Origin of the sequence: Bifidobacterium favimelis (genome assembly GCF_037963085.1) — a bacterium.
Classification (GTDB): Bacteria; Actinomycetota; Actinomycetes; order Actinomycetales; family Bifidobacteriaceae; genus Bombiscardovia; species Bombiscardovia favimelis.
In genome coordinates, this window is sequence record NZ_JBANDZ010000001.1 from 961,104 (window position 1) to 1,008,130 (window position 47,027).

Here is a 47,027-nt window from a genome sequence, read left to right on the forward strand (position 1 = left end):
GTTGTAAAATCCTGTCAATCGCAGATGACCGCCCCCTGGCGGCACCGGAAGAAGGGGCTTATGCCAGAACAATCCCACCACGATCCATCATTCCTCGACAGGGAGGCGGAGGCATTCACCGTCCTGCCCGACGACCATCCGGCCTCTGACGAGCGCCGGGCCCAACTGATCGACAAGCCCGCCTTCGGTCAGGTTTTTTCGGACAACATGGCCCATATGTCGTGGACCAAGGGGGAGGGGTGGTCCGACAGGCGGATCGAACCATACGGACCGCTGAAACTGGATCCGGGCGCCTCCGTCCTCCACTATGCCCAGGAAATCTTCGAAGGGCTCAAGGCCTACCGCCGGGAGGACGGGAGCATATGGCTCTTCAGGCCGGACGCCAATGCGGAGCGTTTCGCGAACTCGGCCCGCAGGCTCTACCTCCCGCCCCTGTCGACAGAGGACTTCCTCGGGTCCGTGGCCGCGTTGGTCAGGCGGGATGCGGCCTGGGTCCCGTCCAGGCGGGAGTACACCCTCTACATGCGTCCCTTCATGTTCGCCTCCGAGGCCTTCCTAGGGGTCCGTGCCCCCAAGGAGGTCGACTACTGCGTCATCGCCTCCCCGTCCGGCCCTTACTTCCCCGGCGGGGTCAAGCCGGTGAGCATCTGGGTCGAGGACAAGTGGTTCCGCACCGGTCCGGGCGGAACAGGGTTCGCCAAGTGCGGAGGCAACTATGCAGCCTCCCTCCTCGGTGAATACCGGGGCATCGACCATGGCTGCGAGCAGGTCTGCTTCGTCGATGCCGCCACCAGGACCTACCTGGAGGAACTGGGCGGGATGAACATGTTCGCCGTCCATAAGGACGGGCACCTGGAGACCCCCAGCCTGACGGGGACCATCTTGCCCGGCGTGACCCGACGGTCGCTCATCCAGCTGGCCCAGGATGAGGGCAGGGACGTCGTCGAGACCATGATCGCCCTGGACGAACTCCTGGCTGACATCCGCTCGGGTGAGGTGACCGAGGTCTTCGCCTGCGGCACCGCCGCCATCATCACCCCCATAGGCCGCTTCAAGTCCGAGGGGTTCGACGTCCCGGTGGCCGACGGCGGTTCCGGCCGGGTGACGCTGGCCCTGAGGGACCGCCTTCTGGGCATACAGCTGGGCGAGGTCGAAGACCCCCACGACTGGATGTGGCGGGTCTGCTGAAGGACCCGCCCGCAGGTGGCACGTGCACTCCCCGGATCGCGGGCCCGTGGGGCCCGGGCCCCACGGGCACAGACCGGATGCCGGGGATGAGGAAGGGAGATCCGAGTGAAGATCGCGCTGGAAGGCAATATGGTCTTCATGTCGATAGAGTACCTGGGCATCTTCTCCTGTGGCCTTTCCGGTGGTCTGGCGGCCGTCCGCAAAAGGTATGACATAATCTCCATCCTCCTTGTGGCCTGGATAGCCGCCCTGGGAGGGGGAATCGTCCGTGACGCCCTCCTGGGGGCGGTTCCGCCCGCTGGGATCACCGACCGGGGATCCGTACTGGTGACCCTCCTGTCCGGTCTGGTTGTGGCCGTGGCCCACCCGGAGATCGACCGGATGACCTGGCCGATGACCGTGACCGATGCCATGGCCCTGGGATCGTTCGCAGTCGTAGGGACCATCAAGTCCCTGACCTTCGGGACCAGCGGAATGACGGCCATCTTCCTGGGCATGTCCACCGCCCTGGCCGGTGGCCTCCTGCGGGACATCCTCCTGAATGTGGTCCCGGCCGTCATACGCGACCAGCACTGGTACGCCCTCCCCTCCCTGATCGGCTGCATCCTGACCGTATTCACAACCAGGGCCACCCAGAAGGGGATGATAGGCGTTTCGGCCGAGACCTCCATCGACGTGGGCATAGTGGCCCTGGTGGTCGTCCTGCGTCTCCTCTCGGTCAGATTCGACCTCAAGGTGCCGGGGGCCATGCACCGGCGCAGGGCCTACCTGCCTTTGAACGACGATCAGATCAAAGAGGGGGTCGAGCGCCTGATCAGGGGCAGGAAGGGGATGAGCGTCACCATCACCGATCCCGGCGTCCCTGAGGAACAGCCCCCGGAGGCTCAGCCCGGCGGTGAAGGCTCAGGGGACCAGGCCGGTGATGGGGATCCGACTGGAGAAGGGGACCAGGCCGTTGATGGGGACCCGGCCGATCTGTGATTCGCTGAGGTTTCCCAGGTTTCGCCTTTGGATCCGCCCCAATCACCGGAAGAGGACAGGACCCTTCCGGCGGGTGAGGGGCCAAACGGCATGAAAAAACCGCCACCCCTGCAGGAGGTGGCGGTCATCGTTCAGGCGTCCCCGGACGATCAGATCGCGTTCACTGCCCTGGCAAGCCCGGACTTGCGGTTGGCTGCCTGGTTGCGGTGGATGACACCCTTGCCGGCCGCCTTGTCCAGGTTGCGCGAGGCCACCTGGAAGGCCGCCTGAGCGGTCTCCTTGTCACCCTTTTCAATGGCCTGGCGGACGGACCTGATGGAGGTCTTGACCGAGCTCTTGACGGCCTTGTTGCGCATATGCGCCTTCTCGTTGGTGATGACGCGCTTCTTCTGCGACTTGATGTTTGCCAATGTTGCTCCAAACGATGTGTGTTATCTGTACAGACAGACTTGAATTGTAGCATGTCGGTGGGAAAAGGGTGAGCAGGACCCAGGCAGGCCCACCGCCAAAGCCCATGCCTGCGGCTAGAATCGTTGAATCCAGACAGAGTGAGGAGAACAGCCCGGTGGAGCATGTCAACAATCAGCCAGGATTCACCGACCAGTCGCTGATTAGGAATTTCTGCATCATCGCCCACATAGACCATGGCAAGTCGACGGTGGCCGACCGCATCCTCCAGTTGAGCGGCATCGTCCCCCAAAGGGAGATGCACGACCGCTTCCTGGACAGGATGGACATAGAGCAGGAGAGGGGGATCACGATCAAGTCCCAGGCCGTCAGGGTCCCCTGGGTCAAGGAGGGGACCGAGTACACCCTGGGCATGATCGACACCCCCGGCCATGTGGACTTCACCTACGAGGTCTCCCGTGCCCTCGAAGCCTGTGAGGGTGCCGTCCTCCTGGTCGACGCCACCCAGGGGATAGAGGCCCAGACCCTGTCCAACCTTTACATGGCCCTGGACGACGACCTGACCATCATCCCGGTCCTCAACAAGATCGATCTGCCCTCGGCGGAGCCCGACAAGCATGCAGAGGAGATAGGCAACCTGATCGGCTGCGACCCGGACGGCATCCTGAGGGTCTCGGGCAAGACGGGCGAAGGGGTCAGAGAGCTCCTGGACAGGATCGTGGACCAGGTCCCGGCCCCAAGCGGGGATCCGAAGGCACCGGCCCGCGCCCTCATCTTCGACTCGGTGTACGACTCCTACCGGGGGATCGTCACCTACATCCGCATGGTCGACGGCGAGCTCAGAAGCAGGCAGCGGATCCGCATGATGGGCCGCAAGACCGTGCACGACCCCATCGAACTAGGGGTCATCAGCCCGGATATGACCCCGACGAAGGCCCTGGGGGCCGGCGAGGTGGGATACGTGATCACCGGGGTGAAGGACGTCAGCCAGTCCAAGGTGGGCGACACGATCACCGGGGACTCCCGTCCGGCCGAGCAGCCCCTGCCGGGTTACCGGGACCCGCAGCCCATGGTCTATTCCGGCCTCTTCCCCATAGACAACGCCCAATTCCCCGAGTTGCGCGACGCCCTTGACAAGCTCAAGCTCAACGATGCCGCCCTGGTCTACGAACCAGAGACCTCTGTGGCCCTGGGCTTCGGCTTCCGCTGCGGCTTTCTGGGCCTGCTCCACATGGAGATCGTCACCGAGCGCCTGAGCCGTGAATTCGGTCTTGACCTGATCGCAACGGCCCCCAACGTGACCTACCAGGTGACCATGGAGGACGGGACGGTCCATACGGTCAAGAACCCCAGCGAGTTTCCCGACGGGAAGGTCCGCAGGATCGTGGAGCCCCTCGTCGCCGCGGACATCATCACCCCCAAGGAGTTCATCGGCCCGGTCATGGAACTCTGCCAGGAGCACAGGGGGCAGATGGGGACCATGGAGTACCTGAGTCCGGAGCGGGTGGAGCTCCACTACAAGATGCCCCTGGCCGAGATCGTCTTCGACTTCTTCGACCAGCTCAAGAGCAAGACCAAGGGCTATGCCAGTCTGGACTACCACGAGGCGGGGGAGCAGTCCGCGGATCTGGTCAAGGTCGACATCCTGATCCAGGGGGAGAAGATAGACGCCTTCTCGGCCGTGGTCCACAGGGACAAGGCCTATGCTTACGGGGTCATGATGACCAAGAAGCTCAGGGGGCTGATCCCCCGCCAGCAGTTCGAGATCCCCATCCAGGCCGCCATCGGCTCCAGGATCATAGCCCGCGAGACGATAAGCGCACTGCGCAAGGACGTGCTGGCCAAGTGCTACGGGGGCGACATAACCCGCAAGCGCAAGCTGCTGGAGAAGCAGAAGGCCGGCAAGAAGAGGATGAAGATGCTGGGCCACGTGGAGGTCCCCCAGGAGGCCTTCATCGCTGCCCTCAGCACGGGGGAGCCCACGGACCGCGACACCAAGGACAAGATCCGGGCGGCCGCGAAGAAAGAGGGCTGATGGGCGAGAACACCGTCGGCAGGCCGAGGGCGGACGGGGTGGCCGCATTCGAGGTCTACGTACATGTGCCCTTCTGCCTGAGGCGTTGCGGTTACTGCGATTTCAACACGTATACGGCCACCGACCTGGGGGGAGGGGCCAGCCGTGAACACTACGCCGACCTGGCCATAGGGGAGATGGAGACTGTGGCCCGCTGGCAGGAAGCCCACGGCGTCCGAGAGCCCGCAGCCTCCACGGTCTTCTTCGGGGGCGGAACTCCCACCATCCTGCCCGCAGACGACCTGATACGGATGGTCCGGTCTGTGGACCGCATCTGGGGGCTGGCCCCCGGCGCGGAAATCACGACCGAAGCCAACCCGGACACGGTCGACCCAGCCTACCTGGCCCGTCTCAAGGAGGGGGGGATCACCAGGGTCTCCTTCGGAATGCAGTCGGCGGTCCCCAAGGTCCTGAAGACCTTGGACCGCACCCATACCCCGGCAAACGTGGCCTCAAACGTGGCGGCGGCCCGGAAGGTGGGCCTGGAGTGCAGCGTGGACCTGATCTACGGGACCCCTGGCGAGGGTCTGGAGGACTGGAGGACCAGCCTCCAGGCGGCCCTTGACCTGGGCGTGGGCCACGTCTCCGCCTATGCCCTCACCCTGGAACCGACCACAAAGATGGGAAGGGCCGTACGGGCCGGTCGGTTGGCCGGGCCCGATGACGACGACGAGGCTGCAAAGTACGAATTGGCCGACGACATGTTGACGGCGGCCGGCCTGCACTGGTATGAGATATCGAACTGGGCAAGGCCGGGTCACGAGAGCCGGCACAACCTGGGCTACTGGCGGAATGTGGACTGGGCGGGAATCGGTCCCGGAGCCCATTCCCACTACAACCTGGCCACCCTGTCAGGCCACCTTCACCAGAGAGGCGGACCGTCCAGGGCGGGGCAAGACAGGGACTCCTTCCGCAGGACAAGGGGGGAGGACCGCCATGCCGGTGGGGCCGGCGACCTAGGTGTCGCCATTGAAGAAGACCGCCTTGACACGGCCCCTGACCCATCAACCCTCCCCGGCGGGGGGACGGACCCTTCCCGGGGCCTTCCGTCGGCGCCAATGAGAGCGTGGGACCTGGCCCATCCCAGGAAGTGGGCCGAAGCCCTGACGTCGGGCCGGGTCCCGTGGGCGGGTTCCGAGGTCATCGGTCCCGCAGAGGCCATCGAAGAGGCCGTCATGCTGGGCCTGCGCCTGAGCGAGGGACTGGACCTGGCCTCCGTCGAAGGGCGTTGTGGCCGCCGGGCGGACCCCGATCGGATCGGGGGGCTGATCAGCCAGGGACTGGTCTGCGAACGGTCCGGCCGCCTGATCCCCACCCGGAGGGGGAGGCTGGTCAACGACCTGGTCGTCCAGGGGGTGCTGGAGGCGGTGGGGGTGTGGTGAGTCCAGGGCCGGGCGGCCCCGACCGTCTCCCCTCCGCATCAGACGGCGGTTTCGTGGGGCCGCTGGGTGGTATGGTGGCGTTCATGGCGGTACCGGCATGAGACGGCATCGGCCGACATGGAGCATGATGGAACATGATGAGGCACGAGGGATCGAGCAAAAGGGAGGCATCCGATGACGAACCGCGCTGAACGCAGGGCCCAGGCCAAGCGCAACCGCAGGGGAGAGGCAGACCGTTACAGCGGGGGCGAGCGCGGACGCGCAGGCCTCCTGGACGAGGCGGCCCTCCAGGCCCGCTCCCGCAGACTCTCCTCCGGACAGGACGGGGAGTGGAAGCCCAGCGGGCACAGCGAAGCCGAGGAACTCACCGCCGAGGATGACCCCGGCCTGCGCAACCCCAAGGCGGCCCAGGCGCCCCATACGCTCAAGCAGTGGCTGAGACTGGTCTGCTGGGTCTTCCTTGGACTCTCGGCCCTGGCCTTCGTGGTCTGCATGTGGTTCCCCAGGGTGCCCATGTGGGCCATCATCACCATGGTCGTCGTCTTCGGCCTGGGCGTGATCGGTCTCTTCTTCACAGGCCGCCCCTTCCAGGAGAACCCCAATCTGGATTCCTACGGGACGGCCGTCTGACTGGACCGGCCCCGAAAAGCGCGGTGTTTTCAAACCCATCCTGAAGGTATCAAGGCCCCCGGGAGTGGCCGGTCCAGACCTCGGGAGGGGGCCTGGCACGCGGGTCCGGCGAGTTCCGGACAGCTGATATGGCGAGCCCGGGGGGGGGGATTGACGCCCGTGGGGCGGAGAGGGGCGGGAGGAACCGGTGACATCGGCCTTTCGGCTTTCGGTATGGATGGACCTGCGGGGGCTTGCCTTGGGGTAGACTGAGACGGTTTATCGCCCCCAGAACCGTCCGGGACATATGGCGACCTTGCCGTGCATGAAGGATGTTGAATGATCAGGATTTGGACCCACTACTTGAGACCTTACTGGCCGCAGGCGCTGGTCTTGGTGCTCTTCCAGATAGCGCAGACGGTGCTCAACCTCTACCTGCCCAACCTCCAGGCCGACATCATCGACAAGGGCGTGGCCGCGGGAGACCAGGGGGCCATATACAGGATCGGCTTCGAGATGATGGGGATAACGGCCATCCAGGTCCTGGCCAACGTGGTAGCCGTGTACTGCGCCACCAGGCTGGCCATGCGGATGGGCTACGAGCTCAGGCGGGACCTGTTCTCCTCCGTGGAGGGGTTCAGCCTCAATGAGATGGAACGTTTCTCGGCCGGGTCCCTGATCACCCGCACCACCAATGACGTCCAGCAGGTCCAGATGACCACGATGGAGACCCTGATGATCATCCTCCAGGCCCCTGTCATGTTGATCGGAGGCCTGATCCTGGCCCTCAGACAGGACGGGCCGCTGACCTGGTCCCTGGCCGTCATCGTCCCGATCATCCTGGTGATCGCCATCTTCCTCATGTCCCTCATGGGGCCCCTTTTCACGAAGATGCAGAACCTTCTGGACGGAATCAACCGCCTGGTGCGCGAGCAGATTTCCGGCGTCAGGGTCATCCGGGCCTTCGTCCGCGAGAAGACCGAGGCCAAACGCTTCGACCAGGCCAACACGGACGTCTACAAGGTCCTGATCTCCACCGGCCGCCTGATGAGCATGCTGACGCCCCTCCTCTGGTTCCTCCTCAACCTGTCGAACATCGCCATCATGTGGTTCGGCGGCAAGAGGATCGAGTCGGGCGGAATGCAGATAGGCTCCCTCCAGGCCTTCATCCAATACCTGATGATCATCCTTTCGGGCCTGATGATGGCCGCCATGATGTCCGTCATGCTCCCCAGGGCCTCCGTGGCCGCCAGGCGCATCAACGAGGTGCTGGACACCACCACCGACATCACCGCCCCGGAGCATCCCTACCGCCCCAGCGACCCCAAGGGCGTCCTGGAGTTCCGCCATGTCGATTTCAGCTATCCCGGGGCCCAGGACCCCGTCCTGAGCGACGTGAGCTTCAAGGCCACGCCGGGGACCACCACGGCCATCATCGGGGCCACCGGGTCGGGAAAGTCAACCATCGTCCGCCTGGCCAGCCGCATGTTCGACGTGACGGGTGGAGCCATCTACGTGGACGGACACGACGTACGCGAATACGACCCCGCCCAGCTGGCCGGCCTGTTCGGCCAGGTCCCCCAACAGGCCACCCTTTTCACCGGGACCATACGCAGCAACATGCTCTACGGGGATCCCCGCGCCGATGACGAGACCATCTGGCAGGCCCTCAAGGTGGCCCAGGCCGAGGACTTCGTCAAAGAGATCCCGGAGGGTCTGGACGCCCCCGTCGCCGAGGGGGGCACCAACTTCTCAGGAGGGCAGAAACAGCGGCTCTGCATGGCCAGGGCCATCCTGCGCCACCCCCTCATATACGCCTTCGACGACTCCTTCTCGGCCCTGGACATGACAACCGACCGGGCCCTGCACAGGGCCCTGGTCCCGGTGACCAGACAGGCCACCCAGTTGGTCGTCGCCCAGAGGGCCGCCTCCATCAGGGACGCAGACCGGATACTGGTCCTGGACCAGGGGCGGATCGTGGGGGAGGGGACCCATGACCAGCTCATGGGAGACTGCCCCACCTACCAGGAGATCGTGGAATCACAGGGGGGCATGGGCCCGGACGTGGAAGAACTCAGCATCGATGAGGGGAGGATGAACTGATGGCGAATGAAGTTGCCGCGAGGAATGTCCCCGTCGTCCCCAAGGGCCAACGCAGGCATACGATCAAGAGGCTGGTCCGCTACCTCCTCGCCAGCCCCTGGAGGGTGATCGTCATGATCCTGGCCGGCATCACCGCCGTGGCCATGATCGTCATCGGCCCCAAGGTGATGGGCCAGGCCACCAACGTCCTCTTCGAGGGGATCCTGGGTGCCATGCTGGTCAGGATGGGAGCCAAACCGGGCACCCCCAAGGAGGCTGTCGTGGCCTACCTCCAGTCCAAGGGGCAGGACAAGATCGCCCAGATGATCTCCACCATGAACGTCCAGGTGGGCAAGGGGATCGACTGGTCCGCCTTCGCCAGGGTCCTGATCTTCCTGGCCGCCATCTACGTCATCTCCATCACCGTGCGTGTGGTCCAGAACTTCCTGATGACACGTTTGGTCTCGGACGCCGTATACACCATGCGCCGTCAGATAGAGGACAAGCTGGACCGTCTCCCCCTCCAGTATTTCGACCGTACCCCGCGCGGGGAGGTGATGAGCAGGACCACCAACGACATCGACAACATATCGGGGACCCTCCAGCAGATCCTGGGCGAGCTCCTCTTCTCGGTCTTCTCCTTCATCGGGGCCATCATCATGATGTTGGCCATCTCCCCCATGCTGACCCTGATAGCCCTGATCATCATCCCCCTTATGGCGCTGGGGGCCGGAATCATCCTGAAAAAGACCCAGCCCCAGTTCACCAGGCAGTGGATTCAGACCGGCCAGGTCAACAGCCACGTGGAGGAGATGTTCTCCGGACACACGGTGGTCAGGGCCTTCGGCCACCAGGCGGTGGCCAAAGAGGAGTTCGAGGCCAAGAACAAGGAACTGTACGAATCCTCCTTCAAGGCCACCTTCTTCTCCTCCCTGGTCAACCCCCTGTCCACCTTCTTCGGCAACCTCAGCTTCGTCCTGGTGGCCATCGTCGGCGGGGTGAGGGTCCTGTCAGGGACCATGACCCTGGGCGACCTCCAGGCCTTCACCCAGTACACCCGCCAGTCCTCCCAGCCCATAGGCCAGCTGGCCTCCATGGGCACCATGCTCCAGAGCTCCCTGGCCTCCTGCCAGAGGGTCTTCGAATTCCTGGACGAACCCGAGGAGGAACCCGACCCCAGCGACCCCGAGGTCCTGGGTGAACTGACCGGCGGCCGGGTGGAGGGCCATGTCCGCTTCGACCACGTCCGCTTCTCCTACAAGCCCGAGGAGCCGTTGATCGAGGACCTCTCCATCGAGGCCAAGCCGGGTCAGACCATCGCCATAGTCGGGCCCACCGGAGCCGGCAAGACGACCCTGGTCAACCTCCTCATGCGGTTCTACGAGATACAGGGCGGACAGATAACCATCGACGGGGTCGACACATCCAAGGTGACCAGACACGACCTGCGCAGCCACTTCGGCATGGTCCTGCAGGACACCTGGCTCTTCGACGGGACCGTCCGCGACAACCTCCTCTACGGTCTGGACGAGGGGGAGACCATCAGCGACGAGAAGATGATAGAAGGCGCAAGGGCCACCCACGTTGACGAGTTCATCCGCCGTCTCCCCCACGGCTACGACACCGTTCTCAACGAGGACAGCAGCGAGTTGAGCCAGGGGGAGCGCCAGCTGATGACCATCTGCCGGGCCTTCCTTTCGGACCCCGACATCCTGATTCTGGACGAGGCCACCTCCTCGGTGGACACCAGGACCGAACTGCTGGTGCAGCAGGCCATGAACACCCTGCGCAAGGGGAGGACCAGCTTCGTCATCGCCCACCGCCTGTCGACCATCCGCGATGCCGACCTGATACTGGTGGTCAACCATGGTTCCGTGATCGAACAGGGCACCCACGACCAACTCCTGACCGCGGGCGGGGCCTACGCCAGCCTCTACAACTCCCAATTCACCAAGGGCGCGGAGGAGGATTGATGGGCCAGTCACGGAGGCCGGTGGCCTACGGGGAACGGGTGCAGTTGACCGATCGCAGGGGCCGCCGGCTGACCGTCATGCTGGAACCGGAAGGGGTGACGCAGACCGACCGGGGCTTCCTCCTGCACGACAGATTGGTGGGACTGCCGGAGGGATCGGTTGTCACCTCCCTGTCCGCCGCCCAGTTGAGGGCCGCCCGGCAGGACACCGGGCAGGATGCCAGGCCTGTGGACCCGGCCGATGAGGAGGAAGACGGGGGCCGGCGCAAGCCCTGGAAGGCCTCCCGTGCCATAGGGGGGTGGCAGTATACGATGATGCGTCCCCGCCTGGCCGATTTCGTCCTCTCCATGCCCCGTGGTGCCCAGATCATGTACCCCAAGGACATCGCCCAGGCAGTCAGCCTGGGCGACATCCGCCGGGGGATGAGGGTCCTGGAGTCGGGTGCAGGTTCCGGGGCCATGAGCCTGAGCCTCCTCGATGCCGTGGGACCGGAGGGGGGTCTGACCTCCATCGAGTTGAGGCCGGAGTTCGCCAGGGTGGCCATGGGCAATGCCACCGTCTACTTCGGGGGCCGGCCTGCCTGGTGGGACCTGCGGGTGGGGGACTTCGACCATGTCGCGGCCGACCTGCCCGAAGCCTCCTACGACAGGATATTCCTGGACATGCTGGACCCCTGGAACCGGCTGGATGCCGCCTACAGGGTCATCGCACCGGGCGGGGTCCTGACCGCCTATGTGACCACGACCACCCAGATGAGCCGGCTGGCCGAGCATCTGCGTTCTTCAGGTCACTGGACGGAGCCGGAAATCGACGAGACCCTGCAACGCTCCTGGAAGGCGGACGGTCTGGCGGTCAGACCGGAGCACGAGATGATCGGGCACACGGGTTTCCTGGTTGTTTCCAGGGCCATGGCCCCCGGCCAGGAGGCCCTTCGGAAGAAGACCAGAGCCACCAAGGACTTCTATGGGGATGTAGATGACAGCCATCCCACCCGGGCGGACGGCGGTGAGGACCTGTCGGTGTTGGAGCTGAGGGACATATCCGACCGCAAGCTGCGCAAGGTCCTGCGGGACCTGGACCATGAGGTCGGGGTCATCCCACCCGGCAATGAGCCGGCTGACCGCTGCGACGACCGTGGGACGCATCTGCGATAATGGTGGTGTCAATGCTCGTGCCGGGAACACGGGGGTCGTCTGGGGTCACCGGGCCTGGTCCGGCCGTCGACCCCCTGGCCGCCGTCCCCGGCCCGCCAACCTGGAAGGGGTCGATATGGGTGTCGATGTCTCAAAGATAGCCAAGCATGCCCGCCGGTGCTCCTACACGCTCATCCTTATGAGGCATGCCAAGGCCGAAGTCTCCTCGCCGGATGGCGACCGCGGCCGCCCGCTGACCGAGAAGGGCCTCAAACAGGCCAGGAAGGTGGCGAAGGGCCTGGTCAGGGTGGACCTGATACCGGACAGGATCGTCTGCTCGGGCGCCCTCAGGGCCCGTCAGACCCTGGACAGGATGCTGGCCCCCCTTGGGGACGGACCCCAGGTTGACTACAGGGAGGACCTCTACGAGGGGGGCATCCAGGCCATCCTGGACCAGATGGCACAGACAAGACCGGACCAGCACCTCCTCATGATCATCGGCCACGAGCCCGCCATCTCCGTGACCAGCCAGTGGCTGGCCAAGAAGGAGTCGGATCCCGGCCTCCTGGACCTGCTCAACCTGGGCGTCTCTCCCGCGAACTTGGTCATCTTCGGCTCAGAAAACCCCTTCGACCGGTGGGAACTGCATTCGGCCCGTCTGCACGGGGTTGTGGCCCCGCACGATTTCAAGCACTGAAGTCCCCCAACCGCCGCCACGCCAAGGCCGGCCGGCACCCCGGGGTGGGCCTGCCGTCAAGGCTATAATCTCGGCTTATGACGACACCCAGAGCCGTCCGATTACCGGCCCGCCCGCCGGCGTTGATAGGCTACCCCTAGCCATGAAATAACAATGGAGGTGTCATGTCTGCCATCACATCGGTGATAGGTTTCCCGCGCATCGGAGCCAACAGGGAGCTCAAGAGGGCCATCGAGGGATACTGGAAGGGATCGCTCGACCTGGACGGGATGCGTGCGGTGGCCAGGGACCTCAGGGCCTCCCACTGGCGCCTCCAGAAGGAGGCGGGGATCGACCTGATCCCCAGCAACGACTTCAGCTACTACGACCAGGTCCTGGACACGTCAATGCTCCTGGGCGCCGTCCCCCGCCGCTACCGCGACCTGGGCCTGGGTGCCGAGGACACCCTCTTCGCCATGGGAAGGGGCTACCAGGGGGAGCGGGGCGATGTGACGGCCCTGCCCATGAAAAAATGGTTCACCACCAACTACCACTACCTGGTGCCGGAAATCGACGGGGATACCGAAATCCGCCTGTCCGGGAGCAAACCCTTCGACGAGTACCGCGAAGCCCGCGACATGGGAATCGAAACCAAGCCCGTGCTCATAGGCCCATACACCTTCCTCAAGCTGGCCCGCGGACCCCAGGGCGCCGATCTGACCCTGGAGGGGGGACTGATCAGGGACACGGGTGAGGCCTACAGGCAGATCCTGGCCCGGTTCGCCTCCCTGGGCACCGACTGGGTCCAGCTGGACGAGCCATATCTGGTCATGGACAAGGAGGAGGGTGACCTGGAACTCTTCAGGACCCTCTACCGGACCATCCTGCCTGGTGCAGGGGAGGGTGAGGGGAGGGTCCACGTCCTTCTCCAGACCTACTTCGGCCATGTGGCCGACTGCCTCCGGACCCTTGACGAACTCGGCTTCGACGCGATAGGGCTGGACTTCGTCGAGGGGTGCGACGAGAACCTGGCCGCCCTGAAGGCCCACGGGGTGCCGGATGGCACCACGATCTTCGCCGGCCTGGTCAACGGACGAAACATCTGGCGCAACAACTACGCGGTCAGCCTGGGGATCCTCGACGCCATCCGCCAGGTCACCCCCGACGTGGCCCTGTCAACGGGCTGCTCCCTCCTCCACGTCCCCTTCAGCGTGAAAGGGGAAGAAGGGCTGGACCCCCGGACCGTACGACCCCACTTCGCCTTCGCCGTCGAGAAACTGGGCGAACTGCATGAGCTGTCCATCCTGGCCGAAACCGACGAGGAAGGCAAGAAGGCTTCAGAGCAGCTGGCAGCCAACCAGAAGCTCTTCGACGGGACCAGGGTGCAGGCGGACCAGGCCGTGGCCGACCGTCTGGCCTCGCTGAGCGAATCGGATTACGTCAGGCAGCCCGATCGTCCCACCCGTCAATCCATACAGGCCAAGGAACTGGGACTGCCGATCCTGCCCACCACCACGATCGGCTCCTTCCCGCAGACCCGTGAGATCCGCGCCCAGCGGGCCAGGCTGCGCAAGGGGGAGATAAGCCAGGAGGAATATGACTCCTTCATCGCCTCCCAGATAGACCGGGTGATCGAGCACCAGGAGGCCATCGGCCTGGATGTGCTCGTGCACGGGGAATTCGAGCGCAACGACATGGTCGAATACTTCGGGCAGAACCTGAACGGCTTCCTCTTCACCTCGAACGCCTGGGTGCAGTCCTACGGGACCCGCTGCGTCAAGCCCCCCATAGTCTGGGGGGATGTATCCCGGGCCCGGCCGATAACCGTTCGTTGGAGCTCCTACGCCCAATCGCGGACGGACCATGTGGTCAAGGGGATGCTGACCGGGCCGGTGACCATCCTCAACTGGTCCTGGCCCCGCGAGGATGTCAGCCACCGGATTCAGACCGAACAACTGGCCCTGGCCATCAGGGACGAGGTCCTCGACCTGGAGGCGGCAGGCATCAAGGTCATACAGATCGATGAGGCCGCCCTGCGTGAGAAGCTCCCCCTGAGGAGGTCGGACTGGCACACGCGGTACCTGGACTGGGCCATCCCCGCCTTCCGGCTGGTCCACTCGGCAGTCAGGCCCGGCACCCAGATCCACACCCACATGTGCTACTCGGAATTCAACGACATCATCAAGGACATCGATGCCATGGACGCGGACGTGATCTCCTTCGAGGCTTCACGCTCCGACCTGACCGTCCTGGATGCCATACAGGCCGCACACTTCGAAACCGAGGCGGGACCGGGCGTCTACGACATCCATTCGCCCCGCATCCCCTCGGTGGATGAGATGGTTGACCGTATCCACGAGATACTGGGCAAGATGGAGGCCGGCAAGGTCTGGGTGAATCCGGACTGCGGGCTGAAGACCAGGGGGGAGAAAGAGACCTGGCCCAGCCTGGAGCACATGGTCCAGGCGGCCAAGAGGGTCCGTCGGGAGCTCGCCACCGGCGGCCGGCCGGCGGAATCGAGATGACCGGGCATGCGTGAGCCCATCTTCTCCCTCGAGGTCTTCCCGCCCAAGAGGGATGCCCCCGTGGGCACAATCTACGACACCCTCGACGGGTTGGAGGGACTCAAGCCTGACTTCATCTCGGTCACCTACGGAACGGGAAGGCAGGCGGACAGGACCGCCACGGCCAGGATCTGCAGAACCATCCGCAGGGAGTACGGGATCGACGCCGTGGCCCACCTCACCGCCCGATACGCCGACCAGGACCGGGTGGACGAGGCCCTCGACATGTTCGACCGGGCCGGCGTGAAGGCTGTCCTCCTGCTCAGGGGCGACAGCGTGGAGGGCCGCCGGCCCAGCGGGGTCTTCGACCATGCCAGCGACCTGGTCTCATACGTGCATGCCAGGCGGCCCGATCTCACCCTGCTCGGGGCCTGTTACCCAGAGACCCATCCCGAGGCCGCCTCCCCGGCGGAAGACCTGGACCACCTCAAGATGAAAGTGGATGCGGGGGTGACCCATCTCATCTCCCAGCTCTTCTACCGCAACTCCGATTTCCTGGACTTCGTGGATCGGGCCGGGCGGGCTGGCATCGACGTACCCATCGAAGCGGGCATCATGCCCATCACCAACGCCCGCCAGGTGAGGCACATGAGCCGGACCTGCGCGGCATGCATTCCCGACGGCGTCCAGCGGATGCTGGAGCGGTGGGGGGACGAACCCGCCAGCCTGAAGGAGGCCGGGATCATCTACGCTTCGGAGCAGATCTGCGACCTCGTCGCCAGGGGGGTCGACGGAATCCACCTCTATTCGATGAACCAATGCGAGGTGACCAGGCGGATCTGGCGCAACGTCAGGGGCCTGTTCAGACCGGGACCGGGGCAGGGACAGGAGGCCGGGCTGCCCCCCAGGTAGATTCATAGGTGATGGCACCTATGGAAGGGGCGGCATGATCGGTGACGAGGAATCCGGCTTCTCTGCCTATGACCTGATCCACAGCGGACTGCAGGATATGGACCGGTCCCGTCAGGGGCTGGAGAGGCTGAGACGGGTCGGCCTTAAGGATCCGGCCTTACGCTGCATCCTCGGCAGCCTGGCTTCGGCCTGCGACCCGGATGCCGCCCTTAACGCACTTGTCCCCATCGTGGAGTCCTGGCCCGGGCAGGCCGGGGGCCACGGTTTCCTGGACTGCACGGGGGGAGGGGAAGTCCGGGCCACCAGCCGTCTGATCCGGGTTCTGGGGGCTTCCGAAGCCATGGGCAGGCTGATGAGGTCCCGGCCGGACCTGGTCCGGGCCGCCGCCTGCGACCCTGATTCCCTCCTCCTGCTCACCAGGGAGGAGAGGGTGTCACGCATCCTGCGGGCGGTCGGCGATGCATCCGACGGCAGCGGGGGGCGCAGTCCCCTGGCGGCCAGGAGCGATGCCCTGAGAGCGGAGTACCGGCTCCAGCTGGCGGCCCTCATGGCATGGGACCTGGAACAAGCCGACCCCGTGCGGGTCCAGCCCCGTGTGAGCGCCATCCTTTCGGACATGGCCGATGCCGCTCTGACCGGCGCCCTGGACATCGCCATGGAGGAGACCGGAGGATCCGCCTCCTGCAGGTTCGCCGTCATCGGCATGGGCAAACTGGGGGCCAGGGAGCTCAATTACGTCTCCGACGTGGACCTGATATACGTGGTCGAGCCCCCGCAGGAGGGCGATGGAGAGGACCCCGGCCCGGAGGGGCCGGCCCGTGACCCCGTCCAGGTGGGGACCAGGGTGGCCATTCTCCTTCAGCGCGTCTGCCAGTCGGTCATGACCGGATCCCTGGAACCCCCGCTCTGGCAGGTCGACACGGCCCTCAGGCCGGAGGGGAGGGACGGACCTCTGGTCCGCCGTCTGGAGTCCCATCGGGACTACTACCGTTCCTGGGCAGAAAGCTGGGAGTTCCAAGCCCTTCTCAAGGCCAGGCCTGTGGCCGGGGACAGGGGGCTGGGCCGGGAATACCACCGGATGGCCCAGGATTTCGTCTGGTCTGCCAGCCAGCGCAGGAACTTCGTCTACGACTGCCAGGAGATGAGGGGGCGGGTCGAACGGATGATCCCGGAACGTTACAGGGACCGCGAGATCAAATTGGGACGGGGCGGCCTGCGCGATGTCGAGTTCACCGTCCAGATGCTCCAATTGGTGCACGGACGCACCGATCCCTCCCTCAGGGTCACCTCCACGCTTGAGGCCCTGGCCGCCCTGGCCGCCGGTGGCTATATATCCGAAAAGCACCAGACCGCCCTGGCCGCCGACTACCGGTTCGAACGGGTCCTGGAGCACCGCCTCCAGATGTGGCAGCTCAAGCGGACCCATCTCTTCCCCGATCTCGGGGAACGCTCTGCCGGCGGGCTTGACGCGACCAGGTCGCTGACCCTGCCGCGTCTGGAGGCCAACCGTGACCTGAAGCGTCTGGCGCGGGCCTTCGACATGCACGTCGATGAGATGGTCGCGACCTACGACAGGGTCCGCCGCCAGGTCCGCAGCCTCCATCAGGCCATCTACTTCCGCCCCATGCTCCCCATCAACGCTCAGTTGGATGATGAGGAGGTCAGTCTCAGGCCGCAGGCGGCCCGGGAGCGTTTCGCCTCCATAGGCTTCGCCGACCCCGATGCCGCCGTCCGACACGTCCAGGCCCTGACGGTGGGTGTCACCAGGTCGGCCAAGATCAACCGGATCCTCCTCCCGGCCGTCCTGGGGTGGCTGGGGGAGGGCCAGGACCCCGACATGGGCCTGCTGGGCTGGAGGAATCTGGAGGAGCGCTTCGGGTCCAAGAGCGCCTACCTCGGTTTCCTGAGGGACTCCACCTCGGCCGCCCGCCGCCTCTGCCACGTCCTGTCGAACTCCCGCTACCTGGGCGGGGCCCTGACCAAGTCGGTGGAATCCGTCACCTGGCTCGGTGATGACGCCGACCTCAGGCCGCGCGACCTGCCCTCCCTCCGGTCACGATGCGACTCCTACCGTGACCGCCATGCGGATCAGGCCGGCGAGTTCGCCTCGGCCCTGAGGGGGATGCGGCGGCAGGAAATCGAGCGGATAGGCCTGGGATGGATGAGCGGGGTCATCGACCAGGAGCAGTGCCTGCGGGGGATGTCCGACGTTTACGACGCGGCCGTGGGGGCGGCTCTGGACTGGGCCGTCGGCCGCCACACCACCCTTGCCGGCCTGGATGGACCCCCAGCCGCCATGACCGTCATCGCCATGGGGAGGTACGGGGGCAGGGAGGTCAATTTCAATTCGGATGCCGATGCCATCCTCGTCTATCGGCCCGCCCGGGGGGCGGATGATGCGACGGCGGGCCGCTTCGCCAGGGATGTGGTGACCGACCTGAGGGCCGTCCTCTCCGGGCCCCTCACCCTGGAACCCAAGATCGACCTGGACCTTGACCTCCGCCCGGAGGGGCGGCAGGGCCCCCTGGTGAGGTCCCTGGACTCCTGTCGGGAGTATTACTTCAACTGGTCTCAGGTCTGGGAGCATCAGGCCCTGCTCCGGGCCAGGCCTGCCGCCGGCGATCCGGACCTGGCCCGGGATTTCCTGGAGGAGGTGGCCGACCCCCTCCGGTACCCCGCCACCCCTCCGGACGGGGAGGCCGTCTCCCGGATCCGCAAGCTCAAGGCCAGGATGGAGGCCGAACGCCTCCCCAGAGGGGTCAGACGGGACCGTCACCTCAAACTTGGCCGCGGAGGCCTGTCAGACGTGGAGTGGACCGTCCAGCTCCTCCAGCTCCAGCATGCCTGCGATCTCCCCTGCCTGAGGACAACCTCCACCCTCCAGGCCCTCCAGGGCCTGGAGGAGGCCGGTCTGGTGGGGGAGGAGGACGCCCGGGTCCTGGAGCGCAGCTGGGTCCTGTGCACCAGCGCCCGCAACGGCAACTACCTCTGGTCCGGCCGTGCCACACAGGCGGACATCCTCCCGGATGACGGGTTCGTCCTTGGGGGCATCGCCGTATACCTCGGTTATCCGGCCCATCGGGGACAGGAATTCGCCAATGAGCTCCTGGGCGCCATGAGACGGTGCCGGGAGGTCATGGACCGTCTCTTCTATGGCCTGTGACCATCGGTCTGCGAGGCCGGGCCGCTTGGGAGGAAAGACCGTCTCGGGCCCTCCCTCCCGCAATACCATGGCAGGTCCCCGGTGGACATTACGATGGTGAAGGTCACACAAGGTGGCCACCTTTGGGAAGGGTGGGCCGTTGTCTGCACAAATCTCAAAATCCGTCTCGGGCCTTTCATATCCCGGGAGCGATGCCAACTCCGATTATTCCTTCAAGGGCCGCAGCGTCGTCACCCTTGATGACATGCCGCTGGGCTGCATAGTCGAACTGCTCGACCGGGCCTCTTACATAAGCGGACACATGCGGCAGGTGGCGCACACCTGCGATGGCCGGGTCCTGGCCACCCTTTTCTATGAACCCAGCACCAGGACCAGGCTGAGCTTCGAGACGGCGATGCTCAGGCTGGGCGGCCAGGTGATCGGCTTCGCCAGCGCCAAGGAGGCCAGCGCCTCAAAGGGGGAGACGGTCAGCGACACCCTGAAGACGATCTCCCAGTACGCCGACATAGCCACCATCCGCCATCCCAAGGAGGGGGCCGCACTGGTGGCCTCACAGGCGGCTGACATCCCCGTCATCAACGCCGGGGACGGGGGCCACATGCATCCGACCCAGACCCTGGCCGACCTGGAGACGATCAGGTCGCGCAGGGGGGGCTTCAAGGGTCTGACCATCGGCCTGTGCGGGGACCTGACCTTCGGCCGGACCGTGCACTCCCTGATCTCCACCCTCTGCAGGTTCGGAGACGTCAACTTCGTGCTCATCAGCCCGGAGGAGCTCAGGACGCCCGAATATGTCCTCGAGCGGATAAAGGCCTCCCCCTCTTGCTCCTACCTGGAGACGGACGACCTGGACCAGGTGATCGGGGACCTGGACGTCCTGTACATGACCAGGGTACAGAAGGAGCGCTTCTTCAACGAGGACGACTACCTGAGGCTGAGGGACACCTACATACTCGACCTGGACAAGTTGGACAAGGCCAAGCCAGACATGGCCGTCCTCCACCCCCTGCCCAGGGTCAACGAGATCGAGGCCGGGGTCGACGGGGATCCCCGGGCCGCCTACTTCGAGCAGGTGCGCAACGGGATGTTGGTCAGGATGGCCCTGGAGAGCGCCCTCCTTGGCGACGCCCTGCCAGGTTATGAAGAAGGGAAGGAGGTCCGCGCGTGATGAAGGTCACAAGCATCGTCAACGGGACCATCATCGACCACGTGCCTGCGGGCACTGCCCTGAAGGTCCTCCACTATATGAACATCGACCCCGCCCAGACCAGGCTGGCCCTGATCATGAACGCGGTCAGCCAGAGGTTCGGCAGCAAGGACATCATCAAGATCGAAGGACGCGAGGATTTCGATCTGACGGCCCTGGGCTTCATCGCCCCCCAAGCCACCATCGACACGGTCCGTGACGGGAGGATCATCAGCAAGCGCAACCCTGTCAGGCCCGACCACCTGGTCAACGTCATCTCCTGCGTGAACCCCCGCTGCATCACCACCGTCGAGAGGGACCTGGACCAGCGTTTCCATCTGGACCCCTCCGACCAGGGAATCTACCGCTGCGACTATTGCGACGAGAAGGCGGAACTGTAGCAGTGGCAAGCCATCCAGCCCCGTCACCTCGGCCCTGGACCACAGGCCGGACGGTCCTCCTCAAGGGGGCCCGCCTCTGGCGCTCAGGGCGGAAGGTGGACGTCCTCCTCCCAGCGCCCGTTCGAGGCGACCTGATCGATGAGACCGGTCTCCTGACGGATGCGGGAGGATGCGCCGATGGCCGCGAGGCCGGACCGGCCCAGATCGTGGTCGATTGCACCGGGTGCATCCTGTCCCCGGCCCTGGCCGACCCCCACGTGCACTTCCGCGATCCTGGGGGAACCCGGAAGGAGGACATGTCGTCGGGGTCCGCCGCTGCGGTGGCCGGGGGCTATGGACGGGTGCTCATCATGCCCAACACCGACCCGGCGATCGACGGGGCGCCCGCGCCCGACGGCGGGCCCGGAGTCATCGACTACCTCCAGCACCTCAGGAGGGCCGATGGACGTGCCCTCCCCGTCGAATACAGCCTCTGCGCGGCCGCCTCGGCAGGCCGAGAGGGGCGAGAGGCCAGTCGACCCGGCTGGTGGGCCCCTTACCTGCCCGGCGGGGCGGCCTCGGCCAGGGACCCGATGGCGGCCGCCCATCCGGTCGTTGCCCTCAGCGATGACGGGGACGCGGTGACCGATGCGACACTGGACCAGGTGGCTTCCAACGCACTTGCTTATGGCCTGCCCATCCTGGATCACTGCGAACGCCATGAAACCGGAGTCATGAATGAGGGGGCGGTAAGCCGCAGGATGGGCCTGCCGGGTATCCCCGCCTCCACGGAGCTGGCCATAGTCCGTCGGGATGTGGATCTGGCCGCACGGACCGGGGTCCACGTCCACCTCCAGCACGTGAGCACGGCCGAGGCCTTCCAAGCCATCCGGCTGGCAAAGGAAAAGGGGGTCCCGGTCACCTGCGAGACGGCCCCGCACTATCTGGCCCTCTGTGACAAGGACCTGCCCGCCCTGGGGACCATGGCCAAGATGAACCCGCCCCTGCGCTCGGACGAGGACCGTCTGGCCACCCTCAGGGCCGTGGCAGACGGGACGGTCGACATGATAGCCACGGATCACGCGCCCCATACGGCAGAGGAAAAATCCCTTGGGCTCCTGTCGGCCCCCAACGGGATCGTCGGCCTGGAGACGGCCTATGGCGTCTGCCGACAGGTCCTGGTATCCGGCGGGTGGATCTCACACGAGAGGTTGGTGGAACTCATGTCGCTGGCACCCTCCCGCCTCATGCAGGCCCAGGTGACGGACCCCGAGGACCTGGCCCATCCTGCCGGGTCCTCCGCTTCCGCGGATGGCGTCCGGGTGGGCGCCCCGGGCGCAGGGGGCGGTCTCCTGGTGGATCTGACGGCCGGCCCGTCCACGAGGGTTGGGCTGACCCTCTTGGACCCCGATGCCGCCTGGACGGTGGATGCCGCCGGTTTCCACTCCAAGGGGAGGAACACCCCCTTCCAGGGGATGACCCTGTGCGGCCGGCCCCTGGCCACCATCGTCCGGTCCGAGCTGGTCTTCAGCCGCCTGCCCTCCGTCCGTGCCGGCAAGCCCGGGGTCAGGACCGCCGGGCCGGCAGGTGGGCAAGCCTTCCGCAGGAGGAGGGATCGGCCCCGGGAAGAAAGGACCAGTGATGGACGGACTGATTGAATCCATAAGGCGTTTGGACAACCCCTCGGTGGTCGGCCTGGACCCCAGGCCCGATCTCCTGCCCGGCCAGCTTCTGGACCAGGCCTTGGCCCAGACCGAGACCGTGCTGGACGAGGCCGGCATCCGCAGGGATGACCCCGAGGCAGCCCCCCAGGTGGAGGGGGCCTGGGCCGAACGCCTGGCCGATGCCTATCTCAGATTCAACCTGGCCGTCATCGACGGCGTGGCCGGTCTGGTCCCGGCCGTCAAGCCCCAGATAGCCATGTATGAGGCCCTGGGTCCTGCAGGCATCAGGGCCTATACGGCCACCTGCAGGGCCGCCCATGAACGGGGCCTGTACGTCCTGGGAGACATCAAACGGGGTGACATCGGCTCTACGGCGGCCGCCTACGCCGGGCACCTCTCCGGGCTTCCACTGACCTACCGGAAGGCATCGTGTGCCAGGGGAGGGGGGTCGCAGGACGGGCGGACCCTCACAGGGCAGGCGGGGCCTCTCCGGCCTTCAGGGGCGACCTGGCCCTGGTATGAGGATGCGGTCACCGTCAACCCCTATCTGGGAGGGGACGGGGTCCTCCCCTTCGTCGAAGCAGCCTGTGCCGGCGGTCAGGACGTCTTTGTCCTGGTGAGGACCTCCAACCCCTCCGGCGCCGACTTCCAAGACCTCAAGGTGGAAGGGACGGGGGAGTCCCCCGCCACCACCCTGGCCGACCGGGTGGGCCGGCAGGTGGGAGAGTGGGGTTCCGGCAGCGTCGGGGAAAACGGTTACTCCCGGGTCGCGGCAGTGGTCGGGGCCACCCACCCCAGCGAGGGAGCCCGCCTGCGCCGGGCCCTGCCCCACACCTTCTTCCTCGTCCCAGGCTATGGGGCCCAGGGTGGCAGGGCCGACGACGTGGCCCCGATGTTCGACGGGCAGGGGTCGGGCGCCCTGGTCAACTCCTCACGGGGGATCATCGGGGCCTGGAGGTCCGACCGCGACTATTCCCCCTCCCTGTCGCTCCAGGCCGCCCTCGGGCTGGTCTCCCGCTCTGCCGGCAGGGCTGCGACCGGGATGAGGGATTCACTCAGAGAAGCGATCAAGGAGGGCAGATGATCCGAAACACCTTCATCAACACCGGGGAACTCGTCCGGCAGGCCCAAGAGGCCGGCCTGCGCCCAGGCCGCCGGCGGGACCAGGTCACCGACATGGAGGAGCTGTCGCCCGGGGTCTGGAAGCTGACCATCCGCGACCCCTATATCGCCAGGACCAGCCTGCCCGGACGCTTCGTCAACCTGTACTCGGACGACCCCCTGACCATCCTCCCACGCCCCCTTGGGGTCTGCCGGGTGGAGGGGGACCTGGTCGAGTTCGTCTTCGCCGTGGTCGGCACGGGGACGGAGGAGCTCTCCCGTCTCAGACCAGGTGACGGGGTTGACGTGTTGGGACCCCTGGGCAGGGGGTTCGATCTGCAGTCCGCCGGGGAGTACCTCCTGGTGGGGGGCGGGCTTGGGGTGCCCCCGCTGATTTCGGCCGCCCAGGTCCTGCAGGACAGGGAGGACACGACAACCACCGCCCTCTTCGGATACAGGCGGGACCGTTTCGCCGACCGCCTGACCGCCCCCCTGGTCGATGACCTGGTGTCCATAGAGGATGCCGAAGGGGACGTGATCACCCTCCTTGATGCCTGGGAGGCCGGCAGGACCCCCCGCACGGCTGCCGACATGGCGGCCGGGGGGAGGGGGGCGGCCCTTGCCGCTGCGCCGGCCGGCCCCGGCCCGAGCTGCGGGGTCCGGATCCTCACCTGCGGCCCCACCCCCATGATGAAGGCTGTGGTCGGCTGGGCCCGCCCCAGGGGCATACCCGTCCAGTGCAGCCTGGAGGAAAGGATGGGGTGCGGGTACGGGACCTGCGTGGCCTGCGTGGTGGACACGGTCGACGGCAGGCTCAAGGTCTGCAAGGACGGCCCGGTTTTCTCCGCGGACAGGTTGGAATGGTCGGACAGGTGAAGTTGGAGGCGGAAATGGCGCAAGGCGCACAGACGGAAGGGACCATGGAGGAACAGTTGGCGGCCGGGGGGAACCGGACCGGGTCCGGACATGGATGGCGGCATGGGACGGTGGTCGCAGGGGTTGCCTGGAAGAATCCGGTGGGAACGGCCTCCGGGACCTTCAACCTGGATGCCTGCAAGGACTTCTACGACGTCTCCCAGATGGGGGCCATCAGCACAAAGGGGGTCTCGCCCATCCCCTGGGAGGGCAACCCCACCCCCCGCACTGCCGAGTGCCCGGCCGGGATGATCAACTCGGTCGGCCTGCAGAACCCGGGCGTGGACGCCTACCTAACGGACGAACTGCCACGGCTCAAGGCCCTCGGCGCCACCGTGGTCACCAACGTGGCCGGACACAGTGACGACGACTACGCCGAGGTGGTGGAGAAACTGGCAGATTCACCGGCAGACATGCTTGAAATCAACGTCTCCTGCCCCAACGTCTCCCACGGTGGCATGTCGGTGGGGAGCGACCCCCAGGCCCTGAACAGGCTGATCCTGCGGCTGAGGGGCCTGAGCGACAAGCCCATGGTGGTCAAGCTGACCCCCAACGTCACAGACATCGTGGCCGTTGCCAGGGCCGCCGTCGACGGTGGGGCGGATGCCCTCAGCCTGATCAACACCCTGGTCGGAATGAGGATCGACATCAAGACTGGCCGGCCCATCCTTGCGCAGAAGACAGGCGGGGTGTCGGGCCCCTGCGTCTTCCCGATCGCCCTGGGCTTCGTCTGGCGGGTCCGCCAGGCCCTCCCGCAGATACCCATCATCGGGATCGGGGGGATAGACAGCGGGGCCAAGGCCTTGGAGTTCCTCTACGCCGGAGCCAATGCCGTGGAGGTGGGTGCCGCCGCCCTGGTCGACCCCGTGGCACCCCTCCGGGTGGCCAGGGAGTTGGATGACCTGCTGGACGAGCGGCCCGGACTTGCCGGGAAACTGATGAAAGGACAGACATGGTGACAGGTGAAACCCGTGAGGACCGAGAGGGACAAGAGGACGGGCCGGAAGGCCTGCAGGGAAGGTTCACCCGCTTCCTCTTGGAGTGCGGCGCCTTGAATTTCGGAGACTTCACCCTCAAATCTGGCAGGCGCTCGCCCTACTTCATCAACGCGGGGTCCTTCAACGACGGCAGGCGGATAGCCCTCCTGGGCGAGTTCTACGCCCGCGCCATCCTGCAGGCCGTAGGGGAGGGCATCATCCCCCGGGACGTGGATACGGTCTTCGGACCCGCCTACAAGGGCATCCCCCTGGCCGTCTCGACAGCCATAGCCCTTGGCGGGGCCCACGGGATGAACGTCGGCTACACCTTCGACCGCAAGGAGGTCAAGGACCACGGCGATGCGGGCATGTTCGTGGGCACCCAGCTCAGGGACGGGATGAAGGTCCTCCTGGTCGATGACGTGATGACGGCGGGCACCGCCGTCCGCCAGGTCATTCCAAAACTCAAGGCGGAGGCCGACGTGACCGTCGTCGGTCTGGTCCTCTCCGTGGACCGCATGGAAAGGACCGGGGAGGGGGAGGGCTCCGCCGTCCAGTCCGTCATGAAGGAGTTCGGTTTCCCCGTGATCAGCATCGTCAACGTCAAGCAGATCTTCCAGGCGGCCCGCTCCATGAGGCGGGAGGACGGCACCCCCCTCCTTGACCCGGAGGTTGACAGGAGGGCCCGCGAATACCTGGCCCGGTACGGGGCCTGACCCCGCCCTGGGATGCCGAGGGAGGTCGCCGGACAGGTTTTCCCGGCAGCCGGGTAAGGTGGTCCCATTGCCGGATGTCGCCCTTCGGGAAGGATGTTCCGGAGGCATGAGGCAGGCAGATCATTCACTGCGCGCAGGCCGGGCGGCCCGAGCGGCGAGTCGGGGAGGGGCATCAGGATGACCATGGACAGGCAAGAGGCGGTGGACCGGCGGACGCAGGCCGGACAGGGCGGACCCCAGCCGGAGGACGGGAAGAAGATCGGGGGCGCCCGTCGCCGGCAGGCCCTGATCGGTGTCCTGGCCCTCCTGGTGGCCGTGGCCCTGGTCTGCCTGGCCGCCTTCCTCGTAAAGAAGCCGCAGGAACCCGGGGCGGACGTGCAGACGGTCAAGGCGGATGTCAGCAGGGTGACCGGTGACCAGGAGAAGTACCGCAAACTCAAGTCGGTCGGAAGGCAGCCCCCCTCTGCGGACGGGCAGGGAGGCATCACCCTGGTCTCCAAGAAGGCCGTCGACGCCGACATCCCCACTGTCGATGTCTATCTGGATTTCATGTGCCCCTTCTGCGGTGAGGTCAGCCGGGCCGTCGACCCCACCCTGACCAGGATGCTGAACGCCGGCCAGATCAGGGTCAGCCTCCACATACTGGACTTCCTCGACAGGCTCTCAACCGATGAGTACTCCAGCAGGGCCGCCAGCGCGGTGGCCACCCTGGCCGACAAGGATCCCTCCCATGTCATGCCCGTGGTCGAGTCCTTCTTCGGCCGGGACTTCCAGCCGCCGGAAGAGCACTACACACCTGTCCCAGCCAAGATGCTGGCCGACAGGATGGTCAAGGCCGGGGTCGATGAGACCCTGGCCGCACAGGCCGCCCGGGGGGAGTATGTGGAGTGGGCCAAGGCCGTGAACGACTACACCATCACCCGCAAGGACATAGAGGACACCAAGGGGGAGGTCAGCACCCCCACCTTCCTGGTAAACGGCCGCTTCTGGGACCTGTCCGCCGTCAAGGGAGGGGACGGGGCCGTCACGGACTCCCTCCTCAGGTCCTTGGGGATGGCCAAGGACAAGGTCGGCGATCCCTCCGTCCTCCCCTCCATCGGGTCCAAGGGGAAGGCCCTGCCCATCAGCTGACCGCCCCCTCCTCTTCGACCAGGGCGTACCCATGCCCAGCGATGACCTCGCGGAGCTTGCCGAGATAGAGCTGGGCCGCGCGTGACATCTTCGTCCTCCCGTTGACTATCCACCCCACCAACATGGACTCGTCCGAAACCAGGGGGACTGTGACGATCTTCTCACTGTTCAGGTCCTCGTTGTCGATTCCGGTGCAGACCGTGTATGCGTTCAGGCCGACGATGAAGTTGAGCATGGTGGCCCGGTCGGTCACGGTGATCTGCTTGGGCGGATACTCGGGCCAGACGGCCTCCTCCGCGTAGTAGAAGGAACCTTCCTCCCCCTGTTCGTACTGGAGGAAGGGGTAGGGTTCCAGGTCTTCCATGGTCACCCGCTCCCTGCCGGCCAGGGGGTTGTTCCTGGAAAGGAAGACGTGCAGGTCGGCCTTGAAGAGGGGGTGGAATTCCAGGTGTCTTCCCCTGAGGAGCTTGGATATGACCTTCCGGTTGAATCCCGACTGGTAGATGATGCCGATTTCCGATTGGAGCCTGGCCACCTGGTCGATGATGTCGCGGGTTCTGGTCTCCCGGATGGTGAACTCATACTCCTCGGCTTCGATCGAGTGGATCATCTCGACGAAGGCTTCGACGGCGAACATGTAGTGCTGGGTGGAGACCCGGCAGAGCTGGCGCCTGGGCTTGGTCTGCCTGTAGCGCTCCTCCAGGAGGTCGGTCTGGTCAAGTATCTGGCGGGCATAGGTGAGGAACTCGGCCCCGTCGGCCGTCAGGGAGATTCCCTGGGCGTGGCGGGTGAAGATCTCGATGCCCAGTTCCCCCTCCAACTCCTTGACCGAGGCGCTCAGGGCCGGCTGGGATACGTAGAGTTCATGGGAGGCCTCGTTCATGGAGCCGCACTCCACGATCTTGACGATATAACGCAGTTGCAGGAGGGTCATGGTTCAAATCTATACCCCGGCGGACCCCGGCCGGCCCAGGGAGGCCACCTCCTCCATGCCCTTCCGGGCGGCCTCAGGATCCAGATAACGCCCCGGGCCCGCTGTGGAGAAGCTCCCCGCCTGCCAGGTGCAGTCATAGACCAGGGGGATGCCGGTGGGGACGTTGATGGACCTGATGTCCTGGTCGCTGATGCCCTCCAGGCCCTTGACCAGGGATCGAACAACGGAGCCATGGGTGACGACCAGGACCGTCCTGCCTTCGGCCAGGGCGGGGATCAGACGTGAGCGCCAGTAAGGCTCGAGACGGGCCTGGACGTCCTTGAGGCACTCTGACCTCACTGCGGCCGGATCCGGCCCGCCCAGACCGTCATCCATCTCGGGTGCGTACCGGGGGTCGGCCCCCTGGAAGTAAGGGGAATCGGTGTCGATCTGAGGTGGGCGGACATCGAAAGACCGCCGGTAGGTGGAGAAGAGGTCCTGGCCGTACCGGGCCAGCATGGCGGGTCTGGTCTGCCCCTGGAAGGCCCCGTAATGACGTTCGTTGAGCCGCCAGGTCCTTTGGACGGGAATCCAGGACCTGTCGAGGACGTCCAGGACCAGGTCGGCCGTGACGATGGACCGCTTGAGGAGGGAGGTGAAGACCAGGTCGGGGGAAAGGCCTGCCCCGGCGATGAGCCCGCCTGCCTTCCGGGCCTGGTCGCGCCCCCGCTCAGTCAGCGGGACATCCACCCAGCCAGCGAACCTGTTGACCTCCTTCCTGGTCCAGGTGCTCTCCCCATGCCGCATGATGATCAATTCCGCATGCACGATCCGCTCCTTCTCGATCAGATCCGTCTACCCCCCACGCTACCTCACAGGTCCATGTCCAGTGGGTCCACCTCCCCGGGACCCTCCTCATCCTCAATCCCGTCGCTCTCGTCGCTCTCGGCGGGGAAGGGGCCGTCCTCCAGGTCGGAGAGGGGTCTGGGGGCCGCATAGGGACAGGGGGCGTCGAGAAGGGCGCCGATGGCGTCGGGCAGGCGGTCCGCCACCTGGGTGGCCAGAATGGGCCTTCCCCCTGCCTGCCACCAACCGTCCCCGTCCTCCTGGCCCACGCGCAGCGGGGACTCCAGGAGGGGGTCCTTCGACGGCCGGGTCAGGACGAGAGGTGGACACCAGCCGCCCGGAGCTCCGCCGGAGGCCATGACGCCAGCCAGCCCATGCAGGTAGGCCGCCCCCGCCGTCACCTCGACCGCGTCGGTCGGCTCATCGGCCAGTCGGTCCGCATTCTGGGCCAGGAGGGCGCCCACGGTCCCGGAGAGGACGTCGCCCGAACCGGCCGTCGACAGCCATGACGGCCCCGATCCGCTTGTGATGACCTGGCGCTGGCCGGTGCCGTCGTCTCCCACGACCAGGGTGATGGCCCCCTTCAGCAGGACCGTGGCACCGGTCAGTTCCCATGCCCTCGAGGCCCAGTGAAGAGGTTCCTCCGTGACCTCATCGGCCGTGACGCTCTCCCCCCGCGCGGTGAGCAGGGAGGCCAGCTCTCCGGCGTGAGGGGTCAGGACGACCTGGGGGCGGACCCTGTCGGGCAGGAGATCAAGGGCCCCGGCATCCACGACCAGGGGGATTCCGGATCCTTCAGTGCCCTCCTCATCCCCCTCACGGGAGAGGATCTCCCCTATGGTCCTGCGTTGGGCCTCCTCGGAACCGGATCCGGAGCCGGCCTCGCCCTTCCCCTGAACAGCCAGGGCCTGTGAGGTGGGGACCCCTGAACCGAGGACCCAGGATTCCACCCTGCCGGACCCGAGAACCGCTTCGGGCACGGAGGCCAGGACCAGGTCACCGGCCCGGTCCGGTCCCGTGTAACGGATCATCCCAACGTTGGCCTTGGCCGCCGCGGTGGAGGAGAGGAGGGCTGCCCCACGATAACGGTCAGACCCGGTGACCAGGCCCACCACCGTACGGCTGTACTTGGTGTCGTCTATGCGTGGGCGCCTGATGCAGGCTGCACAGGCGGTCGCCGTCATGCTCCGGGCCAGGGGGGCGACGGCCCGGGTGTCGAAGCCGAAGTCGACGAGTACCAGGGTCCCGCACGCGTAGGCGGCTGGGGGGAGGGTCAGGCAGGGTTTGAGTGCCCCCATGGTCACGGTGACGTCGGCAGGGATGTAAGGGCCGGGCAGGCTGCCGTCATCCACGCCCACACCGGAAGGGGTGTCCACTGCCAGGACCATGGGCAGGCGGCGGTCTTCGCCATCCTGCATGGCCGGGCTTTCCGGTACCCCACCCTCCTGGCCCAGGGCAGCCGCGATGGCCGAGGGAATGCCCTCCAGGGACCCCTTCAGTCCGATTCCCGTCATGGCATCGATCACCAGGTCGGCCCCCTGTGCCAGATCCACGGCCTGGGCGAAGCGCTCGCGCGCCTCCTGCACATCCGCCGGGGCCGGACTGGAGGGGATGTTGCTGGCCGTGTCGATGCTGATGATGACCCCGCCGGCATCCTGAAAGGCCTGGGCGCCCCCCTCATGCAGGCCACGGCCGGTGGCCACACAGGTCACGTCGTACCCCCTGGCGGCCAGGTCGGCGCAGGCATAGAGTCCATCGCCGCCGTTGTCACCGCCACCGGCCAGGAGGACCACGCCCGCCTGGGACTGGTCCATACCCTCCCGGGCCAACATGCTCCTGGCGATGGCCGAGACGGCATCCGCCGCCATCCGCATCAGGGGGACCCCCTCCTCCAGGAAGGGCCTCTCCAGTGACCTGACCACCTCCGAGGTGTAACAGCAACTGGTGATGGCGTCGAACGCCTCTTCTTCATCCCTGGACCGCTCCATGGGTTCACGTCCCTTCCTCGGGTAACCCGGACTCGACTCTCCACTCCACTCCACTCTATCCCCAAACGGTACCGGACTGCGGCTCCCGGGGCTGCAGGCAGGGCCGGTCCTGCCGGTCCGGGGCGGGGGAGGCGACGGCTTGTCAGAAGGACGTTATATCGTTCCACAATGTTCAGGGCAGGGAAGGTCCTTTTCCGCCCGCCGATGGAGGTGGTCTGCCATGCAGGGGTTCCAGATGCCCAGCCAGGTCCAGGTGATGTCCGTCGTGCTGACCGTGATCCTGTGCGGCCTGATCGGTTTTGAACGTGAGTATCTCAAGCACGATGCGGGCATCCGCACCCACATCCTCGTGGGTCTGGGCAGCTGCCTCTTCACCATGGTCTCCATATACGGCATCCAATCCGCAGTGGGCAACTTCAGCTGGGACGCATCCAGGATTGCGGCCGGCGTGGCTTCCGGCATCGGCTTCATCGGGGCCGGGGTCATCTTCTTCAACCACGATTCGGTCAGGGGGCTGACCACAGCCTCGGCCATCTGGGTGGCCTCCGCTGTGGGAGTGGCCTGCGGGGCGGGCCTGTTCACCCTTGCCATACTTGCCGTGGCGCTCTATTTCGTCTCGGTCCTCATCATCTCTCCCATCGTCAAGTGGGTCCTGCGCAACCGGCAGCACACGGTCCTCAGGATCCTCTACAAGGACGGGCACGGGTCCCTGCGGCAATCCCTCCTCCTGGCCGGGCGCCTGGGCTTCGAGGCCCGGGTCCTGAGCACCCGGGAGGTCAGCCGGGACGACTGGCACGGGGCCGACGTATCGGTGGCCCTCCTGGGCAAGGGCGAGGTGTCCGACCTGATGGAGGTCATCGGTCAGACGGATGGCGTCCAGGCCGTGGAGGTCCTGGACGGCGATGACTGAGAGGACCAGGGAAGGCCGGCCCCTCTCTCACTCTTCGGCCACCAGGTCCAGGTAGTCGTCGTTCCACAGGTCCTCGTCCCCGTCGGGCATGAGGAGGACCCGTTCGGGGTCGAGGGCCTTGACGGCACCCTCATCATGGGTGACCAGGACGATGGCGCCCTCGTACTTCGAGATCGCCTTGAGGATCTCCTCCCGGCTGGCCGGGTCCAGGTTGTTCGTGGGTTCGTCCAGGAGGAGGACGTTGGCTCGGCTGGTGACCAGGGTCGCCAGGGCCAGGCGGGTCTTTTCACCGCCCGAGAGCACGTTGGTCGGCTTCATGGCATCGTCCCCCGAGAAGAGGAAGGAGCCGAGGATGGTCCTGGCCTGGGTGTCGTCCAGGTCGGGGGCCACATGGCGAAGGTTCTCCAGGACGGTCAGGCTCTCGTCCAACGTGTCGTGCTCCTGGGCGAAGTAGCCGATCTTCGCCCCATGGCCCAGGATGACCCGGCCCGTGTCCGGCTTTTCCAACCCGTCCAGGAGGCGGAGGGTCGTGGTTTTCCCCGCCCCGTTGTAACCCAGGATGACCACCCTGGACCCCTTGTCGATGGCCAGGTTGATGCCGGCGAAGACGATGTTGGACCCGTATGCCTTGGACAGGTCCTCGGCCATGATGGGGGTGCGGCCGCAGGGGGCCGGGTCCGGGAAGCGCAGATCGGCCACCTTCTCGGCCCTCTCCGCCTCCTGGGTGCCCGCCAACAGCCTCTCGGCCCTGCGCATCATGTTCTGGGCGGCGACGGCCTTGGTGGCCTTGGCATGCAGGCGGATGCCCTGCTTCATCAGACGTTCGGCCTTCTTCTCGGCCACCTCCCGTTCCCGCCGCCGTCTCTCCTCGTCGACCACCCGCTGCCGGAGGTAGGCCTTCCACCCCATGGAGTACATGTCGATGGTGGCCGTCTGCGCGTCCAGATGCCACACCTTGTTCACGGTCTCGTCCAGGAGTTCGGTGGAGTGGGAGATGACGAGGAAACCGCCCTCGAACTTGCGCAGGTAGTCCTTGAGCCACTCGATGGAATCGGCATCAAGGTGGTTGGTGGGCTCGTCCAGGATCAACGTGTCTGCCTCGGAGTAGAGGATGCGGGCCAGCTCGATCCTGCGCCGCTGACCGCCGGAGAGGGTGCCCAGCTCCTGCCGGAGGGTGTCCTGGCTCAGTCCCAGGCTCTCGCCCATGATGATCGCCTCGCTCTGGGCGGCGTACCCACCGGCGTTTTCGAAATCCTGCTGGGCCTTGTCATAACGCTTCATGGCCTTCTCCATGACCTTGGGGTCAGGGTCGGTCATGTCATGCTCGGCCTTGCGCATGCGGGTGATGGTGGTGGCGATGTCACGGGCGCTCATCACCCTGTCCAGGGCGCTCTGGGTGGGATCGCCGGCGTGGGTGGACTGGGGGAGGTAACCCAGGCGGCCGGTCACCCGGACCGACCCGTCGGAAGGGAGCATGTCGCCGGTGATCACGCGGGTCAGGGTGGTCTTGCCAGCCCCGTTGCGGCCTACAAGGCCGATTCTGTCACCCTTTGCCACGTGGAAGTCCGTGGCCTTCAGCAGAAGGCGCGCCCCTATACGAATCTCCAGTCCACGTGCCTCGATAGCCATGCCGAGCCCGACCCCTCTTTCTTCCATGGAATCACGACCTCAGTCAGTCGTGCGACGGGCCGGCGGCGTCAGCCCAGGAACCCATGGTAGCAAGGGGGGAGGTACCGCGTGCGGCCGGCCTCCCCGTCGGCGGAAAAGCCCCGGCGGGGTCCAAAACGGGCAGGGCCCTCAGCGTCTGGTCAACGTGAACCTGTTCCAGGGGAAGAAGGTGATGGCCGTCCCGATGGCTGCCACCGCCACGACGATCACGCCCATGGGCGGGAATATGGCGAAGACCTGGATTCCGATCCCGATGGCGGACCAGGCCATGACCAGGCCGAAGACCCAGTCGCGCAGCTTCTGGAACATGAGGAAGGAGACCACGAAGAGGAGGCCGACCACGATGATGGTGGCGAACCCCTGGAGGACATCCGAAACGTTGGAACCCGTGCGGACCAGAAGATAGGCGGCGTTGACAAGGCTGGCCACGGACAGCCAGCTGGCGTAGAGGGAAAGGGGGACCCAATCGAGCAGCCTGGCGGCCGTGGGGGTCCCCGCCTTGGTGGCGTCACGCCGGACCAGGGAGTAAAGAAGCCAGACCATGCAGGTCAGGATGAGTATGACCACCAGGGCGGGCAGGGGCTTGTCCAGGTGCCAGAGGGCCAGCCAGGCCACGTTCAGGCAGCAGGTGGCCACGAAGACGATCCCGCTCAGGGTGAAGGGCAGGACCCACAGGCGCTTGCGGCTGGGGCCTCCCAGGCAGAACCTGACCAGCCAGACGGCCAGGGCTATGTATATGACCCCCCATATGGCGAAGGTATAGCCTGCGGGCATGAGCCAGACCCTGGCCTTGGCGGCCACGGCCTTGGTGGTGGTCCCGTTGAATCTGAAAGCCTCGGCGTAGGCGTTGAAGCCCACCATGACCAGCCAGGCCGCCCACAGGAGGATGTCCTCGGCCACCTTCCAGCCCCGGCCCCCGCCATCGTCTTCGTCATTCGTCCCCTGGCCCCTTTCGGACCCTTCGGGGGTGGCCCCATCTGAACGGTCGGACCCTGGCATCGCCCTTGGCGCGGCCGTGGCATCCGTCGAGCCGGACCCCCCCATATGTGAGGGGGAGGGGGCGGTCTCCGCCCCCTGTGATGAACCGGCGCCGCTGTCCGCCGACAGCTGGTCCTCCTCCTGCGCATTCTCTTCCCGGACCTGGGAGGACCTGACCTGCCCCCCACCGTCGGGGTCATCGGACCCATCGGACCATAGGGTCCTGGGATTGTCAGCCGTCCGCGCCCGGTCCTGGCCGGATGCCTGGTCGCGGCCACCTGCCCCCATTCCCAGGTCGTCCCTGTCTTCTTCCGTGCTCATGATGAAACCTGCCTCCCTCGTCGGACCGCTCCCAGGTCTGGACGCGGGCCGTCATGCAGACGGGTCCGGTCACGACCGGTGCTCACCTACCACTGTATGTGCGCCTCCCCTTGACTCGATGGATTGCACAGTGTCGGCAGGTCCCCGCATTGCCCACCCCGACAGGCATTCTCCGGCCCTTCCGGCGGTGCTAGGCTTGTCTGCAGACACTCGGAGGGGAGCCATGGATTCAGAGCCGGATTCGCAGGTCGGGCTTGTCAGGTGTGACTGGGCAGAAGGCACCGACCCCCTGATGAGGGCCTACCACGATGAGGAATGGGGAACGCCGAAGCACGGCTCCGTCCCCCTCTTCGAAATGCTCTGCCTGGAGATATTCCAATGCGGGCTCAGCTGGAGTCTCATCCTGCATAGACGACCGGCCTTCCGCGCCGCCTTCGCAGGTTTCGACATGACGGCGGTGGCCGCCTTCGGACCGCAAGAGGTCGACAGGCTGATGCACGATGAGGGGATCATCCGCAACAGGCGGAAGATCGAGGCCGTGATAGACAACGCCCGTCTCCTGGTCTCAGACATGCCAGGAGAGGGCTTCGACGAGTACTGCTGGTCCTTCACCGGGGGCCAGACCATCAACCACTGCTACAGGGACGATGCCGATACGCCCCCTTATGACCGGTTTTCGCAGATCGTCAGCCAGGACATGAAGGAGAGGGGGATGCGGTTCACGGGGCCGGTCACCGTCCACTCCTTCCTGCAGTCCTGCGGGGTCATCAACGACCACCAGGCCACCTGCTTCAGGAACGGATGTCGGCGGCGGATCTGACCGGGCGGCCGCCCGCCTTCCGGAAGGGGCCGGCCCCAGGCCCCCCTGCCGTCTGCCGTCTTTGGCCCCGTCGGAAACTCTGCAGGGGGTTCCGGCTCCTGATCAAGGCGGCAGGGAGACTGAAGGATGCCCGGGGCGGGTGACTACGCCACCATCGAACGTATGTTCGAATTATTCGTCCAGGGCGATAGTATGTTCTGGTCCAAGTCATTGCATGCTAGGGAAGCGGATGGGGAGAAGTGCAAGAGAAGACCACACATAAGAGGGACAGCTGGGAAGCCGATATCGAGGAGCCGCGACTGGTCCAGTCGGGGGGGTCCCTGGTGGCCGACCTGTCCGGGGTGCCCAACGACCGCAAGATCGTCGTCCAGGGCGCTCGCGCCCACAACCTGAAGAACATCAACCTGTCCATACCGCGCAACCGGATGGTGGTCTTCACCGGTCTGTCGGGTTCGGGAAAATCCTCCCTGGCCTTCGACACCCTCTTCGCCGAGGGGCAGCGCAGGTACGTGGAATCACTGTCGGCCTACGCCAGACAGTTCCTGGGCCAGATGGACAAGCCGGATGTGGACTTCATCGAAGGGTTGAGCCCGGCCGTATCCATCGACCAGAAGACCACCAACCGCAACCCCCGTTCCACGGTGGGCACCATCACCGAAGTCTATGACTACTTCCGCCTCCTCTTCGCCCGCACCGGCATCCCCCACTGCCCGATCTGCGGGGAGGAGGTCAGGGCGCAGACCCCCCAGCAGATCGTCGACACCCTCCTGGGCAGGCCCGAGGGGACCCGCTTCCAACTCCTGGCGCCGGTGGCCAAGGGACGCAAGGGGGAGTTCGTTGAGACCCTGGAACTCCTGAGGTCCGATGGTTACTCCCGGGCCATCATCGACAGCCAGATGCACCAGCTGTCGGAGGAGATCAAGCTGGCCAAGCAGAAGAAGCACACCATCGAGGTGGTCGTCGACCGCCTGGTCGTGCGTGAGGGCATCGGTCAGAGGCTCACCGACTCCGTGGAAACCGCCCTGCGACTGTCCGGAGGGACCGTGGTGGCGGATTTCGTCGACCTGGACGAGAAGGACAGGGGGCGCCGGCAGCCCTTCTCGGAAAAACGGGCCTGCCCCAACGGTCACGAGTTGGAGCTGGATGAGATCGAACCCCGCACCTTTTCCTTCAACGCCCCCTATGGGGCCTGCCCGGCCTGCACCGGACTGGGCTTCAGTCTGGAGATAGACCCCGAGCTGGTGGTCCCCGACCCCGACAAGAGCCTGAAGGAGGGAGCAATAGAGCCCTGGAGCGGGACCAAGACCCAACAGCGCTTCTACGGCCACATCCTGGACGGCCTGTCCAAGGAGATGGGCTTCTCGACCTCCACCCCCTGGAAGGACCTGCCCGAAGAGGTCAGGCATGCGGTCATGTACGGACACGACTTCAAGGTCGACGTCTCATACCGCAACCGGTGGGGCCGCCTGCGGGAGTACACCACCGGTTTCGAAGGCGTTGTCCGCACGTTGATGCGTCGCCACGACGAGACCGACTCGGAACCGATGAAGCAGTACTACGAGTCCTACATGCGTGAGGTCCCCTGCCAGGTCTGCCACGGCAGGAGGCTGAAGCCAGAGGTCCTGGCCGTCACCGTGGGCGGACTGTCCATCGCTCAGGTCTGCGACATGGCCATCTCCGACTGCCTGAAATGGGTGGAAGGCCTCCACATGGAAGGTGCCATGGCCAAGGTGGCCGGGGAGGTCCTCAAGGAGATCCGGGCCCGCCTGCGTTTCCTGGATGATGTGGGCCTGAACTACCTGACCCTGTCGCGAGCGGCCGCAACCCTGTCCGGGGGAGAGGCCCAACGCATCCGTCTGGCCACCCAGATCGGGTCGGGCCTGGTCGGTGTCATGTACGTTCTGGACGAGCCCTCCATCGGTCTTCACCAGAGGGACAACGAACGCCTGATCAAGACCCTGCAACGCCTGCGGGACCTGGGAAACACACTTATCGTGGTCGAGCATGACGAAGACACCATACGACAGGCCGACTGGGTTGTCGACATCGGACCGGGCGCCGGCGAGCACGGGGGGGAGGTCGTATACTCCGGCCGGTCCAAGGACCTCGTCAGGGCCCCCCGGTCGGTCACAGGGGACTACCTGGCCGGCAGGAGGAGGATCGAGGTCCCCGCCCGCCGCCGCAAGGTGGACAGGACCAGGCAGCTGACCGTGGTCGGCGCCAGGGAGAACAACCTGAAGAACCTGAATGTGTCCTTCCCCCTGGGTGTCATGACCCTGGTCACCGGGGTCTCCGGTTCGGGCAAGTCGACCCTGGTCAACTCCATCCTCTACCCGGTCCTGGCCGACAGGTTGAACAACGCCCGGATCGTCCCCGGCAAGCACACCCGGGTCGAGGGGCTGGACCAGGTGCGCAAGGTGATTCACGTGGACCAGAACCCCATCGGCCGCACCCCCCGTTCCAATCCGGCCACGTACACGGGCGTCTGGGACAAGATCCGACAACTCTTCGCCAAGACGCCGGAGGCCCAGGTGCGCGGCTACGGGCCCGGCCGCTTCTCCTTCAACGTGAAGGGCGGCCGTTGCGAGGCCTGCCATGGGGACGGGACCATCAAGATCGAGATGAACTTCCTGCCGGACGTCTATGTGCAATGCGAGACCTGCCACGGCAAGCGTTACAACAGGGAGACCCTGGAGGTCAAGTACAAGGGGAAGACGGTTTCCGACGTTCTGGACATGCCCATCGACGAGGCCGCCGACTTCTTCCGGGCCTACCCATCCATCTCCCGTTACCTGGACACCCTGGTCGACGTGGGGCTGGGTTACATCCGTCTGGGCCAACCGGCCCCCACCCTTTCGGGAGGGGAATCGCAGAGGGTGAAACTGGCCACCGAACTGCAGAGGCGGTCCGACGGAAGGACCGTCTACATACTGGACGAGCCCACCACCGGCCTGCACTTCGAGGATGTGAGCAAGCTTCTCAAAGTCCTCCACGGCCTGGTGGACAAGGGAAACACGGTCATCGTCATCGAGCACAACCTGGATGTGATAAAGACCGCCGACTGGATCATCGACCTTGGACCGGAGGGGGGAGACGGCGGCGGAACCGTCGTGGCCCAGGGAACCCCTGAACAGGTGGCCGCCGACCCCAAGAGCTGGACGGGCCGCTTCCTTGCCCCCATGCTCCGGCAGCCCGAACCTGAGGGCGGAAGGCGCAGGTCGGCCAAGTCGGCCGGCAGGACCGGAAGGAAACCCAAGAAGACATGACACGCAGCGACTTCGCCAGACACGCCCCCCAGGTGTGGAGGAAGACGGCCCGGGCCCTCGAGACCGAGGCCCAGGGGGGAGGGGGCGGTCAGACCGAGGCGGGCGTCAACCACAACGGTGCCCCTCTCCTTGGCGACAGCCGCGACGGTTTCCGTCCCAAGACCTCGGACATCCCCGCCCAGCCTGGCGTCTACAAGTGGCGCGACGGGCAGGGGCGGGTCATATACGTGGGCAAGGCCAAGAACCTGCGCAACAGGTTGAGCAACTACTTCCAGCCCCTGGCCAACCTCCATCCGCGCACCCAGACCATGGTCCTTACAGCCCGCAGCCTGGAGTGGACCGTCGTCGGCACCGAGTTGGAATCCCTCACCCTCGAATACACCTGGATCAAGGAGTTCGACCCCCGGTTCAATGTGGTCTTCAGGGATGACAAGACCTACCCGTATATGGCCGTGTCGGTGGGGGAGCGCTTCCCAAGGGTATGGATGACCCGGGTGCGCCGCCGGAAGGACACCCGTTACTTCGGCCCCTATGCCAAGGTTTGGGACATGCGTCACACCCTGGACGCCCTGCTGAAGACATACCCGGTCAGGACCTGTACCGCAGGGTTCTTCCACAAGGCACAGCTGTCGGGCAGGCCCTGCCTCCTGGCCTCCATCGGGAAGTGTTCGGCCCCCTGTGTGGGCAGGATATCCGAGAAGGAACACCGCAAGATGTGCGCCGAGTTGATCGGCGTGGTCACCGGCCGCCTGGGCAGGACATACAGGGCCAAACTGACCCGGCAGATGAAAGAGGCCAGCGACGATCTGGACTTCGAACGGGCTGCCCGCCTGCGAGACCAGGTCCAGATGCTGGATACGGTCATCGAACAGAACGCCGTCGCCTTCGCCTCCAACGTCGATGTGGACGTTTTCGGCATAGCCTCTGATGAGTTGGAGGCCTGCGTCCACGCCTTCTTCGTACGGGCCGGGGCCATCAGGGGGGAACGGAATTGGAGCGTCGAGCGGGTCGAAGACGTATCGGACGAGGACCTGATCGGGGACCTGATCGTCCAGGTCTACTCGGACCTCATGTCGGAAACGGACAGTGAGCTGAGCAAGACAAGCCCGGACGACGAGGTGGCCTTCGAGTCGGCCGAAGATGATGACTCCGGCGTCACGATCAGCCAGCGCAGGGACGCCCTTGGCTCCACCCAGCAGGTGACCGCCCTGGATTCCGAGGACAGGGCCAGGGCTACCAGGACCAGGCAGGCCAGGCAGGAGGTCACAGGACGGGCCGACCTCCTAGCCCCCATCTCCCCGGTCCCTCCGGAGGTCATCGTCCCGGTGATGCCGACCCGTGCAGGCGACCTGGAGGAGTGGCTGAAGGGCCTGAGGGGATCCTCCGTGACCATAAGGGTGGCATCTCGCGGGGAGAAGAAGAGTCTGATGGACAGGGCCCAGGCCAATGCCGGCCAGGCCCTCCAGCGCAGCAAGATGAGCAGGATGAGCGACATGGGCACCCGTACGCAGGCCATGAACGATGTCGCCAAGGCCCTGGGTCTGGACCGAGCCCCCCTCCGCATCGAATGCTACGACATATCCAACACGGTCGGGGGCCAGTTCCAGGTCGCCTCCATGGTGGTCTTCGAGGACGCCATCCCCAAGAAATCCGAGTACCGCCGCTTCTCCATACGTGGGGAGGACGGAAACGGTGCAGTAGACGACACCAGCGCCATCTACGAGACCCTGACCCGCCGCTTCCGCCATGGCAACATTGCCGGAGACAGCGGGGAGAGCATGGAGGCCGAGACCCGCACGGCGACGGCCCAACACTCGGATCGCAGGGACGACCTGTCCGGGGATGAGGCCGTTATCCAGCAGGATGCCTCCCCCCGTCACTTCGCCTACAAGCCCAACCTGATCGTGGTCGACGGGGGCAAGCCCCAGGTGACGGCGGCCGCCCGGGCCCTGGCCGACTGCGGCATCGACGACGTGGCTCTGTGCGGCCTGGCAAAACGCCTGGAGGAGGTCTGGGTGCCGGATGACGACTACCCCATCATCCTCAAACGGCAGTCGGAGGGGATGTACCTCCTGCAACGGGTCAGGGACGAGTCCCACCGCTTCGCCATCACCTACCACCGCCAGACCAGACGGAAGGGTGCTTTGAGGTCGGCCCTGGACGAGATACCGGGAATCGGACCCGCCTATCAGAAGAAGCTGCTCAACCACTTCGGTTCTGTCCGCAAGATGCGCCAGGCCACCAAGGAGGAGCTTGAGGAAGTCGACGGGATCGGCACTTCCAAGGCGGAGGCCATCTACGCCCACCTGCACGAGGGGGAGGAGGGCGGGGACCGGTCCTCCTGACCTCCACACCACCCTGTCGGAAGCCCCCTTGCGCTAGGATGGTCTTGCTTGTATTCACCTTGAGGAGGCATGAATGGGCATGACTGTCCGGCACTGTGCTGTTCTCGGCAGCCCTGTAAATCATTCCCTGTCCCCGGTCATCCATAGGGCCGCCTATGAGGCCATGGGCCTGGACGGTTGGGATTACACCCGCAAGGAGGTCAGCGGCCGCGGCCTGGCCCCCTTCGTCAGGGGTTTGGACCATTCCTGGGCGGGTCTCAGTCTGACCATGCCCTTGAAGAAGGAAGTCATGCATCTCGGCCGGGCGGGAGACATCTGGTCCCGCCGTCTGGGGGTGGCCAACACCGCCGTCTTCAACTGGCAGGCCGGGACGGGCAGGCCCGCGGTCTGCCTGTACAACACGGATGTGGAGGGCATCGTATGCGCCCTGTGCGAGGCCGGAGGCGACCTGGTCCACCCGGATGGGGCCTCCTCGCTTATCGGCCGTGTCGGGCGCTCCGAGCAGGTCACCCCCTCCTCCGACCTCTCCGGAGCCGTCATAGGGACAGGGAGCACGGCTGAATCGGCCGTCTGCGCCCTGGCCCTTCTGGGGGTGGGAAGGTTGACCGTGGTCGCGAGGCATGTGGACCATGCCGCAAGGATCAAGGACATGGCCGGTCGGGCCGGTTTCGCCCTGGTCCAGGTGATGGACATCAAGGCCGGTGATGCCGTGGCCAGGATGCTTGCGGGAGTGGACATGACCATTTCCACCCTTCCCCCGGGAGCCGCCGACGGCCTGGCCGGACATCTCTGCGGGAACGCCTCCACGGGGGGATTGGGCAGGTCGCACGATCCGGCCCTCCTCGACGTGGCTTACGGCCCCCACCCCTCGGAGCTGGTCAAGGCCTGGCGAAGGGTCACCGGCGGAAGGGCGGTGGGAGGGGAGCGCATGCTCCTCTACCAGGCCATCCGACAGGTATCGCTGATGACCGGCCGCCCGCTGGGGGACATACCCGTGCAGGCCATGGACCAAGCAGTGAAGGAGGCCCTGGATGAGGCCTGATCGTGAGTGCCCGCAGACTGTTCCGGGCCGGTCCGGGCCGGGCGGCCGCCGTGTGCAGGAGGAAGGGGTGGACCCCCCTCCCTTCGAGGGTTTCGAGGTCCTCCTGATCACCGGCATGTCCGGTGCGGGAAGGACCAGGGCCGCCGACAGCATGGAGGACATGGGCTGGTATGTGGTCGACAACATGCCCCCCAAGCTCCTCGTCCCCCTGGTCGACATGATGACGTCATCGGGGGGGACCCTTCGACGGCTGGCGGCCGTGGTCGATGTCCGATCACGCTCCTACTTCGACGACCTTTCGGCCGTCATGGGCCATCTGGATGACCTGGGTGTCAAGTGCCGCATACTCTTCCTGGACGCCTCCGACCAGGTCCTCGTAACCCGTTACGAGTCTGCCAGAAGGCCGCACCCCCTCCAGGGGAGGGGGCGGCTGATCGACGGCATCAGGGAGGAGCGCCGGCTTCTGGAGCATCTGAAGAACCATGCCGATGTCGTCATCGACACATCCCACCTGAGCATCCACCAGCTTTCCACCCGCCTCTATGAGTCCATACTGGGAAGCGGGCCGGCCACGGTCGGCATCCACATCTTCAGCTTCGGATTCAAGTACGGGACCCCGATCGATGCCGACTTCGTGGCGGATGTCCGCTTCCTGCCCAACCCCTACTGGGTGCCCGCCCTGCGTGACCTGAACGGCCACGACAAGGCCGTCCGGGACTACGTGATGAAGAGCAAGGGGGCCGAGGACTTCCTCGAGGCCTACACCAAGGCCATCCTGACGGCCGTGGAAGGGTACGCCAGGGAGGACAAGCACTATGTGACCATCGCCATCGGCTGCACCGGAGGCCAGCACAGGTCGGTGGCCATGAGTGAGGAACTGGGATCCCGCCTGAGATCCCGGGGCCTTGCCGTCACCGTCTCTGCCAGGGAACTGGCTCGTTCGCAGGATTAGTCCATGGCGGCCCCCCTGCCCGCTCCACCAGCCTGCGGTCCAAGCCGGAGGAGGAAATTGTCCAACTGATTCGGTATCACAGTAATCCGGTGGTCCGTCCGGGAGGCTGTCCCGGACGGACGATATTTGTTCACGATGATCGTAGGAGGACGGCTCTTGGCCCTACTTGATGACGTCAAAAGCGAGCTGGCCGCTATAGACAACGAGGCCCCCGCAGCGAAGAAGGCCCAGGCTGCGGCCATGATCCGCTTCGGCGGCGGTCTTCACATCATTCAACGTCACATCGTGGTCGAGGCCCAGTTCGATTCGCGACCGGCGGCCCAATGGCTGCAGTCGACCATAGAGAACATCTACGGCCATGACTCGGATCTGATGGAGGTGAAAAGGCAGACCCCGGCCGGGTATGTGACCAGGTACTCGGTCCGGGTGCTCAGGGCGGGCGGTGCCCTTGCCCTGCAGACCGGCCTCTTGGACAGGCGCAAGCACCCGGTCAGGGGCCTGCCGGCGGATATCGTCGGTGGGAACATCGCACAGGTCAAGGCGGCCTGGCGCGGGGCCTTCCTGGCCCACGGCGAATTGTCCGACCCGGGCAAGGCCAGCTATCTGGAGATCGTCTGCCCCGGTTCCGAAGCGGCCCTGGCCCTGGTGGGGGCCGCGCGCAGACTGGGCATCACGGCCAAGGCCCGCCAGGTGCGCAGCTCCGAGAGGGTCACCCTGCGTGACCCCGATGTCATAGAGCGCATGCTCAACCTTATCGGCGCCCCGAAGTCGGCCCGGGAATGGACCGGCAAGCGCAGCGACGGGGAATCCCGCGGGAAGGCCAACCGCCTGGCCAACTTCGACGACGCCAACATGAGGCGCAGCGCCAAGGCCGCAGTCGAGGCCAGTGCAAAGGTCACCAAGGCCTTCGCCATCCTGGGGGACGACATCCCAGAGAATCTGAGGGCGGCCGGCCAGCTCCGCCTGGACCACAGGGATGCGAGCCTGGAAGAGCTGGGACGCCTGGCCGATCCACCGGTCACCAAGGATGCCATTGCAGGTCGTATCCGCCGCCTCCTCCAGCTGGCGGCCAAAGTCGAAAAGCAGCGGGAGGAATTGGCGGATCAGGCCGCCGCCTGATCGGTTCACACCAGGTTGGGCTCTCGCCTTCCTCCGGCAGGCAGGGACCGGCCGAGTGGGCGGTTGTCCGTCCGGTGGCGGGGGAGAGGCCTCCCCCTTCCGGACGGACAACCGCCCACAGTCGTATTGCCTTAGTATCATGGGATTGGCATGGGGGAGGCCTGGCCCGGCTCCTGTCGGGCGGACCGGAACCCAATCTGTGGCAATGAAAGGAAATCTATGAAGACTCTGAAGGATCTGGGCGATCTCAAGGGCAAGCGCGTACTGGTGCGTGCGGACTTCAACGTCCCGCTGGATGGCACGACCATAACGGATGACGGCCGGATCAAGGCGGCCCTGCCCACCATCAACACCCTGCGTCAGGAGGGTGCCAAGGTCATTCTGATGGCGCACCTGGGCCGGCCCAAGGGCAAGGTGGTTCCCGAGCTCAGCCTGGCTCCCGTGGCCATCCGTCTGGGCCAGCTCCTCGGCGTCGATGTCCCCCTGGCGGCGGATACCTATGGCCCGGATGCGCAGACCAAGGTGGAGGCCATGAAGGACGGGGATGTGATCCTCCTCCAGAACGTCCGCTTCAACCCCGAAGAGACGAGCAAGGACGAGGCCGAGCGCGACGAGTACGCCAAGAAGATCGCCGCCCTGGGCGAAGTCTTCGTCTCCGATGGTTTCGGCGTGGTCCACCGTGCGCAGGGGTCCAACTACTCCGTGGCCAAGTTCCTGCCCTCAGCGGCCGGTCTCCTGGTCGAGAAGGAGGTCAAGGCCCTGTCCAAGGCAACCGAGAACCCCGAGCGTCCCTTCACCGTCGTCCTGGGTGGTTCCAAGGTCTCGGACAAGCTGGGCGTGATCGAGAACCTGCTGAGCAAGGCCGACCGTCTTGTCATCGGCGGCGGCATGGTCTTCACCTTCCTCAAGGCCGAGGGCTACGAGGTCGGCTCCTCCCTGCTCGAGGAGGATCAGGTCGATACGGTCAAGGGTTACATCCAGACGGCCAAGGAGAAGGGCGTGGAGCTTGTCCTGCCCACCGACATCGTCGTGGCGGACGAGTTCAAGGCAGATTCCCCTCACCGGGTCGTGCCGGCCGATTCCATCCCCGCCGACAAGATGGGTCTCGACATCGGCCCCGACTCCCAGAAGCTCTTCCATGACAAGATCGTCGACTCCAAGACGGTCGTCTGGAACGGCCCCATGGGCGTCTTTGAATTCCCGGCCTTCGCCGACGGCACCCGTGCCGTCGCCCAGGGTCTGGTCGATGCCACCAAGGCCGGTGCCTTCACCATCGTCGGCGGCGGCGACTCGGCTTCCGCCGTGCGCAACCTTGGCTTCCCCGAGGACGGCTTCTCGCACATCTCCACAGGTGGCGGCGCCTCGCTCGAGTTCCTCGAGGGCAAGGCCCTGCCCGGTCTCGAAGTCCTGAAGTAGTCTGTCGACGCCCCACCGGGGCATCGACGGCCGGGCCGGCGGACGGCATGGATGCACATGCCGCCTGCCGGCCCGGTGAATCTTGGCTGTGAAGACGCGGGAAGGCAAGGCATGGCGCGCATACCCCTGGTTGCTGGCAACTGGAAGATGAATTTCGACCATCTCGAGGCCACCTATTTCGTCCAGAAACTGGCCTGGCTCCTCAGGGACGCCAAGTTCGACTACAAGCGCTGCCAGATTGCGCTCATGCCGGCCTTCACCGCCCTTCGCAGCGTGCAGGTCCTGGTGGAGGCGGACAACCTCCGCATCGGCTACGGGGCCCAGTCGGTCTCGGTGACCTCCCAGGGGGCCTTCACCGGCGATGTATCGGCGGATATGCTGGCCCAGCTCGGATGCCGCTATGTCATCGTCGGGCACTCGGAACGCCGCAAATACCATCCCGAGGACGATGCCAACATCGTCGACCAGGTGCGGGCCGTCCTGACAGCGGGGATGCAGCCCATCCTCTGCGTGGGGGAGAGCTTCGAAGAACGCCGTCAGGGCATAGAGCTGGAGTTCGCCGTCAGCCAGGTCAACGATGTGACCAGGGATCTCTCCAAGGAGGACATGGATCATCTCATCGTCGCATATGAGCCCGTCTGGGCCATCGGGACCGGTATGGTGGCGACCCCCCACACCGCCCAGGATGCCGCCCAGGCCATCCGGGCCCATGTCAGGGAGGGATTCGGGCAGGCCGCATCCGATAGGGTCAGAATCCTCTATGGCGGGTCGGTGACTTCGAAGAACGCCGCTCAGATGATCGCCCAGCCCGATGTCGACGGGTTCCTTGTCGGAGGCGCCTCCCTGGATGCCGAGGAGTTTTCCCGCATCGCCCGTCTCACCGCCAAGTACGCTTTTGCCGGCTGAATTCGGCCGTGCCCTCACCCCTGTTCAAAGGGTGTTGTATACTTGCAGACAGTCCACAAACGGAGGTAGCTGTGACCATCGTCAAGATCGTGCTTGAAGTGATCGTCGTCATTGCCAGCATCCTGCTTACCATGCTGATTCTGATGCATCGTGGCAAGGGCGGGGGCCTGTCCGACATGTTCGGAGGGGGCCTCGGCTCCAGCGCCGGCACGTCCGGGGTTGCCGAGAAGAACCTGAACAGGTTCACCATCATCGTGGCCCTGATTTGGGTGGCCCTCATCATCGCCCTCGATTTGATGACAAAGTACAAGATAGGCTGAGCGCAAGCGGTCCTTTGCCGGGGCCGTGACCAGGGATGTGTATTGAATACATCCCTGGTCAC

Annotated in this window: 36 protein-coding genes; 30 read left to right on the top strand and 6 right to left on the bottom strand. The window is 65.6% G+C overall.

The features are described 5' to 3' along the window. Nucleotides 1-60 precede the first annotated feature (60 nt). Together V6584_RS03905 and V6584_RS03910 are read left to right on the top strand one after the other, a co-directional pair. Nucleotides 61-1,188: a branched-chain amino acid aminotransferase gene (locus V6584_RS03905; protein ID WP_340469145.1), complete on the top strand. Its 1,128-nt coding sequence runs from the start codon at nucleotides 61-63 to the stop codon at nucleotides 1,186-1,188. Nucleotides 1,189-1,293: 105 nt separating this feature from the next. Beyond that, nucleotides 1,294-2,169, top strand: a complete 876-nt coding sequence (locus tag V6584_RS03910) for a trimeric intracellular cation channel family protein (RefSeq protein WP_340469146.1) — start codon at nucleotides 1,294-1,296, stop codon at nucleotides 2,167-2,169. 149 nt (nucleotides 2,170-2,318) lie between these two features. Here V6584_RS03910 and rpsT read toward each other — a convergent pair whose 3' ends face one another. Then, nucleotides 2,319-2,579, bottom strand: coding sequence for a 30S ribosomal protein S20 (rpsT, locus tag V6584_RS03915; protein WP_340469147.1), 261 nt, complete (start codon nucleotides 2,577-2,579; stop codon nucleotides 2,319-2,321). A gap of 155 nt (nucleotides 2,580-2,734) precedes the next feature. Between rpsT and lepA the strand changes: the two genes are divergently transcribed. The 18 genes from lepA (at nucleotide 2,735) to V6584_RS04005 (ending at nucleotide 27,155) form a co-directional block, all read left to right on the top strand. Beyond that, nucleotides 2,735-4,612: a translation elongation factor 4 gene (lepA, locus tag V6584_RS03920; RefSeq protein WP_340469729.1), complete on the top strand. Its 1,878-nt coding sequence runs from the start codon at nucleotides 2,735-2,737 to the stop codon at nucleotides 4,610-4,612. Continuing rightward, nucleotides 4,612-6,033 (top strand): radical SAM family heme chaperone HemW, encoded by a 1,422-nt coding sequence (hemW, locus tag V6584_RS03925; protein ID WP_340469148.1) that lies wholly within the window; start codon nucleotides 4,612-4,614, stop codon nucleotides 6,031-6,033. The genes lepA and hemW overlap by 1 nt, the downstream gene beginning before the upstream one ends. 174 nt (nucleotides 6,034-6,207) lie before the next feature. After that, complete coding sequence (locus V6584_RS03930) at nucleotides 6,208-6,663, top strand: tripartite tricarboxylate transporter TctB family protein (protein WP_340469149.1); 456 nt, start codon at nucleotides 6,208-6,210, stop codon at nucleotides 6,661-6,663. A gap of 318 nt (nucleotides 6,664-6,981) precedes the next feature. Beyond that, nucleotides 6,982-8,745 (top strand): ABC transporter ATP-binding protein, encoded by a 1,764-nt coding sequence (locus tag V6584_RS03935; protein WP_340469151.1) that lies wholly within the window; start codon nucleotides 6,982-6,984, stop codon nucleotides 8,743-8,745. Continuing rightward, entirely contained in the window at nucleotides 8,745-10,697 is a 1,953-nt protein-coding gene (locus V6584_RS03940) for an ABC transporter ATP-binding protein (RefSeq protein WP_340469152.1), read from the top strand. Before V6584_RS03935 ends, V6584_RS03940 begins: the two co-directional genes overlap by 1 nt. Beyond that, nucleotides 10,697-11,851: a tRNA (adenine-N1)-methyltransferase gene (locus V6584_RS03945; protein ID WP_340469153.1), complete on the top strand. Its 1,155-nt coding sequence runs from the start codon at nucleotides 10,697-10,699 to the stop codon at nucleotides 11,849-11,851. Before V6584_RS03940 ends, V6584_RS03945 begins: the two co-directional genes overlap by 1 nt. Nucleotides 11,852-11,966: 115 nt before the next feature. Next, nucleotides 11,967-12,527 (top strand): SixA phosphatase family protein, encoded by a 561-nt coding sequence (locus tag V6584_RS03950; protein WP_340469154.1) that lies wholly within the window; start codon nucleotides 11,967-11,969, stop codon nucleotides 12,525-12,527. Between the two features lie 164 nt (nucleotides 12,528-12,691). After that, a complete protein-coding gene (gene metE, locus V6584_RS03955) occupies nucleotides 12,692-15,031 on the top strand; it encodes a 5-methyltetrahydropteroyltriglutamate--homocysteine S-methyltransferase (protein WP_340469155.1) in 2,340 nt (779 codons plus the stop codon). A gap of 6 nt (nucleotides 15,032-15,037) precedes the next feature. Further along, nucleotides 15,038-15,922: a methylenetetrahydrofolate reductase [NAD(P)H] gene (gene metF / locus V6584_RS03960; RefSeq protein ID WP_340469156.1), complete on the top strand. Its 885-nt coding sequence runs from the start codon at nucleotides 15,038-15,040 to the stop codon at nucleotides 15,920-15,922. Nucleotides 15,923-15,956: 34 nt separating this feature from the next. Continuing rightward, a complete protein-coding gene (locus V6584_RS03965; protein ID WP_340469157.1) occupies nucleotides 15,957-19,085 on the top strand; it encodes a bifunctional [glutamine synthetase] adenylyltransferase/[glutamine synthetase]-adenylyl-L-tyrosine phosphorylase in 3,129 nt (1,042 codons plus the stop codon). 151 nt (nucleotides 19,086-19,236) lie between these two features. Beyond that, nucleotides 19,237-20,253 (top strand): aspartate carbamoyltransferase, encoded by a 1,017-nt coding sequence (pyrB, locus tag V6584_RS03970; RefSeq protein ID WP_404802628.1) that lies wholly within the window; start codon nucleotides 19,237-19,239, stop codon nucleotides 20,251-20,253. Next, nucleotides 20,253-20,672 (top strand): aspartate carbamoyltransferase regulatory subunit, encoded by a 420-nt coding sequence (locus V6584_RS03975; protein ID WP_340469730.1) that lies wholly within the window; start codon nucleotides 20,253-20,255, stop codon nucleotides 20,670-20,672. Before pyrB ends, V6584_RS03975 begins: the two co-directional genes overlap by 1 nt. 2 nt (nucleotides 20,673-20,674) lie before the next feature. Next, complete coding sequence (locus V6584_RS03980) at nucleotides 20,675-22,309, top strand: dihydroorotase (RefSeq protein ID WP_340469159.1); 1,635 nt, start codon at nucleotides 20,675-20,677, stop codon at nucleotides 22,307-22,309. Further along, nucleotides 22,293-23,399, top strand: a complete 1,107-nt coding sequence (gene pyrF, locus V6584_RS03985; protein WP_340469160.1) for an orotidine-5'-phosphate decarboxylase — start codon at nucleotides 22,293-22,295, stop codon at nucleotides 23,397-23,399. The genes V6584_RS03980 and pyrF overlap by 17 nt, the downstream gene beginning before the upstream one ends. Next, entirely contained in the window at nucleotides 23,396-24,292 is an 897-nt protein-coding gene (locus tag V6584_RS03990; RefSeq protein WP_340469162.1) for a dihydroorotate dehydrogenase electron transfer subunit, read from the top strand. Before pyrF ends, V6584_RS03990 begins: the two co-directional genes overlap by 4 nt. 44 nt (nucleotides 24,293-24,336) lie before the next feature. Beyond that, the gene (locus V6584_RS03995) at nucleotides 24,337-25,290 is read left to right on the top strand and encodes a dihydroorotate dehydrogenase (RefSeq protein ID WP_340469731.1); all 954 of its coding nucleotides are present in this window, start codon (nucleotides 24,337-24,339) and stop codon (nucleotides 25,288-25,290) included. Next, the gene (gene pyrE, locus V6584_RS04000; protein ID WP_340469163.1) at nucleotides 25,284-26,024 is read left to right on the top strand and encodes an orotate phosphoribosyltransferase; all 741 of its coding nucleotides are present in this window, start codon (nucleotides 25,284-25,286) and stop codon (nucleotides 26,022-26,024) included. The genes V6584_RS03995 and pyrE overlap by 7 nt, the downstream gene beginning before the upstream one ends. Before the next feature lie 183 nt (nucleotides 26,025-26,207). Then, on the top strand, nucleotides 26,208-27,155 hold the full coding sequence (locus tag V6584_RS04005; RefSeq protein ID WP_340469164.1) for a DsbA family protein: 948 nt from the start codon (nucleotides 26,208-26,210) through the stop codon (nucleotides 27,153-27,155). Here V6584_RS04005 and V6584_RS04010 read toward each other — a convergent pair. From V6584_RS04010 to V6584_RS04020, 3 genes are read right to left on the bottom strand one after another with little or no spacing between them, the layout of a single operon-like run. Continuing rightward, nucleotides 27,148-28,089: a LysR family transcriptional regulator gene (locus V6584_RS04010; protein ID WP_340469165.1), complete on the bottom strand. Its 942-nt coding sequence runs from the start codon at nucleotides 28,087-28,089 to the stop codon at nucleotides 27,148-27,150. The two genes, V6584_RS04005 and V6584_RS04010, sit on opposite strands and share 8 nt — an antisense overlap. A gap of 9 nt (nucleotides 28,090-28,098) precedes the next feature. After that, a complete protein-coding gene (locus V6584_RS04015; RefSeq protein WP_340469166.1) occupies nucleotides 28,099-28,896 on the bottom strand; it encodes a 2,3-bisphosphoglycerate-dependent phosphoglycerate mutase in 798 nt (265 codons plus the stop codon). A gap of 44 nt (nucleotides 28,897-28,940) precedes the next feature. Then, complete coding sequence (locus V6584_RS04020) at nucleotides 28,941-30,902, bottom strand: bifunctional ADP-dependent NAD(P)H-hydrate dehydratase/NAD(P)H-hydrate epimerase (RefSeq protein WP_340469167.1); 1,962 nt, start codon at nucleotides 30,900-30,902, stop codon at nucleotides 28,941-28,943. A gap of 220 nt (nucleotides 30,903-31,122) precedes the next feature. On the opposite strand from V6584_RS04020, the gene V6584_RS04025 reads away from it, so the two are divergent. Further along, entirely contained in the window at nucleotides 31,123-31,812 is a 690-nt protein-coding gene (locus tag V6584_RS04025; protein WP_340469168.1) for an MgtC/SapB family protein, read from the top strand. 27 nt (nucleotides 31,813-31,839) lie between these two features. On the opposite strand, the gene V6584_RS04030 is transcribed toward V6584_RS04025, so the two are convergent. Together V6584_RS04030 and V6584_RS04035 are read right to left on the bottom strand one after the other, a co-directional pair. Further along, nucleotides 31,840-33,441 (bottom strand): ABC-F family ATP-binding cassette domain-containing protein, encoded by a 1,602-nt coding sequence (locus V6584_RS04030; protein ID WP_340469169.1) that lies wholly within the window; start codon nucleotides 33,439-33,441, stop codon nucleotides 31,840-31,842. Nucleotides 33,442-33,609: 168 nt separating this feature from the next. After that, on the bottom strand, nucleotides 33,610-34,779 hold the full coding sequence (locus V6584_RS04035) for a TspO/MBR family protein (protein WP_340469171.1): 1,170 nt from the start codon (nucleotides 34,777-34,779) through the stop codon (nucleotides 33,610-33,612). A 223-nt stretch (nucleotides 34,780-35,002) separates the two neighbouring features. On the opposite strand from V6584_RS04035, the gene V6584_RS04040 reads away from it, so the two are divergent. The 9 genes from V6584_RS04040 (at nucleotide 35,003) to secG (ending at nucleotide 46,965) form a co-directional block, all read left to right on the top strand. After that, a complete protein-coding gene (locus V6584_RS04040) occupies nucleotides 35,003-35,599 on the top strand; it encodes a DNA-3-methyladenine glycosylase I (RefSeq protein ID WP_340469172.1) in 597 nt (198 codons plus the stop codon). Between the two features lie 284 nt (nucleotides 35,600-35,883). Next, on the top strand, nucleotides 35,884-38,865 hold the full coding sequence (gene uvrA / locus V6584_RS04045) for an excinuclease ABC subunit UvrA (RefSeq protein ID WP_404802629.1): 2,982 nt from the start codon (nucleotides 35,884-35,886) through the stop codon (nucleotides 38,863-38,865). Then, complete coding sequence (gene uvrC / locus V6584_RS04050; RefSeq protein WP_340469174.1) at nucleotides 38,862-41,210, top strand: excinuclease ABC subunit UvrC; 2,349 nt, start codon at nucleotides 38,862-38,864, stop codon at nucleotides 41,208-41,210. The genes uvrA and uvrC overlap by 4 nt, the downstream gene beginning before the upstream one ends. A gap of 73 nt (nucleotides 41,211-41,283) precedes the next feature. After that, complete coding sequence (locus V6584_RS04055) at nucleotides 41,284-42,252, top strand: shikimate dehydrogenase family protein (RefSeq protein WP_340486212.1); 969 nt, start codon at nucleotides 41,284-41,286, stop codon at nucleotides 42,250-42,252. Next, a complete protein-coding gene (gene rapZ / locus V6584_RS04060; protein WP_340469176.1) occupies nucleotides 42,242-43,204 on the top strand; it encodes an RNase adapter RapZ in 963 nt (320 codons plus the stop codon). Before V6584_RS04055 ends, rapZ begins: the two co-directional genes overlap by 11 nt. 156 nt (nucleotides 43,205-43,360) lie before the next feature. Beyond that, a complete protein-coding gene (gene whiA, locus V6584_RS04065; protein ID WP_340469177.1) occupies nucleotides 43,361-44,323 on the top strand; it encodes a DNA-binding protein WhiA in 963 nt (320 codons plus the stop codon). A 219-nt stretch (nucleotides 44,324-44,542) separates the two neighbouring features. Then, nucleotides 44,543-45,739: a phosphoglycerate kinase gene (locus tag V6584_RS04070; protein WP_340469178.1), complete on the top strand. Its 1,197-nt coding sequence runs from the start codon at nucleotides 44,543-44,545 to the stop codon at nucleotides 45,737-45,739. Nucleotides 45,740-45,850: 111 nt separating this feature from the next. Beyond that, nucleotides 45,851-46,645 carry a triose-phosphate isomerase gene (tpiA, locus tag V6584_RS04075; protein ID WP_340469179.1) on the top strand — a complete coding sequence of 265 codons (795 nt, stop codon included), beginning with the start codon at nucleotides 45,851-45,853 and terminating at the stop codon, nucleotides 46,643-46,645. Nucleotides 46,646-46,716: 71 nt separating this feature from the next. Beyond that, nucleotides 46,717-46,965 (top strand): preprotein translocase subunit SecG, encoded by a 249-nt coding sequence (gene secG, locus V6584_RS04080; protein WP_340469180.1) that lies wholly within the window; start codon nucleotides 46,717-46,719, stop codon nucleotides 46,963-46,965. Nucleotides 46,966-47,027: the final 62 nt, after the last annotated feature.

Excerpts from the sequence above, each read along its gene's own strand:
- tpiA (WP_340469179.1), top strand. The coding sequence starts at position 45,851 with ATGGCGCGCATACCCCTGGTTGCTGGCAACTGGAAGATGAATTTCGAC.
- metE (WP_340469155.1), top strand. The coding sequence starts at position 12,692 with ATGTCTGCCATCACATCGGTGATAGGTTTCCCGCGCATCGGAGCCAAC.
- V6584_RS04030 (WP_340469169.1), bottom strand. The coding sequence starts at position 33,441 with ATGGCTATCGAGGCACGTGGACTGGAGATTCGTATAGGGGCGCGCCTT.
- V6584_RS04035 (WP_340469171.1), bottom strand. The coding sequence starts at position 34,779 with ATGAGCACGGAAGAAGACAGGGACGACCTGGGAATGGGGGCAGGTGGC.
- rapZ (WP_340469176.1), top strand. The coding sequence starts at position 42,242 with ATGAGGCCTGATCGTGAGTGCCCGCAGACTGTTCCGGGCCGGTCCGGG.
- V6584_RS04055 (WP_340486212.1), top strand. The coding sequence starts at position 41,284 with ATGGGCATGACTGTCCGGCACTGTGCTGTTCTCGGCAGCCCTGTAAAT.
- V6584_RS03945 (WP_340469153.1), top strand. The coding sequence starts at position 10,697 with ATGGGCCAGTCACGGAGGCCGGTGGCCTACGGGGAACGGGTGCAGTTG.
- V6584_RS03975 (WP_340469730.1), top strand. The coding sequence starts at position 20,253 with ATGAAGGTCACAAGCATCGTCAACGGGACCATCATCGACCACGTGCCT.
- metF (WP_340469156.1), top strand. The coding sequence starts at position 15,038 with ATGCGTGAGCCCATCTTCTCCCTCGAGGTCTTCCCGCCCAAGAGGGAT.
- V6584_RS04010 (WP_340469165.1), bottom strand. The coding sequence starts at position 28,089 with ATGACCCTCCTGCAACTGCGTTATATCGTCAAGATCGTGGAGTGCGGC.
- V6584_RS04005 (WP_340469164.1), top strand. The coding sequence starts at position 26,208 with ATGGACAGGCAAGAGGCGGTGGACCGGCGGACGCAGGCCGGACAGGGC.
- V6584_RS04025 (WP_340469168.1), top strand. The coding sequence starts at position 31,123 with ATGCAGGGGTTCCAGATGCCCAGCCAGGTCCAGGTGATGTCCGTCGTG.
- hemW (WP_340469148.1), top strand. The coding sequence starts at position 4,612 with ATGGGCGAGAACACCGTCGGCAGGCCGAGGGCGGACGGGGTGGCCGCA.
- V6584_RS03940 (WP_340469152.1), top strand. The coding sequence starts at position 8,745 with ATGGCGAATGAAGTTGCCGCGAGGAATGTCCCCGTCGTCCCCAAGGGC.
- V6584_RS03965 (WP_340469157.1), top strand. The coding sequence starts at position 15,957 with ATGATCGGTGACGAGGAATCCGGCTTCTCTGCCTATGACCTGATCCAC.
- uvrC (WP_340469174.1), top strand. The coding sequence starts at position 38,862 with ATGACACGCAGCGACTTCGCCAGACACGCCCCCCAGGTGTGGAGGAAG.
- V6584_RS03950 (WP_340469154.1), top strand. The coding sequence starts at position 11,967 with ATGGGTGTCGATGTCTCAAAGATAGCCAAGCATGCCCGCCGGTGCTCC.
- V6584_RS04070 (WP_340469178.1), top strand. The coding sequence starts at position 44,543 with ATGAAGACTCTGAAGGATCTGGGCGATCTCAAGGGCAAGCGCGTACTG.
- V6584_RS03935 (WP_340469151.1), top strand. The coding sequence starts at position 6,982 with ATGATCAGGATTTGGACCCACTACTTGAGACCTTACTGGCCGCAGGCG.
- pyrF (WP_340469160.1), top strand. The coding sequence starts at position 22,293 with ATGGACGGACTGATTGAATCCATAAGGCGTTTGGACAACCCCTCGGTG.
- V6584_RS03905 (WP_340469145.1), top strand. The coding sequence starts at position 61 with ATGCCAGAACAATCCCACCACGATCCATCATTCCTCGACAGGGAGGCG.
- V6584_RS04020 (WP_340469167.1), bottom strand. The coding sequence starts at position 30,902 with ATGGAGCGGTCCAGGGATGAAGAAGAGGCGTTCGACGCCATCACCAGT.
- pyrE (WP_340469163.1), top strand. The coding sequence starts at position 25,284 with ATGGTGACAGGTGAAACCCGTGAGGACCGAGAGGGACAAGAGGACGGG.
- V6584_RS03990 (WP_340469162.1), top strand. The coding sequence starts at position 23,396 with ATGATCCGAAACACCTTCATCAACACCGGGGAACTCGTCCGGCAGGCC.
- V6584_RS03995 (WP_340469731.1), top strand. The coding sequence starts at position 24,337 with ATGGAGGAACAGTTGGCGGCCGGGGGGAACCGGACCGGGTCCGGACAT.
- V6584_RS03930 (WP_340469149.1), top strand. The coding sequence starts at position 6,208 with ATGACGAACCGCGCTGAACGCAGGGCCCAGGCCAAGCGCAACCGCAGG.
- V6584_RS04040 (WP_340469172.1), top strand. The coding sequence starts at position 35,003 with ATGGATTCAGAGCCGGATTCGCAGGTCGGGCTTGTCAGGTGTGACTGG.